The sequence below is a fragment of the Parabacteroides chongii genome (assembly GCF_029581355.1).
GTDB lineage: Bacteria > Bacteroidota > Bacteroidia > Bacteroidales > Tannerellaceae > Parabacteroides > Parabacteroides chongii.
Genome location: NZ_CP120849.1, coordinates 2,163,663 through 2,221,333, shown reverse-complemented (window position 1 = coordinate 2,221,333; position 57,671 = coordinate 2,163,663). Strand labels below are relative to the sequence as shown.

The 57,671-nt window shown below is 44.8% G+C and carries 37 protein-coding genes and 2 riboswitches (2 of these 39 cut by a window edge); of the genes, 18 read left to right on the top strand and 19 right to left on the bottom strand.

All coding sequences use genetic code 11. The features are described 5' to 3' along the window. The 6 genes from P3L47_RS08320 to P3L47_RS08295 all read right to left on the bottom strand — a co-directional run. Positions 1 to 1,574, bottom strand: the 5' portion of a protein-coding gene (locus P3L47_RS08320) for an alpha-N-acetylglucosaminidase (protein WP_277783301.1). It extends 772 nt beyond the left edge of the window; only the first 1,574 of its 2,346 coding nucleotides appear in the window; its start codon is at positions 1,572 to 1,574; the stop codon falls past the left edge of the window. Between the two features lie 197 nt (positions 1,575 to 1,771). Next, the gene (locus tag P3L47_RS08315) at positions 1,772 to 3,553 is read right to left on the bottom strand and encodes a RagB/SusD family nutrient uptake outer membrane protein (protein ID WP_277783300.1); all 1,782 of its coding nucleotides are present in this window, start codon (positions 3,551 to 3,553) and stop codon (positions 1,772 to 1,774) included. Between the two features lie 64 nt (positions 3,554 to 3,617). Further along, positions 3,618 to 7,097 (bottom strand): TonB-dependent receptor, encoded by a 3,480-nt coding sequence (locus P3L47_RS08310; protein WP_122363694.1) that lies wholly within the window; start codon positions 7,095 to 7,097, stop codon positions 3,618 to 3,620. 245 nt (positions 7,098 to 7,342) lie between these two features. Further along, on the bottom strand, positions 7,343 to 8,335 hold the full coding sequence (locus P3L47_RS08305) for a FecR family protein (RefSeq protein WP_122363693.1): 993 nt from the start codon (positions 8,333 to 8,335) through the stop codon (positions 7,343 to 7,345). Positions 8,336 to 8,501: 166 nt separating this feature from the next. Then, positions 8,502 to 9,089 (bottom strand): RNA polymerase sigma factor, encoded by a 588-nt coding sequence (locus P3L47_RS08300; protein ID WP_122363692.1) that lies wholly within the window; start codon positions 9,087 to 9,089, stop codon positions 8,502 to 8,504. A 4-nt stretch (positions 9,090 to 9,093) separates the two neighbouring features. Next, on the bottom strand, positions 9,094 to 10,836 hold the full coding sequence (locus P3L47_RS08295; protein WP_122363691.1) for an N-acetylmuramic acid 6-phosphate etherase: 1,743 nt from the start codon (positions 10,834 to 10,836) through the stop codon (positions 9,094 to 9,096). Positions 10,837 to 11,370: 534 nt separating this feature from the next. Between P3L47_RS08295 and P3L47_RS08290 the strand changes: the two genes are divergently transcribed. The 10 genes from P3L47_RS08290 to P3L47_RS08245 all read left to right on the top strand — a co-directional run bounded on the left by P3L47_RS08290 (position 11,371) and on the right by P3L47_RS08245 (position 20,204). Further along, positions 11,371 to 12,705 carry a threonine/serine exporter family protein gene (locus P3L47_RS08290; protein WP_122363690.1) on the top strand — a complete coding sequence of 445 codons (1,335 nt, stop codon included), beginning with the start codon at positions 11,371 to 11,373 and terminating at the stop codon, positions 12,703 to 12,705. Between the two features lie 365 nt (positions 12,706 to 13,070). Further along, positions 13,071 to 14,588 carry a F0F1 ATP synthase subunit beta gene (gene atpD, locus P3L47_RS08285; protein ID WP_122354306.1) on the top strand — a complete coding sequence of 506 codons (1,518 nt, stop codon included), beginning with the start codon at positions 13,071 to 13,073 and terminating at the stop codon, positions 14,586 to 14,588. Between the two features lie 6 nt (positions 14,589 to 14,594). Beyond that, positions 14,595 to 14,834 (top strand): F0F1 ATP synthase subunit delta/epsilon, encoded by a 240-nt coding sequence (locus P3L47_RS08280; protein WP_122354307.1) that lies wholly within the window; start codon positions 14,595 to 14,597, stop codon positions 14,832 to 14,834. 12 nt (positions 14,835 to 14,846) lie between these two features. Next, positions 14,847 to 15,278, top strand: a complete 432-nt coding sequence (locus P3L47_RS08275; protein ID WP_122363689.1) for a hypothetical protein — start codon at positions 14,847 to 14,849, stop codon at positions 15,276 to 15,278. After that, on the top strand, positions 15,256 to 16,314 hold the full coding sequence (gene atpB / locus P3L47_RS08270; RefSeq protein WP_183668324.1) for a F0F1 ATP synthase subunit A: 1,059 nt from the start codon (positions 15,256 to 15,258) through the stop codon (positions 16,312 to 16,314). Before P3L47_RS08275 ends, atpB begins: the two co-directional genes overlap by 23 nt. 52 nt (positions 16,315 to 16,366) lie before the next feature. Next, positions 16,367 to 16,624: an ATP synthase F0 subunit C gene (atpE, locus tag P3L47_RS08265; RefSeq protein ID WP_122354310.1), complete on the top strand. Its 258-nt coding sequence runs from the start codon at positions 16,367 to 16,369 to the stop codon at positions 16,622 to 16,624. 14 nt (positions 16,625 to 16,638) lie between these two features. Then, complete coding sequence (gene atpF, locus P3L47_RS08260) at positions 16,639 to 17,139, top strand: F0F1 ATP synthase subunit B (protein WP_122354311.1); 501 nt, start codon at positions 16,639 to 16,641, stop codon at positions 17,137 to 17,139. A 3-nt stretch (positions 17,140 to 17,142) separates the two neighbouring features. Continuing rightward, a complete protein-coding gene (locus P3L47_RS08255) occupies positions 17,143 to 17,685 on the top strand; it encodes a F0F1 ATP synthase subunit delta (protein ID WP_122354312.1) in 543 nt (180 codons plus the stop codon). A 12-nt stretch (positions 17,686 to 17,697) separates the two neighbouring features. Next, positions 17,698 to 19,278, top strand: coding sequence for a F0F1 ATP synthase subunit alpha (atpA, locus tag P3L47_RS08250; protein ID WP_277783299.1), 1,581 nt, complete (start codon positions 17,698 to 17,700; stop codon positions 19,276 to 19,278). A 68-nt stretch (positions 19,279 to 19,346) separates the two neighbouring features. Then, on the top strand, positions 19,347 to 20,204 hold the full coding sequence (locus P3L47_RS08245) for a F0F1 ATP synthase subunit gamma (protein WP_122363685.1): 858 nt from the start codon (positions 19,347 to 19,349) through the stop codon (positions 20,202 to 20,204). 102 nt (positions 20,205 to 20,306) lie between these two features. On the opposite strand, the gene P3L47_RS08240 is transcribed toward P3L47_RS08245, so the two are convergent. The 5 genes from P3L47_RS08240 to P3L47_RS08220 form a co-directional block, all read right to left on the bottom strand. Continuing rightward, the gene (locus P3L47_RS08240) at positions 20,307 to 21,983 is read right to left on the bottom strand and encodes a putative transporter (RefSeq protein ID WP_277783298.1); all 1,677 of its coding nucleotides are present in this window, start codon (positions 21,981 to 21,983) and stop codon (positions 20,307 to 20,309) included. A 276-nt stretch (positions 21,984 to 22,259) separates the two neighbouring features. Next, positions 22,260 to 22,456: riboswitch (cobalamin riboswitch) on the bottom strand. 118 nt (positions 22,457 to 22,574) lie between these two features. After that, the gene (locus P3L47_RS08235; RefSeq protein ID WP_277783297.1) at positions 22,575 to 24,107 is read right to left on the bottom strand and encodes an acyl-CoA carboxylase subunit beta; all 1,533 of its coding nucleotides are present in this window, start codon (positions 24,105 to 24,107) and stop codon (positions 22,575 to 22,577) included. A 1-nt stretch (position 24,108) separates the two neighbouring features. Continuing rightward, positions 24,109 to 24,630, bottom strand: coding sequence for an acyl-CoA carboxylase biotin carboxyl carrier protein subunit (locus tag P3L47_RS08230; protein ID WP_277783296.1), 522 nt, complete (start codon positions 24,628 to 24,630; stop codon positions 24,109 to 24,111). 36 nt (positions 24,631 to 24,666) lie between these two features. Beyond that, on the bottom strand, positions 24,667 to 26,181 hold the full coding sequence (accC, locus tag P3L47_RS08225) for an acetyl-CoA carboxylase biotin carboxylase subunit (protein WP_277783295.1): 1,515 nt from the start codon (positions 26,179 to 26,181) through the stop codon (positions 24,667 to 24,669). Position 26,182: 1 nt separating this feature from the next. After that, the gene (locus P3L47_RS08220; protein WP_122354320.1) at positions 26,183 to 26,398 is read right to left on the bottom strand and encodes a cysteine-rich CWC family protein; all 216 of its coding nucleotides are present in this window, start codon (positions 26,396 to 26,398) and stop codon (positions 26,183 to 26,185) included. Positions 26,399 to 26,457: 59 nt separating this feature from the next. After that, positions 26,458 to 26,656: riboswitch (cobalamin riboswitch) on the bottom strand. Positions 26,657 to 26,941: 285 nt separating this feature from the next. On the opposite strand from P3L47_RS08220, the gene P3L47_RS08215 reads away from it, so the two are divergent. Both P3L47_RS08215 and nrdG read left to right on the top strand, forming a co-directional pair. Further along, the gene (locus P3L47_RS08215; protein ID WP_122363678.1) at positions 26,942 to 29,149 is read left to right on the top strand and encodes an anaerobic ribonucleoside triphosphate reductase; all 2,208 of its coding nucleotides are present in this window, start codon (positions 26,942 to 26,944) and stop codon (positions 29,147 to 29,149) included. Between the two features lie 42 nt (positions 29,150 to 29,191). Next, positions 29,192 to 29,692 (top strand): anaerobic ribonucleoside-triphosphate reductase activating protein, encoded by a 501-nt coding sequence (gene nrdG, locus P3L47_RS08210; protein ID WP_122363677.1) that lies wholly within the window; start codon positions 29,192 to 29,194, stop codon positions 29,690 to 29,692. Between the two features lie 75 nt (positions 29,693 to 29,767). On the opposite strand, the gene P3L47_RS08205 is transcribed toward nrdG, so the two are convergent. Beyond that, on the bottom strand, positions 29,768 to 30,697 hold the full coding sequence (locus tag P3L47_RS08205) for a helix-turn-helix domain-containing protein (RefSeq protein WP_277783294.1): 930 nt from the start codon (positions 30,695 to 30,697) through the stop codon (positions 29,768 to 29,770). A 336-nt stretch (positions 30,698 to 31,033) separates the two neighbouring features. On the opposite strand from P3L47_RS08205, the gene P3L47_RS08200 reads away from it, so the two are divergent. The 3 genes from P3L47_RS08200 to P3L47_RS08190 are packed head-to-tail and all read left to right on the top strand — an operon-like array spanning position 31,034 to position 36,737. Next, positions 31,034 to 32,134, top strand: coding sequence for an efflux RND transporter periplasmic adaptor subunit (locus P3L47_RS08200; protein ID WP_277783683.1), 1,101 nt, complete (start codon positions 31,034 to 31,036; stop codon positions 32,132 to 32,134). Positions 32,135 to 32,149: 15 nt separating this feature from the next. Next, positions 32,150 to 35,377 carry an efflux RND transporter permease subunit gene (locus P3L47_RS08195; RefSeq protein ID WP_277783293.1) on the top strand — a complete coding sequence of 1,076 codons (3,228 nt, stop codon included), beginning with the start codon at positions 32,150 to 32,152 and terminating at the stop codon, positions 35,375 to 35,377. Beyond that, a complete protein-coding gene (locus P3L47_RS08190; protein WP_277783292.1) occupies positions 35,367 to 36,737 on the top strand; it encodes a TolC family protein in 1,371 nt (456 codons plus the stop codon). The genes P3L47_RS08195 and P3L47_RS08190 overlap by 11 nt, the downstream gene beginning before the upstream one ends. 92 nt (positions 36,738 to 36,829) lie before the next feature. Here P3L47_RS08190 and P3L47_RS08185 read toward each other — a convergent pair whose 3' ends face one another. The 7 genes from P3L47_RS08185 to P3L47_RS08155 form a co-directional block, all read right to left on the bottom strand. Beyond that, positions 36,830 to 40,135 (bottom strand): autotransporter outer membrane beta-barrel domain-containing protein, encoded by a 3,306-nt coding sequence (locus P3L47_RS08185; protein WP_277783291.1) that lies wholly within the window; start codon positions 40,133 to 40,135, stop codon positions 36,830 to 36,832. A 17-nt stretch (positions 40,136 to 40,152) separates the two neighbouring features. Continuing rightward, positions 40,153 to 40,962: a DUF6261 family protein gene (locus P3L47_RS08180; RefSeq protein ID WP_277783290.1), complete on the bottom strand. Its 810-nt coding sequence runs from the start codon at positions 40,960 to 40,962 to the stop codon at positions 40,153 to 40,155. A 659-nt stretch (positions 40,963 to 41,621) separates the two neighbouring features. Then, the gene (gene rocF, locus P3L47_RS08175; RefSeq protein WP_075555711.1) at positions 41,622 to 42,518 is read right to left on the bottom strand and encodes an arginase; all 897 of its coding nucleotides are present in this window, start codon (positions 42,516 to 42,518) and stop codon (positions 41,622 to 41,624) included. A 9-nt stretch (positions 42,519 to 42,527) separates the two neighbouring features. Next, positions 42,528 to 43,736 (bottom strand): ornithine--oxo-acid transaminase, encoded by a 1,209-nt coding sequence (gene rocD, locus P3L47_RS08170; protein WP_277783289.1) that lies wholly within the window; start codon positions 43,734 to 43,736, stop codon positions 42,528 to 42,530. A gap of 224 nt (positions 43,737 to 43,960) precedes the next feature. Next, positions 43,961 to 46,783, bottom strand: a complete 2,823-nt coding sequence (locus P3L47_RS08165; protein WP_277783288.1) for a hypothetical protein — start codon at positions 46,781 to 46,783, stop codon at positions 43,961 to 43,963. Positions 46,784 to 46,805: 22 nt separating this feature from the next. After that, positions 46,806 to 49,763 carry a M26 family metallopeptidase gene (locus P3L47_RS08160; RefSeq protein WP_277783287.1) on the bottom strand — a complete coding sequence of 986 codons (2,958 nt, stop codon included), beginning with the start codon at positions 49,761 to 49,763 and terminating at the stop codon, positions 46,806 to 46,808. Positions 49,764 to 50,129: 366 nt separating this feature from the next. Beyond that, positions 50,130 to 51,365: an MFS transporter gene (locus P3L47_RS08155; protein ID WP_277783286.1), complete on the bottom strand. Its 1,236-nt coding sequence runs from the start codon at positions 51,363 to 51,365 to the stop codon at positions 50,130 to 50,132. Between the two features lie 224 nt (positions 51,366 to 51,589). Here P3L47_RS08155 and P3L47_RS08150 point away from each other — a divergent pair, with 224 nt between their 5' ends. From P3L47_RS08150 to P3L47_RS08140, 3 genes are all read left to right on the top strand, one after another. Beyond that, the gene (locus P3L47_RS08150) at positions 51,590 to 55,573 is read left to right on the top strand and encodes a hybrid sensor histidine kinase/response regulator transcription factor (protein ID WP_277783285.1); all 3,984 of its coding nucleotides are present in this window, start codon (positions 51,590 to 51,592) and stop codon (positions 55,571 to 55,573) included. Positions 55,574 to 55,917: 344 nt separating this feature from the next. After that, positions 55,918 to 56,673 carry a DNA-binding domain-containing protein gene (locus P3L47_RS08145; RefSeq protein WP_277783682.1) on the top strand — a complete coding sequence of 252 codons (756 nt, stop codon included), beginning with the start codon at positions 55,918 to 55,920 and terminating at the stop codon, positions 56,671 to 56,673. A gap of 151 nt (positions 56,674 to 56,824) precedes the next feature. After that, a protein-coding gene (locus tag P3L47_RS08140) for a hypothetical protein (RefSeq protein ID WP_277783284.1) crosses the window boundary here: on the top strand, positions 56,825 to 57,671 show its 5' end (the start). It continues 4,361 nt past the right edge of the window; only the first 847 of its 5,208 coding nucleotides appear in the window; it begins with the start codon at positions 56,825 to 56,827; the stop codon falls past the right edge of the window.

The window sequence follows — 57,671 nt, the reverse complement described above, 5'->3', positions numbered from 1 at the left end:
TTACCCCAAACTTCCCGAGCTTTAAGAAAGTCTTTCCCATAACGCCGTTTAACAAATCCACTAAGCCACTCCGTGATATCAGGAATGGAAGTACGCCAAATCATATCCGATTGAAACTCGTCAATAACAGGATTATAGCAAAGACCTTCCATAGCATATCCAATTCCAGCCATATTACCCGAAGCTTTCCCTCGCTGTTCAAGGGCTTTACGCAGATCCGCGGCCATAATGTCAAGCCCTCCATGTAAACTAACCTGTCCTCCGAAATTCTGGATAATACACCAAATCCACGGTTGACCGAAAAAGGCATTTTCAAATTTAGGCCAGCCCGGCGTCACATCGCAATATAAGTCAAGAATCAGTAATTTACCCTGTGGAACACTCCGGAAGAACGCCTCGGCTTGCGATGCTTGCCAAAACTCCGTATTAAAATGAACGAAAGGCCAACTTTGCAACATCCAAACAGCTTCGGAATCGACAGACTGCATAGATTGATAGATAGATGATCCCATTTTGCGTATAAATTCGGGATCATTATTCTCGGGCGGCATTTCAATAAATGGATCCGAAGCATAAAGATGATTAGTTCCGAAAAGTTTCGTTTGCTCTTCGAGAAATATTTTTCCAATTTCAATAAAATACGGATCAGCAGGATCAACAAAATAAGTCGGTTCAAAATTAACCCATGGAGATAGTTTGACCAGCTTAGCATTTTTATCAACGTCTTTCAATTTACGCGGGACGTGTCCACTAAATCCCTGTAAAACGGGGGTCATTCCAAGTTCACGTTCCCGTTTGAGAATTTTCTTTTGAAGTTCAATATGATCATCGATCCACGAATTAGGAAGCGGTCCTGCCCAGCGGTCGAGACACCCCATCCAACCAAATGGCAAATAACCGGGTCCAACATAGAAATCCTGCATCTGTTCCTCTGATAAACCTAGACGTTTTCCAACATTCCGCCAAATACCTTCCTGACCAGTCACCGCTAAAGGAACATTAATACCGTAAAGAGCCATCAGATCAATCATCCATTCCCAATCGTTCCAATCCCACCATGCCAATGTATAAGCAAATGTGCAATAATTAAAATAATAACGGTATTGATACAGAGATACAATCCTTACGACTTCTGCTATTTGGGGTAACAGATCTGGTATGTTCAGTTGTCGATCACGAAAAGTGATCTGACAATGACAGTAATGTTTCAAATACCAGTTTAGTCCCGAAGCCATCGAAACGCCGTTGTTGCCACGAATCACGAGGATTTCATCATCACTTTGCAGTTCGAAAACATCTAAATCATTATCAGAAGGAATTTCTTCAAACCGAACTTTGTCTACAAGTTCTGGAACAACTCTTTTCAGAAGATTATCCGCTGCCACGACAGAATCACTTGTATGCAGACTATGCCCGGACACACAACTACTAGTCGTAAACATTGTAAAACTCGAAAAAGCACTAAGAGCTCCAATACATGTAATGCTTTTTGTCAAAAAATCCCGTCGAGAAAGATGATAACCATCATAATAAAGTCTATTTTTCGTTTTGGTTATTATTTTTTTCTTTTCCATATATGAAATATTATGGTTGTTCAATAATCTTATAAATATCAAACAGGAACTGTGGCAAAAGTACATTCTTTTATGGCGGAATCGACCCACCATTTCACCCCGAATATTGTATATCAACGTTGTACACAAGTACAAGAGAACAGAATGATCACTTTTGACACAGCTTCCTTTTATAAAAACTAAAAGATCTCTACTTTTTAGTTTCCATCATTGGTGGCACCATTTTCCCATCCTGGATTCTGACCGAGATTCGGATTTAGATTTAATGCTGCTCTAGGAATAGGATATAAATATTGCTTTGATCCCCAAACTTTAAGATGATCTTCATTGGTACGCCATGCCAAATAGTATCCTACGCCATCACCTGCAGGATGAACCTGTAACAAAGGTGAATCAGGATTTGTACTTACCGCAACTTTATATACATTCGGATTATTGCATAAAGCATCTGCCTTTGCCAGCTCAGCCTCGTCTGTATAATAGATCACATCATGAGTTCCATCATGATCTATGTCTAACGGCAGGTTAATAAAAGGAATATACATACCCGTCCAACTCATTTTAAATAAATTTCCACATTTCCAACGACGAACATCATCAAAACGGACCCCCTCAAATGATAGTTCAATTCCACGCTCACGGCGTATTTCCAAAATCACCGGATCAGAAATATTTGGATAATAAGTATTTTTCAAATAATTATCCACTACAGTCGGTTTGCTCGTAAGACCTCCCGTAATACCTGCACGTTCCCGTAAAGCACCTATCGTTTTACTCCAGTCATCATTCGTAAATGTCCCTAATTCAGCTTTTGCCTCGGCATAATTAAGCAACACTTCTCCATAACGTATCACCTGTAAGGCATGAGTACTTAACTGAGCTGCATCAGGAGCCGTCGCATCAACACAAAGTTTATACATCTGATAACCTAACCGACCGATACCATTCAATAATGGTAACGCAAGATTTCCTTCACGCTTATATCCCGGATAACGAAGTGTAGCACTCAATCGTTCATCACGATTTTGAAATTCCTCGTAAAAATCCTCATATTGCCACCCCGGACGATCTGTATAAGGCGTACCATTTTTTTGCAAATAAGTACATACAAAAGGACGAATAAAATGCGTTGTAACTGTAATTCCCGTCGACCAATACCAATTAGTACTATGCATTATACCTAAAGATTCACTTCCCGTAATAGCTAAAATTGTTTCGGTAGTAGGAGGATTATTACTGGTGAATAATTCACGATAACTGGGGTTTAGCCGTTTTCCCGAACTCTGCATTACTTCGTATGCCGCATCTTCAGCTCGTTTCAACCACGTGTCAGCCGATGTTGCTAAATTCAGATTATGATATTTCCGAAAAGTACCTTCAAATAATGCAACGCGAGAGGCAAAAGCCAATACAGCCCACTTGGTAACATAGGTACACTGGGTCGCATCTGTAGTACGGGTTATATTCTGAGCTGCAAACATCAAATCTTCATACACCTTTTCCATCACGAGTTCTCGTGAATCACGTGAGCCATACAATATATCCTCATCTTGAGGATCCAATGGACGATCTACCCAAGGTACGTCACCAAATGTCTTCACCTTATCGAAATAGAACCATGCACGAAAGAACCTGGCAAGTCCGATATAATTATTTCTTACCTCTTCCGGAACATCAGGATTCGTACAATTAACAATAAAGTAATTCAAGTTACGCAAATTCGCCCAGTTCCAGCCCGTACTCGTATTTTCACTGACTCCATTCAGTAGAACAAAAGGTAGAATAGACTGAGCAGCACAATAATCAGTAGGAATCGCACCGAAACCTTCATAACCTCCTTCTATTGCGCCTTGCACAGTAGGAGACGGGAAAATTTCATAAAATGACATAGAATAGGCAGACAAACCTTCTTCACTACTGAAAACAGAGTTCTTGTCGATAGTGGAAACTGGTTCTTCATTCAATTCACAACCTGGCAACAAGAACGCTATAGCTAGTAATATAAATAAATACTTTTTCATATTCTGGAAGTAAAAGATTAAACTAAAAAGTAACTGAAACACCAAGTGAGAAAGTCTTCAACAAAGGGTATCCGTTTCCTGATCCTTGATCAAAACTACCATCGCCGTCAGGATCTGTCGTTCCCATCGCAGTAAGAACATCCATGCTATTTTTTGTTACCTTGTAGAGAGGCGACCAACTTGCTAGATTTTCACCACTCAAATAGATACGGGCATTCTTTGCACCTATCTTTGATGACCATGATTCAGGTAGCGTATAACCTATCTGCAAATTCTTCAACATCAAATAAGCTGCATTTTGCAAATATCTATCGTTCGCTTCAAATACCGGAGGATTCTGACCTCCCCTATAGCGTGGTAAATAAGCACCTGTATTTTCCGGTGTCCAATAATTACCTAGATGCCATGACGGTATTTGGTTGTATGCCCGATTATACTGTCCCCAAAAAGCAGATTCCGCTCCCGGATACCAATTCATTTTGCCTACCCCTTGGAAGAACGCAGATAAGAAAAATCCATTCCAATCAGCACTCAAAGTAAAACTATACTGATAACGAGGAGAAGAGTTACCGATAATAGTCATATCTCCGGGATTATCTACCGTTTGATCGCCTTTAGTAATCATATTATCAGGACTATTATCCAAATTTTGAATCTTCAGGTCACCTGCATGCCATTTAGAATCAGAAGAAGGTGTAAAAATAGTATTGACATATTCTTCCGGCGTCGGATCATGTTGGAATAATCCATCCGTTTTAAATCCCCAAATCTCACCAACGGTCATTCCTTCGTAATAATCCGTAAATCGCTTGGTTGGATTGTTATACTTGTCGATTTTCGATACATAGTCGTATAGAGTTGCACGAATCTGATAATTGAAGTTTTTATCAGCTAGCATGAATTGATCTTGCCAATTCAGGGTAAGTTCAAATCCCTTCGTTGTCATCCCTGCATAATTACCTTTAGGAGCGGCAGCACCAAAAATATCAGGTAAAGTAGGTCCCGGTACATACATATCCGTCGTTTTTCGAATGTAATAATCACCATTGAAACGTAATTTACCTTTTAATACTCCAAAATCCAATCCAATATTCGTAGTGGTAGCTTTTTCCCATGTCAGTCCATCCGGAATAGGATTGGGAGCACTTGTTCTTTTACGCAACGCACCATCAAGTACCAACCTCGAGTTAGAAATGTATAACAAATCCAAGTATTGATAAGGAGAAATGTTCCCATTACCTAAAGAGCCATAAGAAGCACGCACCTTAGCATCTGATAAAATATTATCATTCACATGCCAGAACGATTCTTCCGAAACTCTCCATGCACCTGAAATAGAAGGGAAAAATCCCCATTGCTGATTGTTCGGAAATCGAGAAGAACCATCATATCGTCCATTTACTTCCACCAAATAACGATTCTTATAACTATAGTTCAGGCGGAAAAACGTACCCAATGTTCTCCATCTAACATACTCTGCTGATGGATAAATAGACTTTCCGGTAGCTAATTGCACGCTTTCTGCACTTTCAATTAACAACCCGTTACGCGAAATGCTGTTCACTTTAAAAGTAGATGTTTCGTAATTCCAACCGGCCATCGCTTTTAAATAATGATCTTCCGCAAATGTATTTTCATACTCTGCATAAATATTGGAAGCCGTATACATCGTTTTACCTGTCCGTTCAAGGATACTTCCTAATTCGTCTCCAAATATTCCAGTAGGAGCAGTTGCATTCGCATTATCATAGAACGGAACTTTAACCGCTTTTTCAAAACGTTCGCCAACATCATAACTAAAAGTATAATCTCCATTAACGCGTAATGTATTATTAAGGAAATTAGCACTAAAACCGACTGTATTTTTAAACAAATTTCTCGTATTATCCCTATAATTCGTTTTATTAATCAAACCGCCAATACCAAAAGCCCCTGTACGTGTATAAGTCCCATCAGGGTTATATATCGGCATTGTTGGAAAGCCTGTTACTTCGATACAACGCTCGGGAGTAAGAAAGCCAGAAGCAGCTCCGAAAAGAGGTTGATGGAAATAATCTCGAGAAAATTCCATATTATTGGAAATACGTAACCATTTCGTAGCCATAAGAGAACCTTTAGCCCTTAGATTATAGGCCTTATAATCATCCGGATTAAAGTTAAACATACCATCGAAACCATAAAAACGTCCTGAAATATAAAAATCGCTCTTATCGCTCCCCCCTGAAATATTCAAGTTATGATCCTGAGCAAAAGAGTGGTCTTTATATAAAAGATCATAATGGTCCATGTTGTAATAATACTCATAATCTCCATTTGGTAATATTTCAGTCTTCGGTCCTGCGCCTGATGCTTTCCAAGCCCTCATGCGTTCCAGCCATGCATCACTATAGGGTTGAAAACCATTCAGATTTTCCGGTACTGTTCCGTTCTGGTTCCACCACGCTTCTCTGAAATGTTCCAAATAAGTCACACCATCAGTTACATACTCTGGCTTTTTCGCAATCGATCTGAGAGAAAAGTTTCCGGTATAATTAACTGATACTTTACCTTTTTGTGGAGCTTTTGTTGTTATCAACACTACTCCAAAAGCTGCTCTAGCACCATAAATAGCAGCCGAAGCGGCATCTTTCAAAACACTGACACTTGCAATATCATTGGGGTTAAGCAAAGAAGGATCTCCTTCCACACCATCTATTAAAACCAAAGCATTACCTCCCTGCCCAATTGAAGTAGTACCGCGTATATTGAAAGAAGCAGCACGTTGGGGTTTTCCGTCTGCCAAACTTATATTCAAGTTGGGAACAGCACCTTGTAACGCCTGCGTAGCATTAGGAAATGATCGACCTTCAAACACTTCAGTTCCTACTGCATCTACAGCGCCGCTAATATTTACCTTTTTCTGTACGCCATATCCCACTACGACTACACCCTCCAATTGCTTAGCATTCTCTTGCAGAACGATTCTTAAATCTCTGCCATCCGTGACTTTAACATCTTTGCTTACAAACCCCAGATAAGAAACACTAATTACGCTATTCTGAGGTACTTCCAAACTGAACTTACCATCAATGTCCGAAACCGTTCCTGTCTGTTGAGATTTTATTGTAATCGAAGCTCCTGAAAGAGGTTCGTTTTGAGCATCCAAAACAGTTCCTTTAACAATAATCTTATTTAATGTCTGATCAGTTGTTCTATTTGCTCCCTTCCTCAGTATGATTCTTTTATTTTTTATCTCATATGAGATATCATACGGCCCAAACACCATATTCAAAACTTCCCGGATACTTTTCCCCTCTACATCAATATCGACAGGAGCATCTACATCAATATCACTATACAAGAAAGTATAATCAGTTTTCTTTTCTAATGTAGATATTAATTCTTTTATCGTTTGCTTCTTCAGCGTAATATCTATTTTTTGTGCTGATTGAGCTATGGCAGTAGTATTTATCACTACAAAAAAGGAAAAAAATGCCAATAAGAATATTATTTTTTTAACCATATGTACAGATTTAAGTTGATTTAAATATTTTATCAATAAAAATATTCACCCAATAGTTTAAAAATATCAATGATATTTCTAACTTTGTCAATTAGAGTTTATATAGAATAAGCCATAGGGATATTGATTTTCAGCATCCTTGAATTTATTCGATATAATATCTATTATGTATTACTTTATTTACCTCAGATTTGAGGTAATATACCTTAAGAGTATAGAGAATGGCAGTTCTCTATACTTTTTATTTATTTATATGATATTGTCACCTCCTCTCCTTCTATCCTATATATAATAGGCGTTATACTATTGATCAGTTCTAACATTTCACGCAAAGATTCTTCTTTTATCGTAAGTCCGTACCTCTTCGATACCGGCATATTTTGCACATTGATATGAACTCCATACCAACGTTCCAGTTTCTTTATCATTTCATCCGTATATATATTGTTTATTTTTAAAACATTTTGTCGCCATATACTTTCTGTATAAGCCTCACAGTCAGTGATTGTTGTTACTATACTCTTTTTATCTATAGTAGCTTGTTCGTTCGGATTCAATGTAGCCAGAAAACTATTATCATCGTGCATCCGAACCTCCACCTTACCTCTCTCTAATGAAACCTTAATATTTGGATCGTCAGCATATGCAGATACATTGAAAGCTGTGCCCAATACCTGAATATTAATTGAGTCGACCTCCACATTGAAAGGTAAATACTCGTTCTTTTTCACATCGAAGAAGGCTTCCCCTTTCAATTTTATACTTCTATTCGATTGATTGAAATTGGAAGTATAACTTATTTCCGATTCGGAATTTAACCAAATATGAGTTCCATCCGGTAATAATATCTGATTTTTCTGTCCTTTTCCAGACAAGACTGTATATTCCTGAACATTTGCCACATACTCTTCTTTATTATCCATAAATAATAGAGAAATATTTATAAGCAATATCGGCATCATAATAATGGCAGCAATTTTCCACCAGTTGAATACTCTTTTTACAACTATCGCTTTATGATCTATAATATTATGTACAGACTGAAGAATATTATTTTTTGTTAATGTATCCATTGGTATTACATCGTTTTCATTATTCCAAATGAAATCCAATTCTTTTTTGAACATTTCATCGGACATTTCATTAACCACAGACCGGAAGTCAGTCAACTCCTTTTTGGTCAACTTACCATGAAAATATTTGTGCAACAACTCTCTTAACAATAATGTATTCTCCATATTTTAGTATACAGTTTTAGATAATACGGAAAAAGTCAAAAATTGTCCCGACTTTTTTGAAAAAAATCCTTTCCACATTCCAAAAACTATAAAAAGCCGAATAAAATCCATATAGAAGATTTTATTCGGCCTCCCAGTCATTCCGGCAGATATCACCTAAGACTCATTATCGACTGATAATAAACAAGATAATCAAAGCCAAAGCATTTTTTATTATATTTACAATAATCGACGATTGATTCCTGATTGTTTTCTCAGAAAGATTCAACTTCTCTGCAATCTCGACATTAGAATACCCTTTTTCATATTTCAATTCAAAGATAGCACGTTGTTTATCTGAAATCTTTCTCTTAGCCAACGATAATAGTTTCAAAAAATCTTCCGAACTCTCTTCCATCGAGTTCTCTAAAGGATGTTCTATATCATTTTGTAGAAAAAGCTCAAAATCTATATTGTTTAGCTTTATCCTAAATGAATCAATGATCAAATTATGGGATATAGTAAAAAGAAAAGATTTGAAAGATTTATCCGGTGAAATCTTCTCCCTCATATACCAGACTTTTAAAAAAGTCTCTTGTAGAATATCTTCTGATTCAGAACGAGATTTCGTCATTTTCAATATAAAGCTATATAAACTATCAGCATATAAATTGTAAAGTTTATCGAAAGCGTCATAATCACCTCGCTTCAATTCCGATATCAATTCATATTCCTTATCTATATAAGCACGTTTATGACCACCGAATATCTTCATTTCTTCATTCGTCAATTGAGATTTTCCTGATTGTCTGATTTAAGTTATAGTTATTTTCTTTCAGTTTGTCCAAAGCTTCCGCGTCAGACAAGCCAAATAAAATCCGGAGTATCCCGACAGCCCGTTCCCTTAATTTCTCATTGAGACATTCCAGTTCCGTCATATAACAGCCATATACTTTCCCTAGTCGAATCATGACGGTTGTCGAAATAAAATTAAGTACCTTCTTTGTCGCGGAACCAGCTTTCATCCGAGTACTGCCGGCGATTAATTCTCCCCCTGTATTCAAAGGTAAGACATAATCACAAAAAGGAAGTTCCTTATCAACAGCCTGAATCATAACCGATAAAGCCCCCTCTTTTTTTGCATAAGCTAACGCGGACTGCACATAAAAAGCCTTTCCGCTTACGGAAATACCAATAACCACATCCTTCTGTGAAACATTAGCCATTAATAATTCTGGAACAGCACTTGCATCCTCCTCGAAATTCTGTTCTATATCTATCGCGGCATCCGTTATACCCCCAGAAATAAACGTTAACACCTTATCTCGCGGAAAACCAAACGTACAAGCTAATTCTACCGCATCTATCGCAGCTAAACGCCCACTTGTTCCACATCCTACATAAATCAACCGGCCTCCATTTGACAATTTAGGAACAATCTGATCGATAATAGATTTGAGAACCGGTAATGAATCTTTCAATCTCGATCCGGCCTCTTGTTCCAACATAAACAACTTCTCCAACACAGAGGCCGTATCCAATTTGTTTAACATAAGAGAGGCGTCATACGGTTGTTCCGTTCGCATATCGGAATAAGCTAAAACCTGACGGTTCTCAATAACAAAACTATTCCCTCTGGCCAACAACACAGCTCCAATCAACGGTAATTGATTGCCTTCCTTAAAAACACGTACTCGTAACTTTTTTTGGTTATACATGGGATAATGGCTCAAACACTTCTCTAATTTTGATTCCAAATTCCAATCCAATGAAGTAACGGCATTCGCTAATCCGCCCGCTATACAAAACTCCTCAACCCCATAAATCACAGAAGAAGAATAAATCACTCCGGCCAGATTATCCAAATAAGTATTCCTTAAATTTTCATGTTCTTTTTCTGTAAAGAACTCACATAAACTATTACTGTTTCCCAACCGAGCATATTTCGATACACCGACAAGAGTATCAAAATTAGAATCTGGTTGTGTATAAACCGATCCTAAAAGAGGCAACTGAACCGAAGCCTCACACCATCTTCGTCCATTTCTCAACACCACAAAACCCAACCCGGTACCAATAGGCGCTATTCCATAACAAACGTTACCGGATAAATAATCTAAACTCGCCGCACCAATACAAGCCGCTTCCGCATCGTTAATTAAAACAACCGGGGCTCCGATTTGTTCTTTCAAATAGTCGATCCACTCCTTTGACATCAATGCACTTAAATGAGAAGCACATAATGCCACTCCACTACCGTCATAGTGAACGATACCCGCAGACGAGATCCCAATCCCATCTATTTTCCTCGCATCAATATTCAAGTCCCTTAACAAGAGTTCCAAACTCTGAATAAAATCATAAACTGTCGCCTCACGACCTAAATGGCTACTCACCCGAACCGGCTTCTTATGACGACACTCCATAGCCAATTGTCGGGCCGAACAATCATCATCGCATGAGACAAGCATTCCTTTTAACCAGGATCCACCAATATCAATCCCTAAAAAATGTTTTTTCATTTCTTATTCACAATAATCTTTTGTTGATTTATCATATATATAACGCATACATCAATTAGAATTAACGCTCGATAGTTGAAACACATTTTTTAAGACCGGTACCAAGAAACTGTTAATACCCAAAGCAAATTCCAAAGAGAAAAACAATAAGGCAATCACATATAACATGCTTGTGTGTTGAATTTTCATTTTCGATTGATAAAAAATTTAATGTTAAAAAGTCCGTACCTTTAATCTTTATCGTATCAAATCCGAACAATACTCTAATATTCAATCATTATAAAATACTCGATCCGATTCCTGCACAATATTCGCAAAATTTATCGACACCTACAAATAAACGACCAGAAATTTCATCAATTCACAAAGCCTACATTCTATATTGCAGATCCGGACGATAATTTACACTTTACCTTCTACTTGGCCTTTCCCTTTTGAACATAACGAGGAAAAGTAATATCTTTACACCCCGAATTGGTTTCATTGTTACCGTTCGTTTAGGTTATTAGATACATTTAAGGATTAGACAAAAAGATGACAGACAAGGAAGTATTGTTACTGCGACGCAAATTGGACCTTTTGCTGCGTACAGGCAAATTATTGATGGAAAGTGCTGCCGACACCAACCGTATTGAACGGAATATGAAACGAGTAGCAGCTTTTATGGGTATCCCGGAAGAAAAATTACATATCGATATCCGGTGGACGATGATCATGGTGAATGTGAGCGATGAAAGGAACTCGTTTTCCAAATTCCAGAAATGTGAGAAACATGGCATTAACATGACCACTATCTCACAAGTCAGCGACCTCTCCTGGCATGCCATCGAAAAAGATTATTCGCTGGACAAATACGAAGAAGAACTGGAAAAGATAGCCCGGAAACCACGCAACTATGTACCTTATATTGTCGCTATCGGTGCAGGATTTGCCTGTGGAGGATTCTGTAAACTGTTCGGTTCCGACTGGATTGCCTTTCTGTTCGCTTCCATTTGTGCATTCATTGGTTTCAGGGTACGTGCACGATGCGTTGAAGCCGGCTTAAACGTATATATGAGCATAGCACTAGCCGCTTTTATAGCCACCTGTACAGCATACCTCTCCTCTTTTTCGGGCTTATCCGAGACACCCTACCATCCGCTACTCGCCTGTGCTCTGTTCATTGTGCCGGGAGTGCCGCTGATCAACTTTGTGGACGATATGCTCGACAACCATTTGCTGGTTGGGATGACACGTGCCGCCAATACCGCTATGATGGTAGGTGCAATGACTTTCGGTATCGCATTCGCGCTGCGCATACTGGTCATGAATGATGTTGCGATCGACCATAAATTCAGCGAATTAAGCATGGTTCCCCATGATCCTTATTATGTTTATGCAATCGCCGCTGCTATCGCTGCTATGGGATTCTCAATGATATTCAATATACAGCGCCGCCTGTTATGGGTCGTTGCCGTTGGTGGTATCATTGCTGTGTGTACCCGTAACTTTGTGAACTTCGAACTCGGTTACGGTCCTGTGATCGGCTCGTTCATGGGAAGTTTCGTGGTCAGCCTCCTGGCTGTCAAGGCAGTCCATTGGTTTCATGTCCCCAACCATGTATTAACGATCCCGTCGGTAATCCCTATGATCCCCGGAGTCCTGATGTACCGCTCCCTGTTAGCTTTCATCAACCTGCACGGAGTGATCGGCGAGGTAACGAATGCATTCTTCAACGGTATCAATTCAGCCCTTATCATTCTCTGTATTTCACTGGGAGTTGCCGTTCCGAATATTTTTGCCCGTCAATACATTGCAAAAGACCGGAAAAAGTATTTGCAGGAAGAATTGGAGAAACGCCGGCAACGTGGCAAGTTCCTAGAATGGTAAAAAATAATTTTCCGAAGATAAAACAAGGGGCTGCCTATACTATTTTAGGCAGCCTCTTACATATATTAATATAGGGAGAGGAATAATTTCCTCTTTTTTTAACAATGAGAAACACAACAACTGTTTTCGACGGACTTTGCATTCAACCCTAAAATAACCGCTTATTGACAAATCAGAGGGGGCTTTACGCCCTCGAATTGTTCCATATTTCATAATGGTTGGTTTATTTCAGAACACAACACAATTTAGTTTAAAGTTTAACTAAGTGCAAAAAAGCCAAAAAAGTAATATCTTCGGTTTTCCGGCGGGTTGTTTTCGTAATATTGCAGGGTTGAAAACAAATTGATGAGGTTAAAAAGAATTGTATGGGAGAAACAAAAGGTTATGTTTCGCAGGTTATCGGTCCGGTAGTGGATATTCACTTCGATAATGAAAAAGAAGAGAAAATTGTGTTACCACGCATCCATGATGCCATGGAGATAACCCGCCCCAATGGAAAAGTGCTGATTGTTGAAGTACAGCAGCATATTGGGGAAAACACAGTCCGTACAGTGGCTATGGACACGACGGACGGACTGCAGCGAGGAATGAAAGCCGTATCATGCGGTTCGCCCATTACCATGCCTGTTGGAGACCAGGTAAAAGGGCGTTTGATGAATGTGACCGGTGATTCGATCGACGGGATGGAAGAACTGGATCGTAAAGGAGCTCTTCCCATCCATCGTGAACCACCGAAGTTTGAGGATTTAACAACCAGTAAGGACGTCCTTTACACAGGTATTAAAGTGATCGATCTGCTGGAACCTTATTCCAAGGGTGGTAAAATCGGACTTTTCGGTGGTGCCGGCGTAGGTAAGACAGTTCTTATCATGGAACTGATCAATAACATTGCCAAGAAGAACAACGGATTCTCTGTTTTCGCCGGTGTAGGTGAACGTACCCGTGAAGGTAACGACCTGCTGCGCGAGATGATCCAGTCGAACGTGATCCGTTATGGTAAGGAATTTAAAGAAAGTATGGAAGCCGGTCATTGGGACCTGTCGAAGATAGACCATGAAGAACTGGCGAAATCGCAGGCTACCCTGGTATTCGGGCAGATGAACGAACCCCCGGGAGCACGTTCTTCGGTAGCCCTATCCGGTTTAACAATAGCCGAATCGTTCCGCGACCTGGCTCCGGAGGGCGAGACACGCGATATCCTGTTCTTTATTGATAATATCTTCCGTTTCACACAAGCCGGTTCGGAAGTATCCGCCCTGTTGGGTCGTATGCCGTCTGCCGTAGGTTATCAACCGACCCTGGCAACAGAAATGGGTGCTATGCAGGAACGCATCACTTCGACAAAGAAAGGCTCCATCACATCCGTACAAGCTGTGTATGTGCCCGCCGACGACTTGACAGACCCGGCTCCGGCAACCACCTTTACACACCTGGATGCAACCACCGTGTTGAGCCGTAAGATCACGGAGCTCGGTATCTATCCGGCTGTCGACCCGTTGGAATCGACTTCCCGTATCCTCGACCCGCTGGTTGTCGGCAAAGAACATTACGAAACAGCCCAGCGTGTAAAACAGATCCTCCAGCGTAACAAGGAATTGCAGGACATCATCTCAATCCTGGGTATGGAGGAACTTTCGGACGAGGACCGCCAGACGGTTAACCGCGCCCGCCGCGTACAACGCTTCCTGTCGCAGCCTTTCGCCGTGGCGGAACAGTTCACCGGCGTACCGGGCGTAATGGTCTCTATCGAAGATACGATCCGCGGATTCAATATGATCATGGACGGAGAGACAGACGATATCCCTGAACAGGCCTTCCTGAATGTAGGAACGATTGAAGATGTGATTGAAAAAGGAAAGAAACTGGCAGAACAAGCAAATTAATAAAGCATGGAACTGGAAATCATATCCCCCGACGGCATTTTATTCAAAGGAGAAACGAATTATGTATCCTTTCCGGGTACGGCAGGCTCGTTCGACGTGCTGCCTCATCACGCTCCGATGATAGCTGCCCTCGAAGCAGGGGCGATCCGGTACCAGGCAAATGGGAAAGAAGAGCAACAGGAAATAAATATACAGAGCGGATTTGTCGAGATAAAAGACGATATCCTGTCCGTATGCATCGAATAAAAAAATACGATCATGAGCGGTAGATTAAGAATGAAGCTAATGGGCTTGACTACCTTTATTAATGTAGTTATCGGCGTCTCTTTGGGGGGGCTGTTATACACCATCTGGCCTTCACACTATTTTGAGTGGTATCCGTCAATACCGGTATTCTATTGGTTAAGCAGTATGTTAATGATCTTTTTTCTGGATCATGTGAAACGGAAACACGGAGACGTTACAGTAGTTACTTATATGGTAGTCCGTCTGTGCAAGTTCACCCTCGCATTAGTTTTCCTTTGGCTCTACGCCGTCTTGGTCAAACAAAACCTGAAAGCTTTCGGTTTTACGATGATGTTGTTCTATTTCATTTATCTTGTGCTGGAAACATATACATTGTATCTGTTTGAGAAAAAGAGAATGAAAAGTGAAAAGAAAGAAAAAGATGAGCAGAATAAAAAACAATAGCCTGTTATGGTTTACCTTCTTGTTACTGGCGTGGATCTACTTTCCGGCAAGTGCTGCCGCTGAAAGCAAACCGGGTGAGGTGGATGTGCAGGATATCGTTTTTTCTCACATCAAAGACGCTTATACCTGGCATATCACGGAATGGAACGGAAAGGAAATATCCATACCCCTTCCCATCCTGCTGAAAAGTGAAGAGCGCGGATGGGACCTGTTCCTCTCCTCGCATCTGCATCATGGGAATGTGCATCACAACTACTATATTGCAGAAGAAGGCGATCATGCGGGGAAGGTAGTGGAGAAAAACAGCAAAGGAGAAGAAGTCAAACCGCTGGACCTGTCGCTGACCAAAAATGTCTGCGGCCTGTTGCTCAGTTGCGGGATACTGCTTTTCATCATCCTCAGGACAGCCCGATGGTATAAGAAGCATCCGAATGAAGCTCCGGGCGGATTTACGGGATTGATGGAAATGGCGGTCATGTTCATCCACGAAGGAGTGGTGAAGGAAGGGATCGGTAAGGAATACAAGCCTTTCTCCTCATACCTGCTGACGGTGTTCTTCTTTATCCTGATCAATAACCTGATCGGTATCATTCCGGTATTCCCCGGAGGTGCCAACATCACAGGTAATATTACGATCACCGCCGTACTGGCAGTTTGTACCTTCCTGGCAGTAAACTTGTTTGCTACCAAGGCGTACTGGAAAGAGATATTCTGGCCGAATGCCCCTATCTTCCTGAAACTGCCTTTGCCGATCATGCCCTTCGTGGAATTTTTCGGCGTATTCACAAAGCCGTTTGCCCTGATGATCCGTCTGTTTGCCAATATCATGGCAGGGCATACGATCATTCTGGCACTGACTTGCCTGATATTTATCACCGCCTCGATGGGGACAGCTATCAACGGCACGATGACAGTCGTTTCCGTATTGTTCACCGTGTTCATGAACTGCCTCGAACTGTTGGTGGCATGCTTGCAAGCCTATATATTCACCTTACTGTCCGCCAACTATATCGGACTGGCCAAGGTACGGGAATAAACAAACATATTATTAAAAACAAGGTTACTAATTCATTTAAAAGATTGAAACTATGTTATCAGCAATTTTATTACAAGCAGCAACAGCCGGTATGGGCATCGCAAAACTTGGAGCAACCGTAGGTGCAGGATTAGCCGCTATCGGCGCAGGTATCGGTATCGGACTGATTGGAAAAGGAGCAGTTGAAGGAATCAGCCGCCAGCCGTCGGCAGCCGGTGATATCCGTACATCCATGCTTATCATGGGTGCGTTGGTGGAAGGTGTCGCCCTGTTTGCGATCGTAGTATGTTTCTTAGGATTGTTCCAATAAAATAAAAGCGAACTATGTCATTGCTCACACCAGACGCAGGGCTTTTATTCTGGATGATCCTTTCTTTCGGAATCGTCTTTGTCATTCTTTCCAAGTATGGCTTTCCGGTCATTATCAAGGCCGTGGAACAACGGAAAGAATACATTGATCGTTCCCTTGAATCGGCTCGCCAGGCAAACGAACAGCTTGCCGGCATCCAGGCCGAAGGAGAAAAGATTCTTGCCCAGGCAAGAGAGCAGCAGAATACGATTCTGAAAGAAGCCCTGGTCGAAAAAGAACAGATTATCAGCGAAGCCCGGCAAAAGGCTTCGGCTGAAGCGCATATGCAACTGGAAGAGGCTACCCGGCGCATCCGGGAGGAAAAAGACAAAGCGATCCGCGAAGTCCGCACCGAGATAGCCGACCTGTCCGTTGCCATTGCAGAGAAAGTAATGAAAGAGGAGATCAGCCGCACGGATGAACAGGAAAAGATCATCAACGGACTGCTCGACAATGTTTCGTTTAGTAAATCATAATATATGGATGTAGGTACAATCTCTTCCCGGTACGTCAAAGCACTCTTTTCACTGGCAAAAGACAAGCAGCAAGAAACCCGGGTATATGATGATATGAAGATGCTGGCCGTCAGTTTCGAGCAGGAGCCGGGACTGAAAGCCGTACTGGATAACCCGATCTTTCCGGAAGAGGAAAAAGTGAAGTTGCTCAAAACGGCTGCCGGACTGGAAGTCTGCGAGCTGTTTATCCGCTTTATCCGCCTGGTACTTCAGCGCAAAAGAGAGAGCTTGCTACCGCTTATGGCATACATTTATATCCATATGTACCGGAAGGATAAAAAGATTACCCGGGTATTATTCAAAACTCCCGTTCCGGTAGACGAAGCTACGCAGGAACATTTGAAGGAACGGCTGAAAAAGGAAACCGGCAATACCATCGAGTTCATGGGAGTGACGAGACCGGAACTGATCGGAGGTTTCGTGCTACGCATCGGTAACTACCGGATAGATGCCAGCTATGCCCGGCAACTCCGGGAGATCAGGAATCAGCTAATCGAAAAAAATTAAAAAGTAAAACGTATGACAGACCAGATAAAAGTAAGTGAAGTTTCCGCCATATTACGCCAGCAGCTGGAAGGTATTCAAACCAGTATCCAGCTGGAGGAGGTAGGTACCGTACTCCAGGTGAGCGACGGTGTGGCGCGTATCTACGGACTGGATAATGCCGAGGCCAACGAATTGCTACAGTTCGACAACGGTATGGAGGCTATCGTCATGAACCTGGAAGAAGACAATGTGGGTGCCGTACTGCTCGGCCCGACCGATCAGGTGAAAGAAGGCGATACCGTAAAACGTACTCGCCGTATCGCATCCATCAACGTGAACGAAAATATGATCGGACGTGTAATCGACCCGCTGGGAAACCCGATCGACGGAAAAGGGGAGATTACCGGTAAAAAATACCAGATGCCTCTGGAACGGAAAGCACCGGGCGTGATTTTCCGCCAGCCGGTAAACGAACCGTTGCAGACCGGAATCAAGGCAGTCGATGCCATGATCCCTATCGGACGCGGACAACGTGAGTTGATCATCGGCGACCGCCAGACGGGAAAGACCTCTATCGCCATCGACGCGATCATCAACCAGCGCAGTAATTACGAAGTCGGGAAACCCGTTTATTGTATATACGTTGCAATCGGACAGAAAGGTTCGACCGTGGCTTCCCTGGTCAATACATTACAGGAAAAAGGAGCGATGGACTACACGATCGTGGTCAGCGCTACGGCTTCCGACCCGGCTGCCATGCAGTACTTCGCTCCTTTCGCCGGAGCGGCTATCGGCGAGTTCTTCCGCGACAGCGGACGCCATGCACTGGTCGTTTACGACGACTTGTCCAAACAGGCAGTAGCTTACCGTGAAGTATCTCTGATTCTTCGCCGTCCTTCCGGACGTGAAGCCTATCCGGGTGATATTTTCTATCTGCACTCCCGTTTGCTGGAACGTGCAGCCAAGATCATCAACCAGCAGGAAGTGGCAAGCGAAATGAATGACCTGCCGGAAAGCATGAAAGATCTTGTGAAAGGTGGCGGCTCCCTGACTGCCCTACCGATCATCGAGACACAGGCCGGCGACGTTTCCGCCTATATCCCGACGAACGTGATCTCTATCACCGACGGACAGATATTCCTCGAAACAGACCTGTTCAACCAGGGTAACCGCCCGGCTATCAATGTGGGTATTTCCGTTTCCCGTGTAGGTGGTAACGCCCAGTTGAAAGCGATGAAAAAGGTGGCCGGTACACTGAAGATCGATCAGGCGCAATTCCGCGAGTTGGAATCGTTCACTAAATTCGGCGGCGAGATGGATGCGGTTACGGCCTTCACGATCGATAAAGGACAAAAGAATACACAACTGCTGATACAGCCCCAATACAACCCGATGCCCGTGGAACAGCAAATAGCAATCCTGTACTGCGGTACACAAGGCTTGTTGAAGGAAGTTCCGTTGAATAAAGTACACGAATTTGAGAAGGCATTCCTTCAGACGTTGATCACCAATCATCAGAAGGACGTACTGGATGTATTGAAATCCGGTGTGATAAACGATGAAGTCCGTAATATCCTGGAAGAGACGGCAAAACAATTGAAAATTGAAAGTTGAAAATTGAAAATTACAATAAGCAACATTTAATTTTCAATTTTCAATTCTCCATTTTCAATTAAAAAGATATGTCATCACTGAAAGAAATAAAAGTTCGCCTTGCGTCGATCCGGAATACGCAGAAGATCACTTCAGCCATGAAGATGGTGTCTTCTGCCAAGCTGCATCATACGCAGACGATTATCGAACATTTGCTGGTATACGAGAACAAGCTGAGCGCCATACTGAGCGGGACCTTGTCTGCCGAGAATGATTTGAATTCACCTTATACAGCAGTGCGTAAGGTGAAACAGGTCGCTATTGTCGCTTTTTCATCCAATACCGGATTATGCGGTATTTTCAACGCCAACGTATGGAAGGAGCTGTCTGCCCGCCTCCACCAATATGAGGCGGACGGTATCGCCGTACACATTTATCCGGTCGGAAAGAAAATAGCGGACGAGCTGCATAAAGCAGGTTACCAGACAGACGACAGCTTCCTGACAATCGGTGACAAACCGGCTTACGAAGATGCAGCACGGCTGGCTACGGCATTGATGGACTTATATACTACCGGGCAAGCAGACCGGGTAGAACTGCTTTACCATCATTTCAAGAATATGGCGGAGCAGGTGCTGACTGAAAAAACGTTCCTGCCGGTCACCTTACCGGAGACAGACCCGGCAAAGGAATCGCTGAATTATATCCTGGAACCGTCGGCAGAGCAACTACTGGCTTTGCTGTTGCCCAAAGTTCTCCACCTGCATATCTACACGACTTTGCTCGACACCGTCACGGCTGAACATGCCGCCCGCATGCTCGCCATGCAGACGGCCAACGACAATGCCAACGACCTGATCCAGGAACTGACATTGCAATACAATAAAACCCGCCAGCAGGCAATCACAAACGAATTGCTGGATATTATGGGCGGGAGTGGTCAATAATCTTCTACTTATAATGATCGAAGCCCCGGCGAATCACTTCGGCGGGGCTTCCGGCTTTAAAATTATTATTGAACAATTTTCTAACAACCAAATCTATTAAATTTAGCAGAAGAATAATATCATTAATTGGGCAGTCAGTACGCGCAGGAACATGGTAAACGGATAAACCGTCGCATATCCGACTGCAGGAGCGTCGTTGCCTGCCGTTGCATTCGCATAAGCCAACGCAGGAGGGTCGGTCGTACTACCGGCCAGTAATCCCATCAGCGTAAAATAATTCAGTTTGAAGAAATACCTGCCGGCAAAACCGATAATCAACAGCGGTAACATCGTTATAATAAAACCGTAACCGATCCAGGCAAATCCCCCTTTATTGACAATCGTATCCACGAATCCGTCTCCGGCACTCAATCCGACACAAGCAAGGAACATGGTTATACCGATCTCCCTCAGCATCAGGTTGGCACTTTGGGTTGTATAAGTAACCAACTTATAACGATATCCGAAGCGGCTCAACAGAATAGATACGACCAACGGACCACCCGCCAAACCGAGTTTGATCGGTTGTGGGATTCCCGGGACAGTGAATGGGATACTACCTAAAATAATACCCAAAGCGATGCCAATAAAAATAGGGATCAGGTTAGGCTCATTCAAACGCTTCATCGAATTACCCAATATCGTACTCACCTTATCGACAGCCAGTTCACTACCGACCACCGTTACGCGGTCGCCCACCTGCAATTGCAGTCCCTGAGTAGCCACCAATTCGACTCCGGCACGGTTTACACGCGTCACATTGATACCGTGCAAACGCCGTAACTGCAAATCACCCAAACGGGAACCGGTCAGCTCCGGTTTGGTAACCAGAATACGACGGCTCACAAAAGCACTTTCAGCAGGGATCCACTGTTTACGGTCCATTTCAATTTCGGGACCGACAAAAGTTTTTATAGTCTCTGCGTCATGCTCTGTTGTGATCACAAATATCTTATCATCCTCATCCAGAATCGTATTGCCGGTCACGATCTCGACTTTATTGCTCTTCTTCCGCCAAATACGGGATATCACATATTGCCGGTGTTCGAGAAAAGCGCCGAGTTCCATCACCTTCCGTCCGAAAAGTGCGGGATTCTTCACGACAAGCGATATGGGAGTCGCTTCACTGTTATGCACATCGTTCTCCGCTTCCAGTTGTTCTGTCTCTTTCTCAAAACTGATATGAAAAATGTAGCGGACAAACAACATGGAAAGGATAATACCGACAACCCCCAGCGGATAAGCGACAGCATATCCCAGTGCGATCGTTTCATTCGATGTACCCGTCATATCGGTAAAAGCCTGTTGGGCCGCACCTAAACCAGGTGTATTTGTTACCGCTCCCGACAAAATACCGACCATTGTCGGCATGGGAATATCCGTTATGAAATGAATGACCAAGGCCGTTACAACGCCGAGGAAAACAATTCCGCAAGCCAACCCGTTCAATGTCATCCCCCCCTTTTTGAACGAAGAGAAAAAACCGGGACCGACCTGCATACCGACAGAATAAACGAACAGGATCAACCCGAACTCCTTGAAGAAATGGATCACGGCTGGATTAATGGTAAAACCGAAATGTCCCAGTAAGATACCGACAAACAACACCAGGGTTATACCCAATGAGATACCGAATACCTTGATCTTGCCTAACTGGATTCCCACAGCGATCACCAGCGATAACAAAAGAATAGAATGCCCTATTCCCTCTCCCCACAGCAGTTCACTTATCCACTCCATAATTATTTATTTTTCAGATATGCAGATGAAATATCAAAAGCATAAAAATTATCCTTTACATGCTGAACACATGAAGGGCACAGGCAATCCTTATAATAGACCCTGATAAAAACCTGCTGGCATTGATCCAGACCGGTAAATACATGCTGATCTTCCGGCGAAAAGCCGTCACAACCTGATAACTTCGCGCCACAACGCGCACAAAGCTTCTCCATAAATGTTACCTCCTTAAACGATAAATATTCTTTTCGAACTACTTTTCTAACCCACGAGAAAAACAGCCTTTAATGAACGGCAGGTCTTCTGACTGACTCCCATCCTGAAGCCTTCCCGACAAACGTCAGTGGCATTAGTTGTTTTCAGAATGTTGAACGGAGCTCACAGCAGCGGGACTGTCCGGGATTTACACCCGATTCCCTTTTAATCCACATCATCCGACCAGACGATACGGAACCAATTCGACGGCAAAACTACAAAATAAAAAGATATAACAACTATTTAATCATAAGTTTTTTACAATAAAAAAATCCCTGCCAGCCTCACGGTCGACAGGGATTGCCATTCATAAATTCTAACAACAAAATCAAATCGTTATAATGGCATATTGCCATGTTTCTTCGGCGGATTGCTCAGGCTCTTGTTCTTTGCCATCTCCAGCGCCTGTATCAGTTTGAAGCGAGTCTGCCTCGGCATGATAATCTCATCGATAAATCCTTGTTCGGCTGCCCGGTAAGGATTGGAGAATTGCTCGGTATACTCTTTCATTGCCTGTTCTTTTTCTTCGCCGGTTGCTTTTCGGTACAGGATATTCACAGCACCTTCAGCTCCCATCACGGCGATTTCAGCCATCGGATAGGCCAGGTTTATATCGGCTCCGGTCGGTTTGCTCGACATCACGATATAAGCACCGCCATAGGCTTTCCGGGTAATCAGCGTGATCTTGGGAACGGTCGCTTCCGCATAAGCATACACGATCTTGGCACCGTGGCGGATAATACCGTCATGTTCCTGCTGGCAACCGGGCAAAAATCCCGGAACATCTTCAAATGTGATCAACGGGATGTTGAAACAATCGCAGAAACGGATAAAGCGTGCCGCCTTATCGGAAGCATCGATATCCAACACACCCGCCAGAAATGCCGGTTGATTGGCAACGATACCTACCGAACGTCCGCCCAAGCGGGCGAAACCGACTACGATATTCTTTGCAAAATGAGGCATTACCTCGAAGAAATAATGATTATCGACAACCGGTTCTATAATATCTTTGATATCGTAAGGCACATTCGGATCATCCGGGATCACCTGCTGCAAAGCTTCATCTTCACGCCGGACATCGTCGGAACAGGAAACGACCGGTGCATCCTCCATATTATTTGAAGGAAGGAAACTCAACAATTCACGAATACTCATTAATGTTTCCTCTTCCGTATCGCACATAAAATGGGTGACACCGCTTTTACTACTATGCGTATAGGCACCTCCCAGTTCTTCCTTCCCCACTTCCTCATGAGTAACCGCCTTGACTACATCCGGTCCGGTAATGAACATGTGGCTTTTATCCTTTACCATAAAGATAAAATCGGTCAATGCCGGAGAATAACAGGCCCCACCGGCACAAGGTCCCAGAATAGCCGAGATCTGAGGAACGACACCCGAGGCCATCGTATTCTGATAAAAAATAGAAGCATATCCGGCCAGGCTGTTCACACCTTCCTGGATACGGGCTCCTCCCGAATCGTTCAGGGCAATGACCGGTGAACCGCTTTTCAGTGCCAATTGCTGAACTTTCACTATTTTGGCAGCATTCGTCGCGCTCAACGTACCTCCGTAGGCTGTAAAGTCGTAGGCATAGACAAAGACTTGCCGTCCGTCTACTTTACCGTAGCCGGATACAATCCCGTCACCGGGGATTTTATTCTTATCCATGCCGAAATTCGTACAGCGGTGAACCACAAATTTATCCAATTCGTTGAACGTCCCTTTATCCAGCAACATATCGATCCGTTCGCGGGCTGTCATCCGGCCGGATTCATGCTGCTTTTCGATACGGGTAATACCACCTCCCTGCGAAGCTGTCTTATCCAGTTCTTCAAAGGTCTTATACAACTGTTCCTTTCCCATTTTATTCTTCTTTATCTGTTATTACGTCCAGCAACAGAAGAACCTGGTTGCTTGCTACCGAATCTCCTTCTTTGACCAATACCTCACGTACCGTACAGGCTGAACTTACCTTATAATTACTCTGCATCTTCATCGCCTCTATCACGACGACGATATCACCGGCTTCCAGACGGTCGCCTTTCTCCACCAACACTTTCACGACTTTTCCGGGCATAGGAGAAACGATCTTGTTATCCTGCCGCTCTTCGCTGCTCTTACGCATACGCAGATATTTCATCTGTGTATCGACAATATCGACGGCATAAGACAGGAAATGTGTATTCACCGTATAACTTTTGCCTCCTTCTCCCCGGATCAGTTCGGCATTATACGAATTACCGTTGTGCAAAATAGAGCAGGCACCGTTCTCGGCCATCATAATATCGACTTCATAAGGGACACCGTCTATCGTCAACTGCACCTTATTCCCTTCCTTGCTGACCAGCGATACATCCGCCACTCTTTTTCCTATATGTATTTCCATAATGAATAATTTTCTAATATGCTAATGAGCCAATTATTAAATGCGCAAGACGCCTTTCTGAAGACCGAACTCACGCCAGCGGCTGATAGGACGGTTATCCGACGCCAACCCCGACTTGTTTTCCTCCAGGTTGATCAGATAATCGATACAGGCAGCGATCATAGCCACATTCTCGGTTTCCGTACCGCTCTCACTTACCGGATGCTGTAATTGTTCCGCATTTTTCGCAATAAAAGAAGTATCATATTTCCCCTGTACAAAATCAGTCGTATCCATGATCCGGCGTAGATAGCTGATATTGGTTTTCAATCCGGTGATCTTGTATTCGTGCAGTACACGCCGCATACGTTCGATTGCATACTGGCGGTTAGTCGCCCATACGATCAGTTTGCCGATCATCGGGTCGTAATAAACCGGTATCTCATATCCTTCGTACACATAACTGTCCACACGGACACCGATGCCGTTCGGTTCCGTCAGTTGCCTGATCACACCGGGAGACGGCATAAATCCGGCTTCGGTATCTTCCGCACAGATACGGCATTCGATAGCATGGCCACGCTGGGCTATCTCTTCCTGACGGATATGGAGCGGCTCATCGTTAGCCACCCGGATCTGTTCTTTTACCAGGTCGACACCCAATACTTCTTCCGTGATAGGATGCTCCACCTGCAGGCGGGTATTCATTTCCAGGAAATAAAAATTCCGATGTTTGTCCACCAGAAATTCGATGGTACCTGCACCGGAATAATGAACGGCCTTTGCCGCAGCAACAGCTTTCTCTCCCATATCTTTCCGCAATTCAGCCGTAATAAACGGTGACGGGCTTTCTTCTACGATCTTCTGGTTACGCCGTTGTACCGAACATTCACGTTCGCAGAGGTGGATCACGTTCCCGTGATTATCGCCCAGAATCTGAAATTCGATATGATGGGGCTCTTCCACAAACTTCTCCAGATAAACAGTATCGTCTCCAAAAGAAGAAAGAGATTCCGAACGGGCGGAATTATAGGCTTCCACCACCTCTTCCTCTTTATAAATAAGCCGCATCCCTTTTCCACCGCCGCCCATCGATGCTTTCAGCATCACAGGAAAACCGATCTCCTTACAAACCCGAACTGCTTCTTCCGCACTCTGCAACGGCTGCTGTGTTCCGGGAACTACCGGTACGCCGGCTTCGATCATACGTTTGCGGGCAGAGATCTTATCTCCCATCGCTTCCATCGTTTCAGGAGCCGGACCGATAAAAATGATCCCTTCTTCCTTACATCTCCGGGCAAAAGCGGCATTCTCCGAAAGAAAGCCATAACCGGGGTGAACAGCATCTGCCTTATGAAGTTTGGCTGCCTGAATAATTTTTTCAATATCCAGATAACTCTCTTTGGAGGCCGCAGGGCCTATCAGGCAAGCTTCATCGGCATAAAGCACGTGCCGGGCAGCCCGGTCGGCTTCCGAAAATACAGCCACAGACTGTATTCCCATCTCCCGGCAGGAGCGCATCACACGCACCGCGATCTCACCACGATTTGCGATCAATATTTTCCGTATCATATCAATGCTTTAAATGTTTATAGCGGGGATTCACCTCGCAGGCATAGAAATATTTCTTTATCTCATTCAAACAGGAATTGCATAAGCATCCCGGATAATGCATCTTTACATAAGCAAGCTGGAGCTCATCCAATTTCACAGGTGCACAATGACAGGCAGAGATATCGTCTACCCGGCATACAAAGGAGACCCCACAACGCGGACAATCTTTCTCCATAATCTGATAATTTTTGAAATAAACAATCTTTTCGAACCCGTATCCTAACCCACGAGGACATGAGCCTTTAATGAATGGCAGGTCTTCTGACTTACTCCCATTCTGAAGCCTTCCCGACCTTCGTCAGTGGCATTAGTTGTTTTCAGAATGTTGAACGGAGCTTCACAGCAGCGGGACTGTCCGGGATTTACACCCGATTCCCTTTTAATCTGTATCACCCGACCAGATAATACAGAACCGATTCGGTGACAAATGTAGAGAAATTATTACACATTTTATTCCAAATTGTGCATATTTTTTATTGGGACGCATAAGAGGCTGATAATATAACAGTTAGAAGAGAGCTCACCATTGACTATCCATTTGGGAAAACATTTCTTACTTTAAAAATCAAAAAGTTTTCCACTTTCACTGATTTCATATCTAATAATCAGCGATTTGACATAATTTAACTCGTTAAAAGTTTTCCAAAAAGAACACCATATATAGTTTAAGCATACCTTTGTTGGAGTAAAAACAACATAAATAATTATCAATTTTATCATGATACAAACAGTTATCAAACGGGATGGACGTATCGTCGGATTTAATGAGGAGAAGATAGTAACAGCGATACGAAAAGCCATGCTGCATACAGAAAATGGGGAGGATTTGCAGCTGATCCGCCAGATTACGGATCATATTTCATTCAAAGGAGAACCACAAATGACAGTGGAAGCGATTCAGGATGCAGTCGAACTGGAACTGATGAACAGTAGCCGTAAAGACGTAGCACAAAAATACATCGCTTACCGCAACCAGCGTAGCATTGCCCGTAAAGCGAAAACGCGCGACATGTTCCTGGAAATTATCAATATCAAATCGAACGATATCACCCGTGAGAATGCGAATATGAACGCGGACACGCCTGCGGGTATGATGATGAAGTTCTCCAGCGAAACGACTAAACCGTTCGTCGACGACTATTTGTTAAGCGAAGAGGTAAAAGAAGCCATCTCCAACAATTACCTCCACATTCATGATAAAGATTATTACCCGACCAAGAGTCTGACATGCGTTCAGCATCCGCTGGACCGCATCCTTAAATATGGTTTCTCTGCCGGACATGGTGAATCACGCCCGGCAAAACGTATCGAGACAGCCAGCATCCTGGGCTGTATCTCTCTGGAAACAGCTCAGAACGAAATGCACGGCGGACAGGCAATCCCGGCTTTCGACTTCTATCTGGCTCCTTATGTACGCAACAGTTTTATCGAAGAGCTAAAAACACTGGAAGAGTTGAACGGAGCCGATTATTCGCACCTCTACCAGGTAAAAGTTGATGATTACGTAAATGCTCCGTTAGACGGCCTGACAGGCGACCAGCGGATCATACAGCATGCTATCAACAAAACGACCAGCCGTGTACATCAGTCGATGGAAGCCTTTATCCATAATATGAACACCATCCACTCACGTGGCGGCAACCAGGTAGTATTCAGCTCTATCAACTACGGGACAGATACTTCGGCCGAAGGACGTTGCATCATCCGCGAAATACTGAAAAGTACCTACCGTGGTGTCGGTAACGGCGAAACAGCTATCTTCCCGATCCAGATATGGAAAAAGAAACGTGGCGTAAGTTATCTGCCGGAAGATCGTAACTACGACCTGTATACACTGGCCTGCAAAGTTTCTGCCCGTCGCTTCTTCCCTAACTTCCTCAATCTGGATGCCACATTCAACCAGCATGAAGACTGGAAAGCAGACGACCCACAACGTTACATGTACGAGGTAGCAACCATGGGATGCCGTACCCGTGTATTCGAGAACCGTTTCGGACCGAAAACTTCTATCGGACGCGGTAACCTCTCCTTCTCTACCATCAATATCGTACGCCTGGCTATCGAATGCATGGATATCGAAGATAAGGAAGTTCGTATCGCTCGTTTCTTTGCGAAGCTGGATGATATGTTGGAAGTGACCGCCCGCCAGCTTCACGAACGTATGGAATTCCAGAAAACAGCTTATGCCAAACAGTTCCCGCTATTGATGTCCTCACTTTGGCTGGGTAGCGAGAAACTGAAACCGACCGACACGATCGCCTCTGTTATCAACCAGGGTACACTGGGTATCGGATTCATCGGACTGGCAGAATGTTTGGTTGCGCTTACCGGCAAACATCATGGCGAAGATGCAGCTTCCCAGGAATTAGGCCTGAAGATCGTAACGTATATGCGCGACCGTGTCAATCAGTTCTCTGAACAGTATCAACATAATTATAGCGTATTGGCAACTCCGGCAGAAGGCCTTTCCGGCAAATTTACCGGAAGAGACCGTAAGAAATTCGGGCCATTGCCCGGCATTACCGACCGCGACTATTATACCAATTCGAACCATGTTCCGGTATATTATAAATGCAGCGCCCGTCATAAGGCGGAAGTGGAAGCTCCTTACCACGCACTAACCGGTGGTGGTCATATCTTCTATGTCGAAATAGACGGCGACGCAACCCACAACCCGGAAGTGATCATGAAAGTGGTCGATATGATGGACAAATATAATATCGGATACGGCTCGGTAAACCATAACCGTAACCGTTGCCTGGATTGCGGTTTTGAAAATGCAGATGCCCACATGGAAGAATGCCCGAAATGCGGTAGCAAGCATCTGGATAAGTTGCAGCGTATCACCGGTTACCTGGTAGGCACAACCGACCGCTGGAACAATGCCAAACTTGCCGAATTAAATGATCGTATTATTCATAATTGATAATTTTCATTGGCATATTAACTCATTGACACATTATTTTTTATGCTTTCAATCATAGACATTATAGAAGATACAACCGTAGACGGTCCGGGATTCCGGACCGCTATCTACGCTGCCGGATGCCCGAATCAATGCCCGGGCTGCCACAATCCGGAGTCATGGGATATAAAGAAAGGTAAACCAACCCCGACGGAAGAGATATTGGATAAAGTTCTGGCAGATGAATTTGCGGACGTCACTTTTAGCGGCGGTGATCCGATGTTCCAGCCGGAAGAATTTACCGAACTGGCTCGTGCCATTAAAGAAAAAAGTCAAAAAAATATCTGGTGCTACACGGGTTACCAATTTGAGAAGTTATTGCAAAACCCTAAACAAGCGGCTCTCCTCCAATATATCGACGTACTGGTAGACGGTAAATTTAAACAGGCTCTGCACGACGAAAGCCTTTTGTTTCGTGGCAGCAGTAATCAACGTCTGATCGACGTGAAAAAATCATTAAAAGAAAACAAAGTAGTCTTCTATAACTATAATCCGTTTATTTGAAAAGACTTTTTCAACAGAGGTAGGTCCAAATTCATTTACACCTACCTCTAATTTATATTTCTTCCTATTATCTTCTTATTTTCCTCCAAATGCTCTTCCGGTGACATACTGTTGTTTAAACATAACCGGTGAGACTCCTTTATGTTTCTTGAAGAACTTTCCAAAAGAGGACTGATCTGAAAAATTCAACATGTCGGCTATCTGTTGAATGGACAAATCCGGATTCCGCAAAAGAATCTCGGCTTCGCGCATCAACGCTTCACCGATCCATTGATTGACAGTCCTTCCACTGAAACTTTTCATTATACGCGACAGGTACTCGGGGGTAATGCACAATTCACCGGCATAGAAAGAAACGGAATGTTCTGTCCGGCAATGTTTGTTCAGTAACTGGATAAACAGGAAAAGCAATACATCTTTTGCCGGTGGATTCGGATTTACTTTATGCCGGTTTGCCTGATAGACAATGTTATTCATCTCCAGTAAAAAGCCACGGAGTTCGTTCAGGATAATATCGCGTTGCCATGCATGTTCCGTACGGTCGATATTCCGCTCGATACGGCAGAGGCAATTCTCCAATAAAAGACCTTCCTCTTCATTCAGATGTTGGATAGGACGACTATGCAGGGAAGCGATATAAGCAGCTGGCATACGACGGCTGTTCAACATGATCTCGGAAAACAGATTGCGTTCGATGATCAGATGATAGCCTTTGAAATCGGAAGAAAAACGGAAGTTCTTTACCGAGTGCATATCCATTATATTCAATAATAGATTATCAGACAAATGATAGGTAAAATCATCTATGGTAATCTCTATATCTCCTTGACGAACCAGAAAAATAGAAAAGGCATCCAGGCGGATAGAAACATCTTCTTTGAATCCGGGATTCCTGTGATTGTTACCATCCATTTTCACAATAACCAATTTATCCTGATAGGACTTCAGATTCATTTTAAAACGAAGCAAGTCCGCAATACTCAGCTGCAAAAAAGATTCTTCCATATCCATTTTTATAAGGTTGCAAAGATAGAAAATATATTGGAAAGCAGCTTTGGACGGACCTTCATACAACCATTTTGCAGACGTCCGCAAAATGGTTCTAAAAGTATCTGGTAGACAACCTTCCCTGTTCAATTTTGGAACAAATATATTCATTTTCCAACCACAGCTATTATCTCTAAAAGTCGGATATTTGCACCGGTTATTAGTTAAGGCAGTATATATCAATGAGTAGCAAACTTACATCACTCTGACATTACCGTGTTGATGTTTTGATTTTGGAACAATCCTACTGCCGGGATTATAATTGAATAATAGCAGAATATGAAGAAAAATTTTATGGCCCGATGCCTCAATGGCGTTGGGGTAGGGCTTCTTTGCCTTATCGCAAGCTCATGTAAAGAGCAACCGGCAACAATGGTTAACAGTGAGTACAAAGTACTGAAAGTGTCGACAACCGACAAAACCCTGAGCAGTCTCTATTCCGCCACGATACGCGGACGACAGGATATCGACATCTATCCGCAGGTCTCAGGATTTATCACACAGTTATGTGTGGAAGAAGGACAAGCTGTCAGAAAAGGACAGTTGTTGTTCATCATCGACCAGGTTCCTTATCAGGCAGCGTTGCAGACAGCGATTGCGAATGTAGAAGCTGCACAGGCAGCACTGAACACAGCAAAGCTGACGTTCGACAGTAAAAAAGAACTGCATGCACAAAATGTAGTATCGGCTTTCGACCTGCAAACAGCTGAAAATTCATGGCTAAGTGCCAAAGCACAGCTAGCCCAGATGAAAGCACAGGAACTGAGTGCCCGCAACAACCTCTCATACACAGAGGTAAAAAGTCCGTCCAACGGAGTTGTCGGAACACTCCCCTACCGTGTCGGAACGTTGGTCAGCGCCAATTCGCCTAAACCGTTGACAACTGTTTCAGATAATTCGAACATGTATGTCTACTTTTCCCTGACGGAAAATCAACTGTTGGCCCTCACCCGCCAATACGGTTCCAAACAGAAAGCTTTGGAAATGATGCCGGAAGTAGAATTGCAACTGAATGATAAATCCGTTTATCCGGCAAAAGGAAAAGTCGAAACTATTAGCGGTGTAATAGACCGTAATACAGGGACCGTGAGCCTGCGTGCCGTATTCCCGAACGAAGAAGAGATCCTTTACAGCGGCAGTTCCGGAAATATTATCCTGTCAACAGAGAAATCGGGCAGTATCGTGATCCCACAAACAGCCACATTCGAAATACAGGATAAAGTATACGTTTATAAAGTCATAGATGGCAAAGCGACATCGGCTCAGGTCAATATCACCCGTGTGAACGGAGGCCAGGAATATATCGTGAACGAAGGTCTGAAAGCCGGTGACGTGATCGTTGCCGAAGGTGTAGGTTTGCTGCGCGAAGGAACTCCGATCCAGGTTAAACAATAATAGGAAGAACGGAATATGAAATTAAGAACCTTTATAGAACGCCCGGTACTATCAGCCGTTATCTCTATCGTGATAGTATTTATGGGTATCATCGGGTTGACCAGTCTGCCCGTCGAACAATATCCCGATATTGCCCCGCCTACCGTTATGGTGAGTACAACTTACTTCGGTGCCAGTGCGGAAACCCTTCAAAAGAGCGTGATCGCCCCGCTGGAAGAGGCCATCAACGGTGTAGAAGATATGACCTACATGACATCTACGGCAACCAATGCAGGAACCGTATCCATTATGGTCTACTTCAAACAAGGTACCGATCCGGATATGGCAACCGTAAACGTACAGAACCGTGTGTCCAAAGCCACCGGTCAGTTACCCGCAGAAGTTACTCAAGTAGGGGTCACTACTACCAAACGTCAGACCAGTATGTTGCAGATCTTCTCGATTTACAGCCCTGACGATTCATACGACGAAGGCTTTCTTGCCAACTACCTGAGCATTAACCTGAAGCCGGAAATCCTCCGTATCTCAGGTGTCGGCGAACTGATGGTTATGGGAGGAGATTACAGTATGCGTGTCTGGATGAAACCGGACGTGATGGCGCAATACAACCTGATCCCTTCGGATGTGACCGCCGTACTGGCCGAACAGAATATAGAATCGGCTACCGGTGCATTCGGCGAGAATTCTACGGAGACCTACCAATATACGATGAAGTACAAAGGCCGCCTGATACAGCCGGAAGAATTCGGGGATATCGTGATCCGTTCGACCGAAGACGGTGAAGTTCTGAAGCTGAAAGATATAGCAGAAATAGAGCTGGGACGTGAAAACTACTCTTACATCGGCGAACTGACCGGGCATGTCGGCGTTTCCTGTATGGTATTCCAGACAGCCGGTTCCAACGCAACCGAGGTAAACCAGCAAATCGACGCTTTCCTCGACGAAGCACGCAAAGACCTGCCGAAAGGAGTTGAGATCACACAGATGATGAGTTCGAACGACTTCCTGTTCGCCTCCATCCACGAAGTGGTAAAGACATTGATCGAAGCGATCTTACTGGTTATCCTGGTGGTATACATTTTCCTGCAGGATATCCGTTCGACCCTGATCCCGCTGGTAGGTATCATTGTGTCGCTGATTGGTACATTCGCATTCATGTCGATTGCCGGATTCAGTATCAACCTGATTACTTTGTTTGCACTCGTTCTCGTGATTGGTACGGTGGTCGATGATGCCATCGTCGTCGTCGAGGCGGTACAGGCCCGGTTCGACGTCGGGTATAAATCTTCGTACATGGCAAGTATGGATGCCATGAACGGGATCAGTGCCGCCATTATCTCTTCTTCACTGGTGTTTATGGCCGTGTTCATTCCGGTATCGTTCATGAGCGGAACTTCAGGTACATTCTATACACAATTCGGTCTGACAATGGCGGTTGCCGTAGGTATCTCAGCGATCAATGCATTGACTCTGAGTCCGGCGTTATGCGCACTGATACTGAAACCGTATATCAATGAGGACGGTACGCAAAAGAATAACTTTGCCTCCCGCTTCCGTAAAGCGTTCAATACTGCTTTCGATGCCATGATTGCCAAATATAAGAAAGGCGTACTCTTCTTTATTAAACGCAGATGGCTGATGTGGTCGATGCTGGCTTGCTCGGTTGTCCTGTTGTTTTTCCTGATGAAAACGACGAAGACCAGTCTGGTGCCGGACGAAGACCAGGGTGTATTGTTCGTCAACGTAACAACGGCCGCCGGTAACTCACTGGCAACGACCAACGACGTGATGACCAACATCGAGAACCGTATCAAAGACCTGCCGCAGATTAAGGATTATAACAAAGTGTCCGGTTACGGACTGATCTCCGGACAAGGAAACTCATTCGGTATGTTCATCATCAAACTGAAACCGTGGGATGAACGGACGGACAAAGAAGATCACGTACAGTCGGTTATCAACCAGGTGTACGGACGGACTGCCGACATCAAGGATGCAAACATCTTTGCCATGTCACCGGGTATGATCCCCGGTTACGGTATGGGTAATGCGCTGGAAATGTATATGCAAGATAAAAAGGGAGGCGATCTGACCGAGTTCTTCAATACGACACAACAATATCTGGGAGCCTTGCGCGAACGTCCGGAAATTGCAGCCGCCTATTCAACCTTCTCTATCAACTACCCGCAGTGGGAAGTGACGGTAGATGCAGCTAAATGTAAGCGTGCCGGTATTACACCGGATGCCGTACTGAGTACCTTGTCAGGTTATTACGGAGGACAATATGTATCTAACTTCAACCGCTTCTCGAAAGTGTATAAGGTGATGATACAGGCTTCCCCTGATTATCGTCTGGATGAATCTTCACTGGATAATACCTTCGTACGTATGGCGAATGGCGAAATGGCTCCGTTAAGCCAGTTCGTAAACCTGACAAAGGTATACGGCGCCGAATCGCTGAGCCGTTTCAATATGTATAACTCGATCAACGTAAATGCCATGCCTGCACCGGGCTACAGCTCCGGCGACGCGATCAATGCAGTGAAAGAAGTAGCGGCAACCAGCCTGCCGAAAGGCTACGGTTACGACTTTGCCGGTATCACTCGCGAAGAGAACCAGGAAAGCAATACGACAGCCGTGATCTTCGTTATCTGTATCCTGATGATCTACCTGATCCTGAGTGCACTTTATGAAAGTTTCCTGGTTCCGTTTGCCGTGATACTTTCCGTACCGTTCGGTCTGATGGGTAGCTTCCTGTTTGCCAAGATCATGGGGCTGGAGAATAACATTTATCTGCAAACCGGTTTGATTATGTTGATTGGTCTGTTGGCCAAAACAGCCATCCTATTGACTGAATATGCAGCCGAACGGCGTGCCGCCGGTATGAGCCTGACATCTGCCGCACTGTCTGCCGCCAAAGTACGCCTGCGTCCGATCCTGATGACGGCGTTGACCATGATCTTCGGTCTGCTTCCGTTGGTAGTAGCGACAGGCGTCGGTGCAAACGGTAACAGTTCATTGGGTACAGGTGCCGTAGGCGGTATGTTGATCGGAACACTGGCACTGCTGTTCGTCGTGCCTTCCCTGTTCATCGTATTCCAGTATTTGCAGGAGAAAGTGCGCCCGATACAGTTCGAGCCGACTCACGACTGGCAGATCCAGGAAGAAGTAGAAGAGGTAACCGCCGAGCGGAAAGACTATCTCGAAAGTAAAAAGAAAGGAAATCAATCAGATGAAAAATAATATCATTCTATTATCCGTCGCCACCCTCTCGTTACTGAGCGGGTGCGGCATCTATACATCCTACAAACCGGAGACCTCCGTTCCTGACGACCTGTTCAGGGACGAGGCGATGGCAACGGATACGACTAGCATCGGCAGTCTCGACTGGCGGGAACTCTTCACAGACCCGCAATTGCAGACGCTGATTGAAAAAGGACTAGAGAATAACACCGACATGCGCACCGCCCATTTGCGGGTACAGGAAGCCGAAGCAGCCCTGATGACTTCGCGTCTGGCTTACCTTCCGGCACTGAACCTGAATCCGCAGGGTACGATCAGCAGCTTCGACGGTTCGAAAGCCGCCAAAAGTTATCAGTTGGCGGTAGCTGCCAGTTGGGAAATCGACATCTTCGGGAGACTCACCAATGCGAAAAGAAGCGCACAGGCAGCTCTCGAACAGACTAAAGCATACAAACAGGCCGTCCGGACACAGCTAATAGCCACAGTAGCCAATTCCTATTACACATTATTATTGCTCGACAAACAACTTGTCATCAGTGAACGGACGGCCTCTCTTTGGAAAGAGAACGTACAGGCGATGCGTGCATTGAAAAAAGCAGGCCTGGCAGATGAAGCCGCCGTTTCCCAGTCGGAAGCGAACAGCCTGAGTGTAGAAGCCTCCCTCCTGACCCTACGCCAGCAGATCAACGAGATGGAAAACAGCCTCTCCAACCTGCTCGGAGAAGTGCCTCACCGGATGGAACGGGGGGAACTGGATCGACAGGAGTTTCCCCAGACACTATCCGCCGGCGTTCCGCTCTCCCTGTTAAATAACCGTCCGGATGTACGGCAGGCAGAATATTCGTTGGCACAGGCATTCTATGCAACGAACGGAGCACGCAGTGCTTTCTATCCGAACATCACCCTCAGCGGTGTTGCCGGGTGGACTAATAACGGAACGGGGATCATCACTAACCCGGGCGGCTGGCTGTTGCAGGCGATAGGCTCGCTGACACAACCGTTATTCAACAAAGGTGCCAACATCGCCCAGTTGAAAATAGCCAAGGCACAACAGGAAGAGGCCTCCCTGGTTTTCCAGCAAAGCCTGTTGAATGCCGGAAGCGAAGTAAACAATGCCTTGACACAATGGCAGACGGCACGCGGACGCATCCAACTGGCTGACCGGCAGATTACAGCTTTACAAAAGGCGGTAAAAAGCACTCAGTTACTGATGCAACACGGAAACACCACTTACCTGGAGGTACTGACTGCCCAGCAAAGTTTACTACAAGCGGAACTTTCACAGGTAGCCGACCGTTTCGATGAGATACAAGGTGTTATTAACCTCTACCACGCATTAGGCGGCGGACAGGAAGAATAAAAAAGAGAATCCATCTACATAAAAAAGCTGTAAGGGAGCAATAACTATTGCCAGCCCCTTACAGCTTTTTATTTATCAAGTCTTATCCTAATTTACAAGATCACCTTAAACCGTTCATCCGCGATAAGGACAATATAGGTTCCGGAAGGCAGCGATATGAACCGGTCGCCTGCCTCCGACCGGAATTTCTTCTGCAATTGCCCTCCAAAAGTATAGACAGAGACCTCTTCCGGTTTGTCAGTACGGATAAATAACCGATGATTATTGCCCCAAACCTTTATACCGGATTGAATTTCAGTATTCGCCACCGGCTCCGGATTCTTCACAACCCCATCGATACGAATCTCAACATTCGTACGAACATACTTTATGATATAAGCATCGTCACTGTTACGCGGTTCGATTGTTTCATAACGGCTAGTCGTTATAACCGGCTTTGACTGGTCGTAATCCTTCCCGATCGTGAGATAGAAACGGAAGCTGTCCCACGCTTCCACCTCATAATCGCCCGCAACGGGATCGGTCGTTACGCCATCTACCGACGGCAGCGTGACTGTATAATAGACAGTGGGTTCAACCGGCTTCACTGGTTCTTCCGGTTCCACAGGAGGATTAACAGGCTTATCGGGTTTCTCGCTTTTATTTTTAACTGTTACTCTCACTATATATCGATCGGATACCTGACCGTCATTTATGCGCTGCAGTTTGTAATTGATATCAAATGTGCCTGTCTGGTTCCAGATAAATGATTCTTTATAATCATTCTCTGCCTTTGTCAGAGTACCACCTTCCGATTTAATCAGAAAGCCGTCGGGGGCCGTAATAGTAACCTGATCGATATAAACGTCATCCTCAATCGTTCCGGAAAGAATAATCTCCTCATTGGCTACCACATTATCTAAAATGGTGAACATTATGCCCTCAGTGATAGTCATGGAATAATTTTTATCAAACGGATCATTTAATGTTAAATTATCATCTACAATTGTTTTTCCATCATTATCAAGCTTCAAATCTCCACTAAATTCCAGCGTCTCATTATTCACTGCTCCTGTTACTTCATACTTCGGTTTGTAAGTTCCTGTTTCATTCGGGAAAATTATCTGACCGGGTAAAGGGTTAACAGTCAATGATACCTTTTCGATCGTGAATATGGCAGTCTTTGCTTCTGCTTCTGAATAATTATCATTTCCTGCAAACCTGGCTATCACTTTATACTCGCCTGCATATTTAGGGGCTTTGCCATCATCCGAAGCACCACTGTTGTCTGCAGTTGTCGATTCATATTGACTGCCATCTGTCTTGATTTGATACGAAAGACCGACAATAGCATCCTTTATCTCATTACCACTCTCATCTTTTACGAAAGGAGCAGTTATATCAATCGCTTTGCCGCTGTAAGTACTATTCGGTATAGCAATAAATTCATCGATACTACTTTTCCCTTTGGCAATATTGATAGGAACCTTTGCTTCTACTTCCTTCATACAATCAACACTGCTTATAGTAATAGTAACAGTAGAATTATCATCTATCGCTTTCTTAGGAGTACCGGTTATTTGCTTATTTAATATAGACAATCCATACTCTTCAAGATCTGAAGATGTATATATAATATTATCTTTATAAGAATCAGTACTTAATAATTTAGACAAATCATACTTTATTTCTTTCCCATAAGTGCCTTTTATATCACTGATAGAGGGTTTTGTTTTTATTTCATTCTCTTTCCAATTGGCATAAAGATCAATGGAACCTGTAATATTTTTTACCTTTTGACCATCGCTTGCCTTATCATGCCATCCGTCTATTGAATAGTATTGACGTGTGAAATTGGAATAAGAAGGTATTGAATTATGTGCTACCTCAACATCTTCTGATTCATCACTATTATTATGATGATACGTAACTGTGTAAATTATATTCTCTATTCCTTTAATAGTTCCGTTATTCGTTAATGTTACCCCTTTTCCTAATGTAAGCTTTTGATCTTCTTTAATAGTAAGTGTTTTCCCTTTAGGTATTTCTACATTTGTTTCTAATTTTTGTTTACCATAGACCTGTCCGTTATATCCATCGAAGATAATGCCTTTCCAATTATCTTTATCATTTTGATCCGATATACTAGAGACATTGATAAAGGCATTGCCATTTTTAGCAGAAAAAGTACCATTATTCTTACCATCATATCCTTTACCTATTCCTGCTCCCAAACCTGATATAGGAGCATTAACAACACCACCTGTTATTGTTATTTCACCTCCATCACCATTACTACCTCCACCTATTTGTGCTCCCATATTTCCTCCCTTAGCAGTAACAGTACCTCCTATTATTGTTATAATACCTCCAGCACCATACATTCCTCCGCCTATCCCCGCTGCATTATTTCCTCCAGTAGCATTAACGGTACCTGTTTCTATTGTTATAGTACCTCCGGCACCATAATTTCCTCCGCCTATTCCAGCTCCAGTACTACCTCCAGTAGCAGTAACAGTACCTCCTTGTATTTTTATAGTACCTCCAGTACCTTTCGATCCTGAGCCTCCGCCTATTCCGGCTCCAGAATTACCTCCATTAGCAGTAACAATACCTCCTGTTATTGTTATATCACCTCCAGCACCACTGGATCCGCCACCTATTCCGGCTCCGCTACTACTTCCAGTAGCAGTAACAGTACCTCCTGTTATTATTATAATACCTCCGGTACCACTGGATCCGCCACCTATTCCGGCTCCACTGCTACTACCTCCCTTAGCAGTAACAGTACCTCCTGTTATTGTTATAGAACCTCCAGCACCACTGGATCCGCCACCTATCCCGGCTCCAAAAGTACCTCCGGTAGCATTAACAGTACCTCCTGTTATTGTTATATCACCTCCAGCTTTACTGGATCCTCCGCCTATCCCGGCTCCACTACTACCTCCATTAGCATTAACAGTACCTCCTTGTATTATTATAGAACCTACAGCACCACTGTTACCTACTCCTATCCCGGCTCCAGAGCTACCTCCAGTAACATTTAATTCTCCATCACCCTTTATAGTTAGAGTTGAACCTTCAAGAACTTGCAATCCGGCTTTCAAATTTCCACTTTTTAATACATTCGTCCCTTCAAGTGTCAAATTAACTGTCCCTGCCTGAATTTCGAAAGCACAATTTGGGCCCTTACTTATCTCTATCTTCAACCCACTAATCGTAATATCAACTTCTTTATCGGGAGCATTAACAATTACTTTATTAGCTCCTTCATAGTTTTCAAACCTATAAGTGCCTGCTTCAGTAATCGTTACATTACCACTGTTTATATCATGATTCTCATCTGCCCTCCCCATAATAGGGAAGGCAAAGATGAGACAGAAAATAAAAAATATATATCCCCTCAATCTCCTTTTCATACATTCTCTGATTTTAATTATTCGATAACCGGACGATCGTCGCCACCACTGCCGCTGCCCGAATTGCCGCTGTCGGGATTCGGCTGGCTGTTTTCGGGATTGTCTGCCGAACCTCCTTTGCCCTTGCCCAGGCGGTTGGAGATTTCACGACGGTATTCATTAATCATCGCGTTCCACCAGGAGAAAAGTTCGACATAATCACTATCCCCTTTATAGTTGGCAACCGCGTTCAGACGCTTCACCAAACGGTCGTAAACTTCGATCACTTCCTGACGCGTTACCGAAGTTTTACGGACACGAACGCGCATTCCGGATGCGTCGAAACGTTTGTTTTTAAGCATGATACCTTCATTTACCTTGGTCTGCAATTCTGTTATGCGACCGGTATACCCTAATGTGGTAATATACTCCTTATAAGGAGATTCATTAGCAGAATTAATCAACCGGGTAGTATAGGTGAGCAGATCATCGAATATATAACGGGATATATTCGCATATTCCCTTGCAAGAGGCATGGAGCCCAAGGCAGCCTTTCTACGTTCGGGGTTTTCGCTGGTACAGTCACCCTTCAATAGCGAAAAGAAACCCGTACGTAAATAATTAAGTGAATTTTTAATTACGATTTTCTCTTTCGTATAGACTTCTTCCGTAATCTTTGTTTGACTATTTTCGAAGTCTTCCGTACTATGTTCGAGATCGTCTTTTTGTTTTTTGAAATCGACTTCTGCGATATTATATTCAGACAATTTCAAAAGAACAGTTCTGGCGACAGTCGTCAATTGACCATTCGTCAAATGCGACTTTGGTAGATATTGTATCTCTGCCATAATAGTTCGTAAGTTTAAGATTTATACTAATGAATTATTTATTTTATCATGAATGCGTTTTCAACTCGGAAACAGCTCTGCACGGAGATTGCGCCATGCAGATGTATTCATGCCGGATTCTTAAGAATTTGGTATCGAATACATGTATTTGCACCGGATTTTCGAAAATCCGGTCTGAAAAACACCTTTTCGATGCCAAATTTTGGAAAATTCGATACCGAACATGTGTATTCGAGGCTAAAATTTGGAAAATATGGCATAAATACCGGTATTATGTGCCATCTCTGTAAGAATCTATTTCCGAGTTTTCGTTTCATTCGTCTTATTTTATAATTTTCAATAATTAATAGGAATGACTAGTTTAATTGTTCGTTTTTTCTAGTCACTCCACTGTTAATCTATTTTATATAATTTAACACAACGTATTTCACACATTGATTAATATTCAATTGATAGCTAATATTATATTATTTCATAATAATTCTGTAAATGTTTTGATATGTGAAAAACAATAACGTTCTTTGTGACTAGAAAAAACGAACGATTAAATTAGTCACTTTTCATTTCTTATCAATTCATTATAATTCAACACCCACACTGCATAAAAAAGCCTGAAACGCAATATACGTTCCAGGCACAAATTTGCTATCAATACTTTATTAAATTCTTGCTGTTATATAATCGATAATATCGAGGCAGAGATTGGTTGTCAGGTCGTTCGTATCCAAATCGGGATTGAGTTCCACCAAATCCAACGACTTTACAAGATTTGTTAAAAGGATATGATTGACAAAATCCTTAAATTCATCGGGTATAAGCCCTTCGCTGACCCGTGTTCCTGTTCCCGGAGCAAACCGCGGATCGATACTGTCCACATCGATACTGAAATGGACATTACGTATTTTCCTTTCCTTCAGCTTCCGTTTAATATCTTCGGCTACAAAATCGATTCCCTTCAGATGGATCGTATCCATGGTGTAAACGCTCAGACGTTCCCGTTCGATGAGAGCCTGCTCGCCTTCATCCAGGCTGCGGGTTCCAACGAGGAATACATTCTGCGGATTCACCTTATTGCCGGGGGCATAGATATTGACAAGTTCTTCGCTTCCCATCCCCATCAGGGCACTCAAGGGCATTCCGTGGATATTGCCGCTGGGAGAGGTTTCATTCGTGTTGAGATCGCCATGCGCATCCAGCCAGATGATCCCGAAATCGTCGAAACATTTCCCTACACCGGAAGCACTTCCCAGCCCGAGAGAATGATCGCCGCCGATAACAAGCGGGAATGCCCCGCCGCGCAAGGTGTCATACACCAGCTCCGCCAGATTATTATTCACCTCGACGATAGCGTCCAGATACTTCATGCTCTTGCCACGGGCAAATTTATCCGTTTCCGAAACGGGAGGGACATACAGATTCCCCAGGTCGAAGGCACGATGGCCGTTCTTCCGGATCACCTTCATCAATCCCCGTTCGCGCAGATGATTCGGGGCACGCTCCACGCCTTCACGGTCGCAACCCAGATTCAAAGGAACTCCTATTACGTTTATTTTCATACACGCGGTTTAAAATTGTTCAAAAGTTTCCTTTATTATACAGATCGCTTCCATCATCTGTTCGCGGGTAATGACCAGCGGCGGTGTGAAACGAATGATGTGATCGTGTGTCGGTTTAGCTATCAAACCGTTTTCTTTCAATACCAGACAGATATCCCACGCCACCTTTCCTCCGCGAGGCTCGGTAACGACGGCATTCAATAAGCCTTTTCCGCGTACCTGCTTAATCATCGGATTATCGATCTTCTGCATTTCGCTGCGGAACAATTCACCCATCTCGTAAGCATTCTCCGAGAGATGTTCGTCGCGCACCACTTCAAGGGCGGCTATTCCGACAGCGGCAGCCAACGGGTTTCCTCCATACGTGGAACCGTGTTCGCCCGGAGCGATTGTCAACATGATCTCGTCGCTCGCCAATACGGCGGAAACAGGAGTGACACCACCGGAGAGGGCTTTTCCCAGGATCAGTATATCGGGATGAATATTCTCATAATCGCAGGCAAGCAGTTTACCGGTACGCCCGATGCCGGTCTGTATCTCGTCGGCAATGAACAGCACATGATGGGCATGGCATAAGTCATAGCAAGTGCGGAGATACCCTTCGTCGGGAACAACCACGCCTGCTTCCCCCTGAATAGGCTCCAACAGGAAGCCGACCACGTCGGGGTCTTTCAAGGCTTCTTCCAACGCTCCTACATTATTATATTGTACTTTGATAAAACCGGGTGTATAAGGCCCGAAGTCGGCATACGAACTTGGATCGGTGCTCATGGAGATGATCGTGATGGTACGTCCGTGGAAGTTCTCGCTGCATACGATGATCTTCGCCTTTTCCGGTGCAATGCCTTTGATACGATACCCCCAGCGACGCGCCAGTTTCAAGGCTGTCTCTACCGCTTCGGCACCGGTGTTCATAGGCAGCAATTTATCGTAGCCGAAGAACTTGCAGGCGAACTCCATATACTCGCCCAATACGTCCGAATGGAAAGCGCGCGATACCAGTGTCAGCTTCTGTGCCTGGTCGGTCAGTGCCTGGATGATTTTAGGATGGCAATGCCCCTGGCTCAGGGCGGAATAACCGGACAGGAAATCAAAATAACGTTTGCCTTCCACGTCCCACACAAATACGCCTGCTCCTTTCTTGAGAACGACAGGCAGGGGATGATAGTTGTGTGCACCAAACTTCCCCTCACGGGTGATGTAATCTTCCGGTCTCATACTATTTCAGATTTAATTGTTTTGTCAGACTGTAAGCGTTTCATACAGCCATTGTCCCAAAGGTAGTGATTTGAGTGACAGTATGTCACGGAAAGGGATATGTTAAGAAACACACTACGGATGATATAGTTGCCCCGCAGGTATCTGAAGACGAACTGAATAGTGTAGGGCTACAAAGGATTTGCCACGGTTGCAGTGACGGTTTTGTAGCCCTACGAAGTTTTTTACCGGAAACTGTAATACAAATTATTGTACGGCAGCGGCACGATGGGGCTTTGGAAACTCCATGCCCTGGTATTATCGAAATCAAAAGGACTTTCGGTATCCGTGTAAGTCGACTTACGCGCCAGGTCGTCGGCGAAACAGTATCCGATCCGCGATCCGTGGGAACCTTTGTTGTCTACCAGGAAGAAAAGCCCCTGGTTTGCTACGGCAGCACCGCTCTTGAAAGGATCTTGATTCATAGTCCCGATCGAAATGATACGACGCGGTTTAACATCGTCCAAGCCGTCGAGAGCCGTGTCCGCCACACCATAACCGGAGGCTGCACCGGCTGAGAAGCAGTTGTGAAGCCGGAGGTGGTCGCCCTGGAAGGCTATGATACCGTAACCGTTTTCTCCGGCGTTGATGTCTCCGAAGTTACAGCATTGAGATATTTCGATACAATTATCCATGCGGTCGGTCAGGATACCGACGGTCGTGACGGCTGTTGAACAGACGACGATGGCTGCCGTAGCCGCCCCGCCTGTAAAGATTGCGCCTGCCACCGCCAGGACGCAGTTGACGGCAGCAATCGCGATTTCACGATTCTGTTCCATTTTGGCAACCTGTTCGCTGATATCCGACAGGCGACTGTGCACGGCATCGCCATACAGGTCGTCGCCCTCGCCTTCCAGGCTCCGGGAGAAGGCTTTCGAGTTTTCGTAGACCAGTCCGGGGAGTACCTCCGAACCTGCCAAAGGTCCTCTGGTAGTGGGCAGGGCAGCGGCGACTTTGGCGTGCATGCCAGCTATCATTTCTTCGTTACGCACATCGAGTTTCCGGTTATACAGATCGTCCCACATACTGATGTCCTGCATCAGGGGCGGGGTGGCGATGGCGCTGATCAGATCCAGGGTATTAGAAGCGATCTTCACGACCTTTTTGCCGCCTTTGAAGAGGGCTTTCAGACTGGATACATTCTTAGGCGGGGTTCGCAGAGCCTTCACCAGCTTGAAAGTCCCCTTTCCGGTGGAAACAACGATGGAAGCAAAGTCGCGTTTGGTAAACGATTTGGTTTCGCCGGAATGGGCAATGATCCCTGCCACGTACCCGGCACCTTTCACGGAGGCATAATTGGTACAGAAGTTGATCATGCCGGTCGTACCGCCCAGCGTCAGGATACCTGCCGCCATTCCTTGGAAAGCGGTTACGGGACCGAGGTTCGAGCTATTGGTTACAATGTAATAGGCGGAACGGGCCAGTAATCCTCCGGCAAATTTGTTGGCATCAACCGCGCCATTGTTGTAACTGTTGTTGATAACGACCGTAGGCATATATCCGCCCAGGCCACCGGCAAAATCGCCTGTTGCCTCGACGGCGCCTTCGTTATAGCAATCGGTCATCATCGCTTGGGCTTCGCCGGCGATGCCGCCGGAGTTGCCGGTTCCGAGAATGGCTCCGTAATTGTGGGCGGAGGTGATGATAAGGTCGTTGTAGCTGCCGTCACTTTTACTGATTACGGTGCTGCCTACGATACCGCCTGTTCCTTCGTAACCATTTATGCGGCCTTCGTTCTGCACGACAGCAAGAGTGGATGTACCCAGACCGCCGGCAATGCCTCCGGTTCCGAGAGCCGACCGATGGATGGCGCTGACGTTACCTTTATTCAGGCAGTTGGTGATGTTGGCGGTTTCGATACCGCCGATCAGTCCGCCTGTACAACGGCTACCGGCTGCAACGACCGGCGACTGGTTTACGCAACTGTCCATAATGGCGGTGGCATTGATGGTTCCTCCGCCCACCAGGCCACCGACAAACGAACCGTCGGAGCGGTTGCCTACCGGCAGGTTTTCATTCACACAGCGGTGCATGACCAATACAGCCTGCGCATCCACACCACCGACCAGGCCACCGACGAAACTGATCCCGTATATTTCGCTGGCAGAAGAAGAAGTTTTCCGTACGCGGCAATTATCCAGGTAAGTCGGAGTTTCCACTTCTCCCGATGTTCCCAATACGGCACCGACCAGGCTGCCTGTCGAGTTGGCACCGATCGAGACAGGGTCTACCATCGTGACATTGCGGAAAGTAGCACCGCAGGCATAGCCGAACAACCCCGAAGCATGTACCTCGCTCCCGACCTTCTGTTCCTTCGAGTCGAGGGTACGAATGGCACAATAGGAAATAGTATGTCCTCCCCCGTCATAACAGCCTTTGAATGGGAAAGCCTGTTGGTGGGCGATGGGGCGGAAACCTTTATTGTAGGAGCCGACCATATTGATATCGGCTGTTTGCAGGAAGTATTTGCCTTCGAACGAGTTATTGCCGTCTTCGATTAGCTTGCGCATGACGTCGAAGCCTGTCGATGAGGCGATGCGGTAAGGGTCGTCAGCCGTTCCGGTACCGAAATAGCCTGCCAGCTTATCGAAAGTGGAAGGTGAGACGGCATTGGCGCGGGTGGATATGTCGAGCGCACAGCCTACATTGGCTTCGCTGAAGACTTCTTCGCTCGTCTTATGGATGATGGAAGCCAGAATATAGCGGCCAACACGGAGCTGCGAGTCGAGATAGAAGACCGACTTGCCGTTCTCGATCGAATGGATGGCCTTAACAGCCAGCGGGGTATTCCGGTTGTAGATAAGGCGGAAACTTATCTCACCCGTAGGAATCTGATTGCTGAGGTCGGCAACCAGTTCAATACGCCGCTCCTGCCCGTAGTCTTCCCCTCCGGGCACAGGCGTTTGATTTTCGTCATCCTTACAGCTTGTCAGCACCAGGAAAGAGGTTGCCAGCAGGAACAGGAGAAAGCGGCTGAAACAAAAGGTATGATTTTTCTGTATTCTCATAATATCTATGTATAAAATGTATTTATTGGGATAATGGATTGGGATAACCGGAAGCTATCTTATTATTCTTCAACGTAGGAGCGCCTTGCCCGTCAGTACCGAACGACCAGATATCGGTAGAATAGCCGGAATAAGTGCCTTTCTGACGCATCTGAGTGGCGTTTTTCGATACAGATCCGCTCTTTTTCATATCGCCGTTGGAGGCGGTATCGAGGTAATAGCAGTTCTGGCAATCCACGTTTTTAGCATCTTCTCCACCGATAATACCCCAGCCAGTGGTGCCTACGTTATAGCAGTTCTTGATCCGAAGGTCTTTCTTACTTTTGTTTTCTTTCTGTCCGACGATACCGGCCAAAAGCGTCTTGCCCGATACCCAGGGCACTTCTCCCATATTGAAGCAGTTTTCCACAGTCGTTCCATCAAAGGCACGGCCGAGGATACCGCCCACTGCACTGTTTGCATCGACCTTACCGACATTGAAGCATTGATCGATATAGACGTTCTCTTCCTGTTGACCAAAGATTCCTCCTGCAGCAGAAACATTCCTTCCGGATATATCGGCATAATTGGCACAACGAGAAATCCGGATCTCATATCCCAGTTCTTCACGTAATCCGCTGATACCACCGAAACCGTCTACATTGCTGGTTGCCGTAGAGGTTAGGTTGACAAAGTTCTTACAATCCTCAATCAGGACACTCTTGTTTTTATTGTTTTCCAACCGTCCAACAATGCCGCCGACAGCTCCACCGGCTGCAGTAATACTGCCGGTCAACTGGGTAATCCCGCTGAGTTTGATCTGCCCGACGTTATCTGTATTGGTTTCCGCACGCATAAAACCGATCGCTCCGCCTACGCAAGTACCGCTTGTACTTGAAGAAGTAATCACAATCTTACACGTATTAGTGCCGTTGATCACTCCGGTTACTCCAGTTGCATTTCGCAACCGCATATAACCACTTATACCACCGACATACGAACGAGCATATATATTTGCATGAACGGCAGGTTGTTTGTTTATGATGTATGACTTGGAACCGACCTCCATTTCAAGGCTTCCGATTACACCGCCTACATAATATTCACCTGTGATTTTCATAGAACCTCCTTCATGGCTGACACGGCTGTTCTCACCAAAGTTAAGCTGACTGTTGCTGTATCCGACCAGACCTCCGAGATAATAATTCGTACTTGTCACCGATCCGTCATTGATCATATGTATTTCGCATTGGCTATCCATTTTATCCACATCACCGATAATACCTCCCACCGCTCTCACGCCTACGATAGTAGCTTCATTAGTCCAGGTACCTTTACATGCAAGAGCCGTTCCCCAACCCACAATTCCGCCACAGTGGTAGCCTGTCGCATTAATGGATCCACGATTGGTGAAAATGGCATCGGTATTCATATTTTCCAGACGACCGGCTACCCCACCACTATAGTCATGGGCTTTGATATGAGCGTAAGAGATATAAGAGGCCGAAGCGCGAGCTTCCAGAGATTTGCTGTGTCCAACCAGTCCGCCGACATAGTCGTATCCGGTTAGGGTAGCGGTTGTCCCCGACTCACGCATGAATATATTCTCTCCTTCCAGAGTTAGGGAGCCGCCACCGGCAAAACCACCCACATAATTATGACCTATAATACTGATTGAAAAAGGAGTTATCAACGGTTGAGAAAGAAAGACTTCCCAGGGGAAAGCATACGAATTGTAACTCATCGTTGCTCCGACCCGGCAACCGGTAAAGGTGCCCCCTGCCATTCCGCTGATCCCTCCTGTATAGTCATAACCTTCAATAGAACCACCTACGTAGCAATTGGTAAACGAACCTCCGGTTCCGGTAATGCCTCCTACATTCTTGCCCTTAGGGGCTGTAACCAGTCCGGTAAGGATACAGTTCTTAATCTCGGAAGAGGTGGTATAGCCAATCAACCCGCCTATATTGGATGCTGATTTATCGGATTTTACCTTTACAGCAAGACTGGAAACACAGTTTGTAACCGTGACATCGCCCGAACCTACCAGTCCGCCAATATTGGAAACTCCATCTATAAAGCCGGTCAAACTTATGTTTTCAAGCCGTGCCCCTTCTTCCGAATGACAAGCAACCGCTCCTATATAGTCTTTTCCATTTAAAGCAACAGAGGTAAACTCGATATCATGCACATAGGCTCGCGATCCTAATGTATAGAAGAGCCCTGCATAATCTTCCGTAGAACTGCTGGAGAGCAAGTCGATCGCATTGCCGTTACCGTCTATCATGCCGTTAAAGGAGGTAGAACTTCCGTTGATATTATGTCTACCGGCAGGTTGCCACCCCTTATCGGTAGTTATCTCAGGCAGTTGGAAATTGATATTCGCTGTGAGTTCGAAACATTTGTCTGCTAAATCATTGCCGACACTCAACTCGCTACAGATAATATCATAAAAGTCTTTTCCGCAGGCAATGGCAATAGGGTCTGCCGCACTCCCCACCCCTATACGGTCGGCCTCCAGGTTGAAACTCGAACGGAAAACGATATTGTCCGGGTCTTCGACCGACAGGCGGGCACCCAGGTAAACGGTATCCTGTATGCCTGCCTCCGCAGTTACCTCTGCTGCTTTCACGGCCAGGTCTTTCTTCGGGAAAGTGATATAGTTCAGATGGTACATCTGGTGGGGTAGTTCACTCAGTATCGGATCTTCCGCTTCGATAATCAACGAGTCAGCCGTAGCTGAAAGGAATGTGTTGACTGGATAAGTAATCCGGTCGTCTACTCCTTTTATATGAATACGGCAGTTAATTTTAGAGAATAGTATTTCGAGTCGTCCCAAGCGGGGAAGTTTCACAGTTAACTGGCGTATTCCAAATTCCTGTCCGGGTATGCTATTCTCCGGGGGAATAATAATATCTTCTTTGTCGTCGCCGCAAGCCAGGAAGATTGCCTGAAAAAGGAATAATACCAAAGCTGCAAAAATTGGTTTGAAAGTGTTCATAAGCATTCACATTATTAAGTTTAACTGATATATTCATAATCGCATCTTAACAGATAAGTTTTTTTATACGGCTACCGTACCCGGTTATCGTATCCGGTTATCGTGACTGGCTACTTCAGGTTCTGAACGAAGTGCTTAAGTTTTGATAAGTAAAAGTATGTAAATAGGAGTAAAAACCTTTAAAACACCGATAGACAATTGAATAGACAAATGCATTCGGCAAAGGGGAAAACCGGATAAACAAAGGATGTGGAAATAGCTTATCGGCGGATAGTGGCTTATTGAAATAAAAAAGGGACACCCTCGTGTCCCCTTTTTTCATGTTTGGCGTAAAAAATATATATAGTCTTGAGAATTAAATGCGTATTATTTATCTGCTGTTTTAAGGCTTACCGGTTTGAACAGGAATATGAACAAAAACAGTAATACTGCTGTACAAATAGAAGATATTATAAACAGTACCGGCCAGTCGCACTTGTCACCATCCCGGAAAAATCCTATCAACCATCCATTCCACAATGTACCGATCAGGAAGCCTACACCCCATACCAGGAAGAAAAGAAGCCCCTGAGCTTGTGCTTTCATATCCTTCGGGGCCACATTGTCCGTATAAACCTGTCCACCGACATAGAACAATCCGAAAATCAGCCCGTGTACGATAATTCCGATATAATAGAACCACTGTTGTCCGGTTTCCGCACCGAAAAAGAAGGCTCCGTAACGGACCAGCATAGCTATCATACCAAAGATCAATGTATTCTTAATTCCCGACTTCACAAGGATCGTCGTAGTGATAACCAGGAAAAACATTTCTGCCAACTGTCCGAAGTTCATCGTCACCGTAATATTTCGTACCTGCTCGTCTGCCAGAATCATAGAACCATATACATGATAAAGTGTAAACGGTATAATCGACAGGAAAGTCAGTATCATAAACACCCGGTAGTTCTTATCTTTCATCAGCGAGAAAGCGCTGAAACCTGTAATATCCATCACCGATATCTTTGAACTCTTTGCTACCGAGGGAGGAGTATGCGGAAGTGTCAGATTAGCAAAAGCGGCTATGAAACAGACACCGGCTCCACAATACATCGGCAGATTCGTATCGTCGAACGCTTCCATTCCTAATAAATGGATAGCCACCAGACTGAATATCCCCGAAGCAACCCAACCGACCGAACCGAACATACGTATACGCGGAAACTGCTCGGACGGAGCATGGCTCATCGCGATCGTACTTGTCAGACTCTGTGTCGGCATGTGACAAAGCATCGCCATTACGACAAAGAACATAAGAGGAGGAAAATCTTGCTGCTGGGCAGCCAGCAGCAAGAAAACTCCCGTTAATATATTCAAAACTGCCAAAATCTTCTCTGCGGCAAAGTACCGGTCGGCAATCGCTCCGATAAACGAAGAGGCCATTGCTCCGATAGCCATTGCACTTAATACTAAGGAAACCTGATACACCTCCAGCTTCAGCGTATGTGAAAGATAGGCCGCCAACGGCACCCACCAAACCGCACTTAACATATACTGTAAAAACATCATCAGACAGAGCTGAATCTTTGTTCCCATTCCGGTATTAACTTGTTGTGTATTCATGATAGTGATCAAAAAGGTTTCTTATAGTATTTCCAAATCGTTGATCAAAAGTACTTCCTTATGAAAAATATATCTGTTCATTCCAGTTGCATTAATTCCCGTATTTATCTCATTCTGTGGTATTCTCACCCGTTATGATACGATTTTTGAAATCCGTGATACAATAAATGAAAACTGGTAATACAATTTTATATATCTTGCAGTGTCAAACAACAAACTTATTTATGAGACATCTGAAGTTGATCTTATCTATACTTTTCCTGTTCTGTTCTCTCTGCCTTTTTGCTGAAGAAAGCAACTATCTTTTCCGCCATTACCAGGTGGAGAACGGGTTAAGCGATAACATGGTGACCTGTTGTGTACAGGATAAAAGCGGCTATATATGGATCGGTACGCGCGACGGTCTGAACCGGTTCGACGGATATACCTTCAAAGTATTTCGTAACGACCCTGACGACACGGAATCGCTGGGCAATAACTGGATCACCCATCTCGGATGCGACCATGACGGGAATCTATGGGTAGGTACACTTTCCGGATTGTATCAATACAACGAGACTAAAGAATCGTTCTTGCACGTCCCTTTCACCAAAAACAAAGGGATCGAACTTTTCCAGTTTGACAAGAGCAACCAGCTTTGGCTACTCATGGACGGGACATTGATACAGTACAATGTTTCCGACGGACAGTTCCGCATCTTCGCCGGCAACAACGGACAGACGTATACCTCCTTCTGTATCATGGCGGATAATTCGGTCTGGCTGGGCGATTCGGAAGGTTTTATTTCCCAGTTGAACCCGGAGGATGGCAATCTCGAATCGTATAACCTGTTTGCCCATTCGCCGGAAACCACTTCGCGAAAATTATCTATGTTATATCCTTCACCTTCCTCCCCGAATATCTACGTCGCGTTTGAACACGACGATGTCAAAATATTCAACGTACTTTCGAAAACATACGAGGATCTGAATATCCAGGAGAAAAACCAGCTGACGATCCTGATCAACTGTTTCCTCGAAAAAGACAAGAAAGAACTTTGGATCGGAACTGACTCCGGCCTCTTCATCTACGACCTGGATACAGAAACCTGCAAGCGTATCCGCCAGGACCCGTTGGACCCGTATGCATTATCCAGCCATTTCGTCTCCGCCTTGTTTGAAGACCGCGAAGAGGGAGTCTGGATCTGTTTCCATCAAAACGGGGTCAACTACTACTCTCCTTTCCGCCCGTTCAACGTCTATTACCCCTGGAACGAGACACATTCGCTGAAAGGAGAAGTAATACGCGATATCTGTACGGACATTTACGGGAATATATGGGTAGGTACGGAAGATGCGGGAGTCAATTGCCTGGAAAAAAAAACAGGTTCGTTCACCAACTACCAGCCGGTCCCCGGTGTAAAAAGCCTTTCACATACCAATATACGCGGACTGGCGGCTTCGGGTGATAACCTGTGGATAGGCCATGTGATACATGGTATCGACCTGATGGATATACGAACGCGGAAAGTCATCAAACATTATGACCTGCTGAAAGACGCACAAACGGTAAAGAACAGTACGGTACGATGTATCAAAGTCTTACGGGAAGGCGAAGTCCTGGTAGGAACGGAAGACGGTATTTTCCGCTACGACTATCTGAACGATCGCTTCGTCTATGCACCTCAGTTCCCGCCGTTTGCGGTAAACTGCCTGTACGAAGATCGGTCAGGAAAAATATGGCTCGGCATGTTCAATCGTAGCTATTACTTTAATACAACCAGTAATACAGGTATGTATCTCCAATACGACAAGCTCAATACCCAACGTCATAATTCGGTCAACGATGCCTGCGAAGATAAAGCCGGGAACATGTGGTTTGCTACGGTAGAAGGAGTCATCAAGTATGATTTTCAGACCGGAGAATCACTGCATTACACCGTAAAGAACGGTATGCCGAGTAATGTGGCTTTCCGTATCCTGCCGGATGACAATAATTGTCTGTGGATCAGTACGGCAAACGGGCTGGTCTGCCTCGACACGCAAACAGAAGAAATCATGACCTATACCGAAGCCCACGGCCTCGTCACCCGCCAGTTCAATTATAACTCAGCATTTAAGGATGAAGACGGCACACTCTACTTCGGTTCAATAAAGGGATTTATCCATTTCAAGCCGACGGATATACGCCCGGCAGCCGAAAAGATGGACGTTCGCATCAGTTCGCTGGAAATACAGAACGGAATGGGGGGACGAAAGATCATCAACAGCTCTTCGCTTTCCGAAGTCGGGAGCATCACGTTGAATCACGACCAATCTTCTTTCAACATCAATTTTTCAGTTCTCAACTTCATTGCCCCGGGATCTATCCAGTATGCTTACCGGATGGTGAACCTCGACAGGGACTGGATCGCACTGGGCGAACGTAATATCGTCTACTTCACCGACCTGCACCCCGGAGAATATACTTTTGAAGTAAGAGCCGCCAATCTTTCCAACAGTTGGGGAGACGAAATCACACGCTTGCACGTCCGGGTACTTCCTCCCTGGTGGGCATCCCGTCCGGCTTATGTAATCTACTCTATCCTCGCCCTGATGATCATTATCTACCTGATTATTTACTGGCGAAGAAAAGAGAGAAAGAAAATGGCATACAACATGCAAATATTCGAAAACAACAAGGAGAAAGAGCTCTATCAGGCAAAGATCGACTTCTTCATTAATATAGCACATGAAATACGTACACCGCTTACCCTGATCAAAAACCCGTTGGAACGTTTGTTGAAATCGGAGAAGATCGGAGAAAAGGAAAACAACTCCCTGCTGCTGATGGACAAGAATGTCTCCCGCCTGTTATCCCTTGTCAATCAGTTACTGGATTTTCGGAAAACGGAAATAGAAGGATACCGCCTTAATTTTGTGCGCACGGAAGTAGTCTCTCTTCTGTCCGAGACTGCCAAACGTTTCCAGGATATTGCCACAGAAAATAACCTGTTGCTGAACCTGGATTTATCCGTACAGGAATTATATGTTTTTGTCGACCGCGAAGCACTCACCAAGATTATGAGCAACCTGTTCTCGAATGCCGTCAAATATGCAGCTAAAAGCATCGTGGTTCGTCTGCATCTGTCTGCTGACTATGAAACGTTCATGATCGACTTCATCAACGACGGAGTACCTGTTCCGACAGAAATGAGGGATAAAATATTCGAACCGTTCTACCGCATCAAAGGGAACGAGGACAAACCGGGAACCGGACTGGGCCTGCCTCTGGCACGTTCGCTGGCGGAAATGCACCACGGTACACTGGCACTGATCGACTTTTCCAACCAGCAGACCCTGTTCCGCATCACTTTACCCGTCAAACAGACCGGTGCAGTGAAAACAACCGAAGAGGAACCACAACCCCAGATCTCCCAACCCAAGCTGTCGTACATCGTCGAAGAGGGCCGTCCTACCGTCCTCATTGTCGAAGATAATAAAGAAATGAGCGCCTTTATCGCCGACGAAGTCAATGAGAACTATAATGTCCTGCTGGCAGCCAATGGCTCGGAAGCACTGGAGTTGCTCAAAAAACAGAGCATACAATTGATCATAAGCGACGTTATGATGCCTGTCATGGATGGTTTTGCCTTATTGCAACAGGTAAAAAGCGATATCGAATTCAGCCATATCCCCGTCATCCTGCTAACAGCCAAAAACACCATGCAATCGCGCCTGGAAGGACTGGAACTCGGAGCGGATGCCTATATCGACAAACCGTTCTCCACCAGTCTGCTAATGGTTCAGATATCGAACCTGATATCGAATCGGGATAACATCCGGAAGTTCTACTTCAATTCCCCGATCGCCAATATGAAGTCGATGGCCTACACAAAGGCAGACGAGAATTTCCTTGAAAAGCTGAACGATATCATCAATGAAAACATCGGCAACCCGGAGCTGGATGTCAACAAGATCGCCGACCTGATGCATTTAAGCCGGCCGACATTGTACCGTAAGATACGTGCCATCTCTGACCTGACCCCGAATGAACTGATCAAGATCAGCCGTCTGAAGAAGGCGGCAGAACTTCTCCTTCAGGGAAATATGAAGATTTACGAGATATCGGAAACGGTAGGTTTCAGTTCGCAGTCCTATTTTTGGTCAGCCTTTATTAAGCAGTTCGGCATGAGCCCGTCGAAGTATGCGAAAGAGAACCGGGTAGCCCCGAATCAGTCTTTTCCCTAACTAAAAAGCAATTAATTATTACGAAAAGTTCTTGTTTTCAAAATAAATCGTACATTTGCAATGTTTTGCTCCCGGCATAGTATTCGGGGGCTACATTGCTAAATGACTAGATAAAACGTTCGTTTTATCTAGTCATTTTTTCTTCTGTTTCAGTCCTTATCATCCTTCCTTTTTTATTCAGAAAAACACCTGAATATCAAGATTAAAACCGTTTTAGGTTCCAGTGCCACACTCATAAATCACATGACTAGAAAAAAGGAACGATTAAATTAGTCATTCTTCAACTTTCAATTTGCTCTTCTTCCTGTGAAAAAACAATCATTTTAATGTCAATTCAACCAATTATGAAGAACAAATTACAAGGATGGCTCGCTCCGAATACCTTAACGGAAGATCCGGACGATCGCATCCTCATCCTTAAATCGGCAGGCACAGTAAACGACGAACGTATCTACGAAGAGATGCGCAACGAAGACACCGGCTTACGCAAAGAAACTATGGTTCACGTAGTTACGCTCTATGAACGTATCGTTGCCCATTTCCTGATGAACGGCAACAATGTCAACACCGGACTCTTCTATGCCGTCCCCCGTTTTACCGGAATCATCCAAGAAGGACGCTGGAACCCGCTGATCAACGATATTTATGTCGATTTTACACAGAATCGCGTCTTGCGCGAAGAAATCCGCAACACACAAGTGGAAATCCTCGGCGAAAAGCCCAGCTCAGTCTACTTTGCCAGCGCACAGGATTGCAGCACCGGACAGACCGACGGCCACCTCAGCCCGGGGCGCAACTTCCGCCTCACCGGCTCGTATATCCGTGTGGATGGAGACAATGAGAACGTGGGTATCACCCTGCGCAATCTATCCGACGAGACTGTCACGAAGGTAGAACCCGACATGTTCGGAACTAACAACCCCTCGGAAGTGATTTTCATCGCTCCCACAGGATTGAAAGACGGTGAATACGAACTGACACTAACCACTCAGTATTCGGGCAGTACCAAACGCCTGCTGAAAACACCGCGCAGCATCAGCCGCACCGTGTACGTAGGCACCAAGAAGGACGATGACGACGACCGTCCCGTCATAGAATAGCCCCTTTCCCTGCCTGCGATGCCATGACACCGGTGCCTGCGATCCATAGACACTCCTGCCTGTGCATCGCAGGCGCCCTTGCCTAAGGAGCACAGGCAAAAGGGGAACCAAACTCAAAGAAAGCTTATACAAACACTAAACAAGTATTAATATGAAACAGAATTACAAAGCATTCGCCCCGGACATCTCTTCCGGTGGCACAACAATCAAAGATGTGGGGAAACAACGCTTCTCCCGCAAAAGTTCTAACTCGTCAAAGCTCTGGAGGCTGCTGATTTGCCTCATGGCAATCGTGATGCCGGTAGGGGCTTGGGCTGAGGGAAATGGGACAAGTTCCGACACTCCGTGGTCTGGGAATATAAAAAATGTCAAAATCACGCAAGGCGGTGACTATTATTTAGCAGGAACTACTGATGGTCAAATACGGATTGAAACAACAGGAAACGTAACACTGCATATAGCGGGAGAGAACAAATTACATGGAACTCACATAACAGGTATAGGAGAGACAGGCTCTTGGCCTGCCATAGGTACCAAGAATTTATCTAACCTCACAATTGCATATTGGGATAAAGATCATAAAAACACTCCTTCTTACCTTTATTTGGTAGCTGGGAATACTGTCACAAACAAGGAAGGTCTCAGACTTGAAGGTAATTGTAATTTAACAATAACAGGTCCTGTGGCTGTTGTTGCACAGAGTGGAACTGAAGCCCCCCCCCACAGTCCTGCTGTTAACATGAATAATGCAATTGTCACCTTGAAAGATGGAGCTTATTTCTCTTACAACAATGCCGAGAATCCTAAACACCCTGATAATTGGAAAATCGAGAATTTCGCATCAGCAGGGGATGAGGCATTGAGACAGATTGGAACAAAACTTGGAACAAATAATCCTATGCAAATCAATGTTGATTTTAGCCAATTTACCCCATCTGAACTCTATAACGATTATGTTCATGGAGAAATAGGAACTCAAAAATTCATTACAAAAGCAA

Excerpts from the sequence above, each read along its gene's own strand:
- P3L47_RS08185 (WP_277783291.1), bottom strand. The coding sequence starts at position 40,135 with ATGAAAAGGAGATTGAGGGGATATATATTTTTTATTTTCTGTCTCATC.
- P3L47_RS08300 (WP_122363692.1), bottom strand. The coding sequence starts at position 9,089 with ATGAAGATATTCGGTGGTCATAAACGTGCTTATATAGATAAGGAATAT.
- P3L47_RS08280 (WP_122354307.1), top strand. The coding sequence starts at position 14,595 with ATGGAACTGGAAATCATATCCCCCGACGGCATTTTATTCAAAGGAGAA.
- atpF (WP_122354311.1), top strand. The coding sequence starts at position 16,639 with ATGTCATTGCTCACACCAGACGCAGGGCTTTTATTCTGGATGATCCTT.
- P3L47_RS08245 (WP_122363685.1), top strand. The coding sequence starts at position 19,347 with ATGTCATCACTGAAAGAAATAAAAGTTCGCCTTGCGTCGATCCGGAAT.
- nrdG (WP_122363677.1), top strand. The coding sequence starts at position 29,192 with ATGCTTTCAATCATAGACATTATAGAAGATACAACCGTAGACGGTCCG.
- P3L47_RS08160 (WP_277783287.1), bottom strand. The coding sequence starts at position 49,763 with ATGAACACTTTCAAACCAATTTTTGCAGCTTTGGTATTATTCCTTTTT.
- P3L47_RS08255 (WP_122354312.1), top strand. The coding sequence starts at position 17,143 with ATGGATGTAGGTACAATCTCTTCCCGGTACGTCAAAGCACTCTTTTCA.
- accC (WP_277783295.1), bottom strand. The coding sequence starts at position 26,181 with ATGATACGGAAAATATTGATCGCAAATCGTGGTGAGATCGCGGTGCGT.
- P3L47_RS08145 (WP_277783682.1), top strand. The coding sequence starts at position 55,918 with ATGAAGAACAAATTACAAGGATGGCTCGCTCCGAATACCTTAACGGAA.
- P3L47_RS08230 (WP_277783296.1), bottom strand. The coding sequence starts at position 24,630 with ATGGAAATACATATAGGAAAAAGAGTGGCGGATGTATCGCTGGTCAGC.
- rocD (WP_277783289.1), bottom strand. The coding sequence starts at position 43,736 with ATGAGACCGGAAGATTACATCACCCGTGAGGGGAAGTTTGGTGCACAC.
- atpE (WP_122354310.1), top strand. The coding sequence starts at position 16,367 with ATGTTATCAGCAATTTTATTACAAGCAGCAACAGCCGGTATGGGCATC.
- P3L47_RS08295 (WP_122363691.1), bottom strand. The coding sequence starts at position 10,836 with ATGAAAAAACATTTTTTAGGGATTGATATTGGTGGATCCTGGTTAAAA.
- P3L47_RS08165 (WP_277783288.1), bottom strand. The coding sequence starts at position 46,783 with ATGAGAATACAGAAAAATCATACCTTTTGTTTCAGCCGCTTTCTCCTG.
- atpB (WP_183668324.1), top strand. The coding sequence starts at position 15,256 with ATGAGCAGAATAAAAAACAATAGCCTGTTATGGTTTACCTTCTTGTTA.
- P3L47_RS08235 (WP_277783297.1), bottom strand. The coding sequence starts at position 24,107 with ATGGGAAAGGAACAGTTGTATAAGACCTTTGAAGAACTGGATAAGACA.
- P3L47_RS08155 (WP_277783286.1), bottom strand. The coding sequence starts at position 51,365 with ATGAATACACAACAAGTTAATACCGGAATGGGAACAAAGATTCAGCTC.
- P3L47_RS08290 (WP_122363690.1), top strand. The coding sequence starts at position 11,371 with ATGACAGACAAGGAAGTATTGTTACTGCGACGCAAATTGGACCTTTTG.
- rocF (WP_075555711.1), bottom strand. The coding sequence starts at position 42,518 with ATGAAAATAAACGTAATAGGAGTTCCTTTGAATCTGGGTTGCGACCGT.
- P3L47_RS08180 (WP_277783290.1), bottom strand. The coding sequence starts at position 40,962 with ATGGCAGAGATACAATATCTACCAAAGTCGCATTTGACGAATGGTCAA.
- P3L47_RS08205 (WP_277783294.1), bottom strand. The coding sequence starts at position 30,697 with ATGGAAGAATCTTTTTTGCAGCTGAGTATTGCGGACTTGCTTCGTTTT.
- atpD (WP_122354306.1), top strand. The coding sequence starts at position 13,071 with ATGGGAGAAACAAAAGGTTATGTTTCGCAGGTTATCGGTCCGGTAGTG.
- P3L47_RS08195 (WP_277783293.1), top strand. The coding sequence starts at position 32,150 with ATGAAATTAAGAACCTTTATAGAACGCCCGGTACTATCAGCCGTTATC.
- P3L47_RS08220 (WP_122354320.1), bottom strand. The coding sequence starts at position 26,398 with ATGGAGAAAGATTGTCCGCGTTGTGGGGTCTCCTTTGTATGCCGGGTA.
- P3L47_RS08150 (WP_277783285.1), top strand. The coding sequence starts at position 51,590 with ATGAGACATCTGAAGTTGATCTTATCTATACTTTTCCTGTTCTGTTCT.
- P3L47_RS08215 (WP_122363678.1), top strand. The coding sequence starts at position 26,942 with ATGATACAAACAGTTATCAAACGGGATGGACGTATCGTCGGATTTAAT.
- atpA (WP_277783299.1), top strand. The coding sequence starts at position 17,698 with ATGACAGACCAGATAAAAGTAAGTGAAGTTTCCGCCATATTACGCCAG.
- P3L47_RS08275 (WP_122363689.1), top strand. The coding sequence starts at position 14,847 with ATGAGCGGTAGATTAAGAATGAAGCTAATGGGCTTGACTACCTTTATT.
- P3L47_RS08200 (WP_277783683.1), top strand. The coding sequence starts at position 31,034 with ATGGCCCGATGCCTCAATGGCGTTGGGGTAGGGCTTCTTTGCCTTATC.
- P3L47_RS08310 (WP_122363694.1), bottom strand. The coding sequence starts at position 7,097 with ATGGTTAAAAAAATAATATTCTTATTGGCATTTTTTTCCTTTTTTGTA.
- P3L47_RS08240 (WP_277783298.1), bottom strand. The coding sequence starts at position 21,983 with ATGGAGTGGATAAGTGAACTGCTGTGGGGAGAGGGAATAGGGCATTCT.
- P3L47_RS08190 (WP_277783292.1), top strand. The coding sequence starts at position 35,367 with ATGAAAAATAATATCATTCTATTATCCGTCGCCACCCTCTCGTTACTG.
- P3L47_RS08305 (WP_122363693.1), bottom strand. The coding sequence starts at position 8,335 with ATGGAGAATACATTATTGTTAAGAGAGTTGTTGCACAAATATTTTCAT.